This window comes from Cupriavidus sp. 01T418 (assembly GCF_056398885.1).
Window position 1 is genome coordinate 1 of sequence record NZ_JBFTQG010000046.1, and the last position, 55,107, is coordinate 55,107.

The following is a 55,107-nucleotide window of genomic DNA, read 5'->3' on the forward strand; positions in this document are numbered from 1 at the left end:
GCATCAATACCGGTGTGATCTCCTCGGCGGTGGCACCATTCGGCGGCGTCAAGGAATCGGGGCTGGGCCGCGAAGGTTCACACCACGGCATCGACGAGTTCCTGGAATCGCAGACCCTGCATTTCGAGATCGGCTGATACCGGCTTGAAGCCATGCACTATGGCCTCCCGCCTGGCGGGAGGCCATAGTGCATTCACAGGACTCAGAACACCTTGCTGCCGTTCGGCACGCTGCCGTCCACCGCCAACAGATTCACCACCGACGGCTCGGACTCTACTCCCATCACAAGCACTTGCGACATGAAGCCCGCGATTCGGCGCTCACCCAGGTTGGTGGCACAGACCACAACCTTACCGACCAGTTCGTCGGCCTGGTAGCGATTCACATACTGCCCACTCGACGTCACCGTCCCGAGTTCCCCCCAGATCAATCCACATCTTGTAGGCCGGGTTGCGGGCCTTTTCGTTCAGTTCCACCCGAACGATCGTGCCGACACGCATGTCGACGGACGCAAATGCTTCATATGCACTCATGCACGATTCCTGGTCATTGAGATTCAATGAGATGGCCGATGCGATCGCCGCACCGAGCCAGATGATGGCAAGGCCATGCCACAGAGGGCATGCGCCCTATTCTTCGGAGAGCCGATACAGGGCAACCGCCACCTGCAGCTCGAAACGGTTTCCCTGATCTTCCAGCGGCGTACCCAGCAGCGTTTCGATGCGTTCCGCGCGGTAGCGCAGCGTGCTGATGTGTATGCCGAGTCGGCGGGCGGTGTTTGCCAGTTGGAATCCCTCCGAACAGAGCACCTCGAGCGTTTCCAGCAGCGACTCATTCTTCTTGTCCGCCATCAGCGGACCTAGCTTGCTACCAATGAACAGCTCACGCGCGCCTGCATCGCCCATCAGCGCCCTGGGGAACATCACTTCCTGGAAGTGATGCAGCTTGCCAGGCTTGAGCAGCGGCAGGAGCGACTGCACGTCCTTGCCGCCCTGAGCCATACCGGCCACATCGCTATGCGAGCGGCTCACAGCCAGCGCCGCACCACGGCTGCCCAGCACGCGCCACAGGGGTTCCAAATCAAACTGCGATGACAACAGGAAGGTGATCTGGTTCAAGGATACGAGGATCAACGGCGGCTCGCCAAGACCATCAAGATACTTACGCAAGCGCTCAACCCAACGCTCACGGCGCAAAAAACCCTCCCGTGAGAGCGGCAGCGGTTCGTCAAGCAACACAAGGCAGACCCGGTATTCGCCCGCTGGATTCCATCCACCCACGCGGGCACGCTCAAGTGCCGAAGGGGTTTCCTCGAATTTGCCTTCGAGCAACGTGCCGACGAGCGCGTAGCCGAGGCGCTCTTCCTGAAGATGCAGTGCCCGCATATGCGCGAGATGCAGCGCGCCGATGATGGAAGCACGCTCCGCCGCTCGAATCTCCAGTTCGCCAAGCGGACTGTCGCCTTCGTCGACGAACACGATGGCAGCCATCTCCCCGCGGATCCGGATCGGGCAGCCGAGCCTGCGCGGCATGCCGGTCTCCGACTGCGCATCGATCAGGACCGGGCTCACGCTGTCCAGTATCTGGCGCAGGATGAGACGGTTGTTCAGCACGCGGAAATAGGTGCGCTCCTTCTTTGCCAGCGCGCCATCACTCTGTTCGCTTTCACTCGACCCCAGCAGCAGGCCGTCGGTATCCACAAAATTTACCTTGCGGTCCAATAGATTGCCCAGCGCGTGCGCCAGGTCGGCAAGCGTGTTGGCCATCACCGCGGCGTCGGTCAGCGCGCGGTGAATTTCATCGGAGCGTTCGATCAGCTCGCTTTGGCGGCGAATGATGCTGGAGTGGATTTCCTCCGTAATCGCGCTGAACGGAATCTCCCAGTCGAGTTCGAGAAGCGGCAGCCCAACTTCGTTGGCTGCCTCGACGGACCCTTCGGGGAAATGCTCGAGGAAATTCGGCACAGCCAGCACGACGCCCGCCAGATCCCGCTCGCGCAACGCGCGGATCAGCGCCCGGGCCGATGCCTCGTCGCGCGGCCAGTTATAGCCGGTGGTCAGCAACAACTGTCCGCCCTGAACCCATGCGGCGATATCTGGGTGGTCTACCATATGGACCCAGCGGATCTCGTTCCTGAGGGCGCCTTGTCCTGCCACCACGCGTGCGCTGCGCAGAACCGTCGAAACTAGTGCCGTCGAGATGTCCATGATTTTCGTGAGCGGGCGATTCTATCGCGGCGGCGCCGCTATCAAAAACACACTGCGGATCAACCGTGTCGCGAGTTCCCCACCGCACTTCACAGCATGGCCAGTGCAAAGGACCGCATGTCCGGGAACTCCGCGTCCGGAACCGCATTGGCCTTGGGCACCGCGCCGAATCCTGGCTTGCCGACACGACGATTGATCCATACCGTCTGCAGGCCCAGCGCCTGCGCCGGGACGTGATCGTGAAAGAGACTCTGCGCGACGTGGAGAATCTGCGACCGCGGTGTCTCGATACGGCCGAGTGCCACATGGAAATTGTTCAGCGAGGGCTTGTAGCTGCGCGCCTGCTGCGCGGTGATGACATGGTCGAATTCGATTCCCAGGCGCTTGTTGGACAACGCAAAAAACTCATCGTCACCGTTGGTGATGACTGCGAGCCGGAAGCGCCGCCGCAACGCAACCAGCGCGTCATGGGAATCCGGGAAAACAGGCCAGTCACCAACGGAATGCGAGAATGCGTCCAGTTCGACCTCGTTGGGCTCGAAGCCCAGGTCCCCGGCAATATGCCGTAACGACGCCTCGAGAATCTCTCGATAAGTCATATAGGGACCGGCTTCCAGGGCGGACTCGTGCCAAGCATAGCGCTCCAGCATATCGTCATCCCCGATCGAATGCCCCCGGGCGCGCAGGATCGGGCCAAGCGCATCGCATATGCCCCGCTCCCAATCGATCAGCGTGCCGTAGACGTCGATCGTCAGTACCGTCTTGCCGGCGAACTTTGCCGCGATCTCGCTTTCCATGATGTCCTTGCTATTGTGGGCGAGCCCGCTCTGCTTCAGTGCGCGCGGGCCGTCTCGATGGCTCGCCCGATAATCGCCACGGCATCGCGCGCGTCGTCAGGCATCGTCGTCAACGGCGCCAGCAGACGCACATTGTTGCGATGCACACCGCACTTGATTACCAGCAGGCCACCATCACGGCAAGCGTCGATGACGCGCTGCGCAAAGACGGGATCGGGCTGCATAGGATCGCCGTTCTTGACCAACTCCAGGGCCAGCATCGGCCCCACACCGCGAATGGTACCAATCTCGGCGTGGCGTTGTGCCAGTTCCTCCAGGCCTGTGCGCAGCACGTCACCCAGACGATTGGCCTGTTCCAGCAACCCGTCCTCCTGGAACAAATCGAGCACGGCGAGCGCGGCGGCACATGCCAGGGGGCTGCCGGCATAGGTACCACCCAGGCCGCCCGGCTCGGGTGCGTCCATGATGTCGGCGCGGCCGACTACGGCCGACAGCGGCAATCCACCCGCCAAGCTCTTGGCCACGGTGACCAGGTCAGGCTTGATGTTGGCCTGCTGGAAGGCAAACAGCTCGCCGGTGCGTCCGAAGCCGGTCTGGATCTCGTCCGCGATCAGGACAATGCCGTGCTTCGTGGCCAGGGCGCGCAGCTTGCGCAGGAAATCCTCGCCCGCGGCGAGGAAGCCGCCATCGCCTTGCACCAGCTCGATGATGATCGCGGCCACGCGTTCAGGTGCAATCTGCGTAGCAAACAGCTCGTCGAGGGCATGCAGCGCATCGTCGCCGCTGAAGCCGCGGTACGGATCGGGATACGGCGTGTGGTAGACGTCGCCGGCAAACGGCCCGAAGTTCTGCTTGTAAGGCGTGCTCATGCCGGTCAGCGTCATGCCGAGCAACGTACGGCCGTGGAAGCCTCCACGGAACGCGATCACGCCGGGCGCATTGCGGTGAGCGCGCGCGATCTTGATGGCATTCTCCACAGCTTCCGCACCGGTCGTCAGGAACACGGTCTTGTAGACGTCATCGCCGCCGATCAGTGCGTTCAGACGCGCGGCCAGATCGATGTAGACGTCATAGCCGGCCACCTGAAATGCCGCATGGCTCAGCCGGTCGAGTTGCTTCTTGACCGCCTCCACCACCCGCGGGTGATTGTGGCCGACATTCAGCACGCCGATGCCGCCGACGAAATCCAGATAGCTACGGCCTTCCGTATCCCACACGTGCGAGCCCTGCGCGCGCTCGATGAAGATCGGGTGGGCCGTCACCACACCGCGTGCCACGTGTTCCGAGCGTGCTTTCGCGAGCGCCGCCTGCCTGTTCGTATCCACTGCCATCACTTGTCCTCTCGTTCTCTGGAATTCCGTCGTTTCAGGATCGCCGTCGCCCCATAGCGGGGGGTCGATAACATCTTAGGATCGGCGTTGCGAGGCGACTACCTGCATCAGATAGGGAATGAGGGCATTCCTTTCATATGTATTGCACAGCCTCTCGCAAAGAAATGCGATTTCCCGTTCCTGATGCAGAACACGCACCATCGAAGCGCAGAGGTGCAAGCAAAGTTCTTCCAGACTCGATCGAGCTGCGGGACCTGCTCGCACGCGGCGACCGCAGTTTCCCTAGCCTTCAACCCTTTGGAGAGGCAACCGGTCAAAGCTACGTGATCGTTCCCACCGCGAGAATCGCACCACGAGCATGCACCCGTGCGCACCAGTATTGACGACTCCTATTCAGTGATGGACGACTGCCTCGAACATTCCTGCAAAACGTAGATAGGAATGCCACCCGCGCTGCTATTGAATGCACTACAGCGCTGCAAGCAGCCGCTACAGGCCGGTCAGGATTGTCAGTGACCGGCGGAAATCAAACGGCCAAAGGAAAGGAAACAAAATGGAGATGACAGCATCGATAGCGGCCTCGCCAGACGAGGCCAGACGCCGCCGGCGCGCGATCACAGCGACGATATTGGGCAATGGATTCGAGTGGTTCGACTTTATGGTGTATGGCTTCTTTGCCATCACCATCGGGCAACTGTTCTTCCCCACCGGCAACGAGCTCACCTCGTTGATGCTGTCGGTGGCCACGTTCGGCGTGGGCTTTGTCGTCCGACCGATCGGGGGCATCCTGATTGGCATGTATTCCGACCGCGTGGGCCGCAAGGCGGCTCTCTCCCTGACCATCTTGCTGATGGCGGCCGGCACGGCACTGATCGGGCTGGCGCCGACGTATGAACAGATCGGCATCGCCGCACCTGTGCTGGTCATCATCGCACGCCTGTTGCAAGGCTTCTCGGCTGGCGGGGAAATGGGCAGCGCCACGGCCTTCCTGACCGAGCATGCACCCGAAGACCAAAAGGGCTACTACGCAAGCTGGATCCAGAGCAGCATCGGATTCGCGGTGGTGCTCGGAGCGCTCGCGGGGACCGTGCTGACGCTGTGGCTCACGCCCGCGGAGGTCAAGGCGTGGGGTTGGCGCATTCCTTTCCTGCTCGGCATCCTGATCGGCCCCATTGGTTTTTATATCCGAAGCGGTGTGGATGAAACGCCTGCTTTTCTCGCCAACAAGGAAAAGGTCAAGAAGCCCTTCTCGGAAGTACTGCTGAACTATCCGCGCGAGACCTTCACCACGTTCTCGATGGTGATCCTGTGGACAGTCTGCATTTATGTCCTGCTGTTCTACATGCCGACCTACGCCGTCAAGACGCTCAAGATGCCGCAGTCGATGTCCTTCATCGCCGGCGTGGTAGGCGGCCTCATTATTACCGTACTGTCTCCCTTCGTCGGCGCCTGGTCGGACCGCATCGGACGCCGCAAGCTTCTGGCTTTCAGTTCCGGCGGGATCCTGCTGTTTGCCTATCCGATGTTCGCACTGGTGGTGTCGGCGCCGACCCAGTTCGATTTGATCCTGTTCCAGGCAGTGTTCGGCGTGCTGATTGCCGGATACACCGGCCCCATCCTCGCCGCGTTCTCGGAGATCTTCCCCACCAAGATCCTGTCCACCGGGCTCTCAGTCGCCTACAACGTCGCGGTGATGACCTTCGGCGGCTTCGCCTCGCTGATCCTTACCTGGCTCATCGCCACCACCGGCAGCGCCATGGCGCCGGCCATCTATGTCATCGCGGCAGCGGCCGTCAGCTTCCTCGGCGTGACGCTGGGATTCCGTGACCGCATATGTAGCACCACCCATCAATAAGACAGGGAGAAATAGATGAAACAATGCAATCGAAGCATCGCGTTAAGCGCCTGCGCCGCAGCCGCGCTGGCGTTAGCTAGCCCGTTTGTACAGGCGCAGGTCCAGGAAGTGAAGCTTGGTTTTGCCGCACCCATGACCGGCGGCCAGGCGCAGTACGGCAAGGATATGCAGAACGGCGTGACGCTCGCGCTGGAAGACTTCAACGCCGGCCATCCCAAGATCGGGGGGCGCGAGGTCCGTTTTGCTCTCGCCGCCGAAGACGACCAGGCCGACCCCAAAACTGGCTCGGTGGTGGCGCAGAAGCTGGTCGATGGCGGCATCAAGGGGATGCTCGGACACTTCAATTCCGGCACCAGCATCCCGGCATCGGCTGTGTACAGCCGCGCCGGCGTGCCGCAGATTTCCATGGCCACGGCGCCAGAGTACACGCGCCAGGGTTTCAAGACCACCTTCCGCATGATGACCTCTGACACCCAACAGGGTAGCGTGGTGGGTGCCTACGTGGTCTCCAAGCTTGGGGCGAAGAAGATCGCCATCATCGACGACCGCACGGCCTATGGCCAAGGCCTGGCGGACGAATTCGAGAAGGCTGCGCGCGCGGCGGGCGGCACCATCGTCCGCCGTGAATTCACCAACGACAAGGCGGTCGACTTCAAGGCGGTGCTGACCAACCTGAAGCGGCTATCCCCTGAAGTGGTGTTCTACGGCGGCGCGGAAGCGCAATCGGCACCGCTGGCCAAGCAGTTGCGCGAACTGGGCATGAAATCCGTGCTGGTTTCCGGCGAGATGTCGAAGACCGACAATTTCATCCGCCTCGCAGGCACGGCGGCAGAAGGTGCCATCTGTTCGCTGGCGGGCTTGCCACTGGACCAGATGCCGGGTGGCAAGGCTTACAGCCAACGCTACGAAAAGCGCTTCGGCTCGCCAGTGCAGACGTATTCGCCCTATGCCTACGACGGCGCGATGGCCATGATGAAGGCGATGGTCAAGGCGGGATCGACCGAGCCGGACCGCTACTTGCCCGCGCTGGCGTCGACCGCAATGGCCGGCGTCACCTCACAGCAAATCGCCTATGACGACCATGGGGACCTGAAGGAAGGCGGCATCACGATCTACAAGGTGGTGTCGGGCAAGTGGCAGCCGCTGGAAAGCCTCGCGGGCCGCTAACGCCCACGCTAGGCTGAAAGCGAAAAACGCCGTACGGGTATCCCGTGCGGCGTTTCTTCATTTGCAGTACTTCTCAAGCCTACTCTTGCAGCCGCGCCAGCCGGACCCGAGCACTGCCGGCGCCGGGCGATCGCATCATCGACAGACGGCACGGCATCGGCAGCGCCGGCCCGATGTCGCGGATCTCCGTCATCTCCGTATCGCGTGCAATGACGATAAGGTTCGACGGCCTCCCACCCATACTGCCGGTGGATGGATCATCCGCGCCGATACGCCGCGGTGTATCGAAGTGCTGCCCGATCCCCTGGATTAGCAACAACTCCTCGCATCCCTCCACCACCACAAGCCCCTTGACTCGCAGCAACCTATCCTCCAGGTAACCGGCCAGGTTCTCCAGCCACGCGGCGAGCAATGGCCATGCGACAGGGCCGTTCCACTGCAGTGCATACACATTGATGCGAGGATGGCCAACCGGACCCTCCGCCAGAAAAGCAGCAGGACTGCCCGGGAGCGTGGCCTCCCCTGACTCAGCCTCGTCGAAGGCACGCTGCGCGCGTGCGTGCGGGTCGCACTCGGCCACCAGCGTGGCCATGGCGCCTAGCGCTCGAACCAACGCCGTAGCTTGCACGATCTGTTGGGAATCGGCGACGTCCATCCGCGTCAGGACGATCACGTGGGCAGAGGCAAGTTGCGCGGCAGCCAGGCCGAACTCTTCCTGATCCGACAGCGGCCTGTCGCAGGCATAGGTGGTCACCACACGCACGCGCATGCGCAAGTGCGCCAGTTCGGATAGGCTGCGCAGCACCGCACCGGGCTCAGATAGGCCGCTGCACTCAAGGATCATGCGCCGGAACCCCGGGGCGCCGGAGAGCCTCCGCGTCTCCAGCATGGCCTCGATGGTGTACTGCAGATCGTTGGTCAGGCTGCAGCAGACGCAACCGTTGCTAAGCGTGGCCATCGGCACGCCCGCGGTGACCGCGATCAGCGCGCCATCGATATTGACCTGCCCCACGTCGTTGACGATGACAGCCGTGCGGCCATCGTCATTGGCGGCCAACAGATCGCCCAGCAGCGTGGTCTTGCCACTGCCCAGGAAGCCCGACAGCACCACGAACTCGGCCGGGGCTTCCATTACTGGCCGTCCTCGGCGGCATTTGCCGCTGCCACCATCCCTTCAACGTCATCCAGCAGTTCCTGTGTGTCGAACACCATGCCGTCCTTGATGGTGGTGCGCAGGCAGCGCTGCCATTGGCCGCGCTGACGCACCTCGTCCAACCGCAGCGCACCCGTGCCGTAGAGCAGCTTGAAGTCGTCGAGTGGATTGCTGTCGTGAACCAGCAGATCCGCACGCTTGCCAACCTCCACCGACCCGGTTTCCGCTTCCAGCCCGAGCAACTCCGCACCGTGGTAGCTCGCAGCGCGCAGCACCTCCAGCGGATTGAAGCCCGCTTCCTGCAGCAGCTCCAGCTCGCGCACGAAGCCAAAGCCGTAAACCTGGTACATGAACCCCGAATCGCTGCCAGCACAGACGCGGCCGCCGCGGTTCTTGAAATCGCGCAGAAAGTGCATCCACAGGCGGAAGGTCTCGCGCCACTCGACTTCGTTCTGTGTGGTCCATCGATACCAATACGATCCATGGCCGCCGCGGTGCGGCTCGAAGTACTTCAGGAGCGTGGGATCGGTGAAGCGCGCGTGCCAGTCGGCGCGACGCGTGCGCATCAGGTCCCGGTTAGCATCGTAGACGTTCATGGTGGGCACGAAGGTGTGCCCGGCAGCGAGGAAGGCGTCTAGCACCTGTTCCCATTTCGCGCTGCCGGGTTGCGCAGCCTGCAGGAAGGTGGTGCCCGCCGTGGCGAAGCGCAGGTATTCGTCGTTGTAGTGATAGCCGGACGGAAATGACTGGACCGTGCGGTCCTCGAACAGGGCTTCAGGCAGACCGTAGGAATGCTCAGAGCTGGTCAGACCCCACTGCGCCGTGGTCAGCGCATTCATGCGGCTGACCGCCAACGTGGCATGGTGGCAACAGGTGCGCAGCCCGAGGTTCCTCGCCTCGTCCAACGCTGCCTCCATCACTGCCGGGGGCGCACCGAAGAACTTGACTCCGTCGGCTCCCTTGTCGGCCAACTGACGCAGCCACTCGCGCGCAGCGACGGGGGTGTGGATGGTCTTCAGATAGTCGTTGATGGCCGGAAAATAGGCATAGGCATACCGGCTCGGGGCCGCGATGCGGTGGGCAGCCGAAGCGGCCTTTTGCTCCAGCGTCCAGGCCAGGCCGTTGAAGCAACCGGCCTCCCGGACGGTAGTCACGCCGTGTGCTAGCCACAGCTTGTAGACGTAGTCCGCTCCCGGCATGTTGCCACTTGCTGCGTGGAACGGCGCACCGATGTGCGCATGGCTGTCGATGAAGCCAGGGGTGACGAAGCGCCCTTCGCAATCGATTTCGTGATCCGCCTGCGGCGGCCTGCGCTCGGGGCGGATCGGCAAGCCAGGCACGCCAACGCTGACGATGTCGACGATCCGGTTGCCTTCGACCACGATATCGACCAGACCCCAAGGGGGCGCGCCGGTGCCGTCGATCAACGTAGCACCGCGCAAAACCATGCGGGAAAAAGGCCCCACGCCCCGATTGCGGCTCCGCGCTGGCGCCACGCTAGGTAGACCATACTTGGCAAACCCCACCACGATTTCCTCGCCAATCTCAATAGCGGCCGCATTTGTTCTTTCCATGTCGTATTCTTCCAGGTTGATGTCAGCGCCGCGGCCCGGTCCGGTTGCCAATGGCTACTGCCACCGTAACCAGTCCTGCACCGATCATCGTGGCACCATCGATGCCGCGACCAAGGAATACGCTGACGAACAGGGTGGACACCACCGGCACCGCATAGGCCAGCAGCGCCACCTGATGCGGATTGCCCTTCTTCATCGCGTAGTCCCACAGATAGAAGGCGCCGCCCAGCGGCCCAAGCGACAGGTACGCCAGGGTAAGCCAGTGTCTGGGTGCCAGCGATGGCATCCCACCGCCCAGCGCAAGCTGGTCATACGCAGGGAACTGGCCGAGCACCGCGTAGGCGGTAAGCGAGGCCAAGCCGGCAAGTAGGCAGTAGAGGGAAACGGTGGCTGTGGGTACTTCGGCGAAGCGCCGCGACCAGACCGAGTAATAAGCCCAGATCAGCGCCGACACGAGCGCAAGCGCAAATCCGACCCCTGCGCCGGCGCCGAACACCGGTACCGCTCCGAGGCAGGCTACCGCGCCGGCAAAGCCGAGCACGCCGGCGCCGACATGGCTGCGGGTGAGCTTGTAGCCTCGCAACATCAACGGCGTCAGCAGAATGATGAACAGCGGCCACAGATAGTGCAGCAAGTTGGCCGCGACGGGATCCGCGGTCTTCAGGCTCAGGAAGTAGAGCGCGTGATAGCCCAACATAGCCAGACTGCCCACTAGCACGGCACCCGGCTCCAGCCGTCTCCAGGCGACCCATGGCAGCCCGATCATGCCTCCCCCAGCCAATGCCACGCCCGTGGTCAACAGCGGCGACAGACCGGACAGGCTGACCACCGACACGGCGAGCGTGCTCCAGATCAGGAGCGCCCAGACCGCCAGTGCCATGGGCAACCACGCTCGGACCCTGGGAGTGCCAGAGATGTCGGCATCGGTCAACTCGGCAGTCGGCTTCTGCGCCTCAGCTATGGTCGTGGCGGCCTTCGGCACGCCCTGAAGCAGGGTAGCAGCCTCCCCGTTCACGCCTGCTCCCCTGCGCCCAATACGAACACTGCGGCAGCGCTAGGTGCCAGTGACTCTATCTGCGCAAGTGCAGCAGGCGCCACGCTCTCGTCCTGGCAGAGGAAAGCGAATGCCCCTACGGTTCGACGGCAAACCACCACTGGCACGTTGACCAGCGTGCGCGTGCCAAGCGAGCGCAGCAGTGCGTGATCAGGAAAGTAGCGAGCCAGGGCGGCATCGCCGGCGGCAACCAGTACGCGCTGCTGCTGGAGGACATGCTCCGCCCATTCGCTACCCCCGAGATGCTTCCAGCCCCCCACAGGATAGGCCGAAGGAACGCTGGAATAGAGTCGGCGCACGTCACCTGGCCCGTCTGCGCCGCCCGCCGCAGATGTCTTTGCGACCAGGGCGGTCATGTGGAGAAAAGGCATTGCCTTTGCGGCGACTGCTGCAAAGCGGGCAAAGGCGTCCTGCACCGACTCACCACCCCGCACGGCCGCTGCCGCCTGGCCCACCAGCGTACGGTCGACGCCGGCCGCGTCGGCCTGCTGCGGCCGGATCCCAGTTTTCTCCTGCGCTAGCGCACCAAATGCAAGCAGCGTCAGTCCACTTCCGGTGGCAAATTGTCGTCGATTCATGGCAGCCCCCCAACATTGTCGATGGATTGAGCATAGACGCGGCGCGCGCCAAGCACTTCCAACGGACAATATGAAACGCGGCGCCTTCCATCCTATGGACCGTATGATCCTGCTTTGTGCTTTCAACGACCGGATCAAGCACAGCAGCGCAGGCTCCTGTGTCTTGCCCGCAAGGAAGTCCAACATCAGCACACCAGACCGGTTCATGGCGATGGGGTTGGCAATGCCCTTGCCATAGATGTCCGGCCCGAGACATGCACCGGCGCGAACAGCGACAGATGGTCGCGGCCCGATTTCAGATTGGCTGAAAGGGCCAGACCGATGATGCCCGTGCAAGCGGGACTGCCCGCGCTGATCGCGCAGCACCGGAAAAACTAGTGCCAAACGTAGGACGACGGGATCAGCGCCTACTACGGGTACGCCGATGCAGTCCAAAGCTGCGTTGCCTATCATCGCCTCACTGCCACGAAGTCGTCGCCCGACGTGTACCGATTTGGCGCCTTGGTGGCGGCTTCACCGTAAGCCTGGTAAGCACGCGCGCAACGGGCAATCCCCGACGGAGCGCGGATATTGGTGGACTGGCGGCCGAGAAGTCCGTTGCTTGTTCGGCCGCCGGGTTCTTTCAGTGGTGAGTGCTTGTCGGTGCCGCTCCCCCGCCGATCAGATGCAGTCGGCGTTGCCGACGCACGCTAATCTCAATGCAACTAAGCTTCATCCGCACCAGGCCACCGGCGCGCCACCGGCATACTCAGAATCAGTATCGAAGGGGAACTGCGCCGCTGATTGCCAGCCACCTCACCACCTCGAGGCCTTTGCCTATTGATTGCTCACATCGGTTGGTTCGTCCCCTCGGCTCTCGAAGCTAAGGGGGTCTGCAATGGCGACAATCACAAGCACCATTCAAAATGGAGACAAGATGAACAATTCAGGGCATTCGCTCGCACACGGACTGAAGCAACGACACATCACAATGCTATCAATTGGCGGAGTGATCGGAGCAGGGCTCTTTGTGGGCTCTGGCCATGCAATTGCCGAAGCCGGCCCAGCGGCACCGCTTGCTTATATGTTCGCCGGTCTATTGGTGCTGCTGGTTATGCGCATGCTTGGGGAAATGGCAGCCGCATCCCCCGATACCGGATCCTTCTCTACCTATGCGGACCGTGCAATCGGCAGGTGGGCCGGGTTCAGTATCGGATGGTTGTACTGGTGGTTTTGGGTCCTAGATAAGTGCGGCACCCGAGGCAGGAGTCACCGCACGGCTTCCCGCTTGGCGCTTCAACGCGACCCGCTTGATCCGAGACCATGGGAATATTGACCTGGCTGGCAAACGTGAGTGCCTCACCAGCGCGATACGCGAGGCCGCATGGAACATGATGCAGGTGCCAATCCCCGAGTTGGCAATGCGCAGCGAGGCTTCGCTCGTAGGTGCACGCAACGCCAAGCGCGCCGGACGGGACATTTGACGGGCCGCGGCGAGCCGGCCTTGACTTCATGCCTGCCCCGGTAGATTGGATGTACATCCATCACCCAGGTGCTTCCGATGCAGGCCCACCCAACCCAACTTAACCTCTTTGACGAGATCGCTCGCGCATCGGTCGCACGATCGCCGGCTCGCCCGTTGGTACTGATGGCCTGCTCCGCCACGAAGCTCGACCGCCCTGCCCCCGCCATGGACCTGTATCGCGGCGTCATGTATGAAACGTTTCGCGCCCACGTGCGAGCTGATGCGAAGCCCCAGGTCATCATCCTCTCCGCGCAGCATGGCTTTATCCAGCCGGCCGCAGAGATTGCCCCCTACGATGTCCGCATGACCGCTGATCGCGCGGAGATCATGATCTCCGACCTGTCGACGGCAATGGCCGGTGCGGCTTGGCCCGACGAGGTCGGCCCGGTCTTTCTCGCCGGCGGCATGCGCTACCGTCGCGTGATGCGCGCAGCCGTGGAGCGGTTGGCGCGCAAGGTTGGTGCTGGCAGCGCGCCGGCGATCATGGAAACCAGCGGCGGCATCGGGATGCAGCGCTCCCAGCTCGGCCAGTATCTGGACGGCCTATCCTGCCAACCGTCGGAGGAGATCGGCCGCTTTCCCAACGGCGTGCCCTACTTTCGTCGCGCTGGGCCGTTCTCGGTGGGCGAGCGTCATTCACGCCTACCGCAGCCTGCCGGGCATCGCGCCCCGTTGGGCAACCATCCAGAGCATTTTCCAAGGACCCAGTGGCCTGACAGGCGAAGCCGATGTCGAGGAGCGGACGGGAAACCGCTCGCACATCGTCTCCCGTTGGATCGCCCTGAAGAATCTCCAGCCGAACCAATGACTATCACCATCACACTGCAGTTGGAAGCCAAGGCCTTTGCTGCCAACCTCGATGGCACCCCCGACGCCCTGCTTGGCGAGCAGCTGTCCGCCTGGCCCCGCCCCGCTTCCCTGGAGGCTATGCCCGCCTCGCAGAGGCGGTAGGGGTGCGGGTGAGGCGCATTTCAGTATATAAATGCAATCATGACACCGGCCGACAATCTCTGGCTCACCAACCCCACCCTCGCCTACGCCGATTGGCAACGCCGCGAGGCCGCCGGCGCGGACCGGCGCCCTTTCGCCGCCCGCTCGATCGTCCAGCATCAGGCCATGTTCGAGCACTTCCGGCGTCATCTGTTGGCTGCCGACACCACCCTGGCCACCTTCGGCCCGGACCATATCGACACCTTCTGGCAGGCGCCCGATGCGCGCAGCTACAGCACCGCCACGCGCATGCGCTATCTGAAGCTGCTGGACCGCCTGTGCCGGCATTTGGTGGCCAACGGCGTGCGCGAGAGTAATCCGGCGACGGTCATTGGCCGAAAGACGAGCCTGATCCCATCTACCTGCCCGAGGATGCGGACACCCGCCTGCAGGCTTGGGTGCAGCCGCACGCTGGGGATGATCCGGCGGCCTTGCGCAACCGCGCTATCGTCGCGCTCTTCCTCGGCACCGGCATCACTGCAGCAGAAGCGCGCACGGCCCGGCGGGAGGACCTGCAGCCCGGTGCCTCCCCGCCCTATCTGCGCGTGCCCGCCCACGGCGCGCGTGACACCCGCACAGTTCACTTCGCTTCGTTCGCGGTGCCGATCCTGACCGAATGGTGCGTTCGCCGCCAGACCCTGCCGATCGATGGCGACCTTGTGTTCTCATTCAGGACAACCGGCGAGCCGATCACTGATATGAGCTTTGGCAAAATCGTGCGTGCAGCGCTCCTCGCGATCGGCTTCGAGGACCAGGATATGAGTCCGGCGGGTCCAACGCAACACCTTCTGCCGGCGCCAGCTACTCGCCGGCCGCAGCCGGGATGAAGTCAGCAAGCTGCTTGGGCTGGCCAGCACACGCACCTGCGACCGGATCGCTGCCACATCGTTGCAGTTGTAATTGTTAGTTTCGCGTAGTCGCACACACCGTATGGAATTTGCTATTCTCGCGAACGCCTCTACGGCGACATATCAACGAGTAACCAGACCAAAGAATCCATGGCAACCATAGCGAAAGCTGTCGTAAAGACCCCGGCCAAGCCTGCCGCCAAAAAGGCAGCGCCGGCCAAGAAGGCAGTAGCACCGGCAAAGAAGGCCGCTGCGGCTGCACCGGTGGCGAAGCCGCTGAAGGAAACCTTCACCAAGGCCAGCTTGCTGGCGCACCTGGTCGCCCAGACCGAGATGGACGCCAAGACCGTCAGGACCGTGCTGGCACATCTGGAAGACACGGTCCTGAGCGCGGTGCACAAGAAGGGCGCGGGCGAGTTCACGCTCCCCGGCCTGCTCAAGGTCACTGCCCTGCAAGTGGCGGCGACCAAGAAGCGCTTCGGCAAGAACCCGTTCACCGGTGAGGACCAGTGGTTCGCGGCCAAGCCGGCCACCGTCAAGGTAAAGGTCCGCCCGCTGAAGAAGCTGAAGGACGCCGCCCTGTAAGGCGTACCGATCTGCTGAATGAATGGAGCCCGCAAGGCTCCATTTTTTTCGACCCCGCCCGGCGAGAATAAGCCCTAATCTGCGGCCCCGAACAACGGGCCACCAGGGTGGATATCAACGCAGGCAGAGGGCTGAGATCGGCCATGAAGGAACCTTCGTCTGATTCGTCGCAAGATGCGGTTCGAAGAACTCGGGGCGTTGTGCCTTCAGGTTATCGGCGGAGTCGCCAACGGCATGCTTCACGGAGCTCGCCAGTTAGCGAACAAGCCGGTCGCGGAGATTGCGGCTGCGGTGGGCGTCGCACGGCAGACGGTGTACACGTGGAAGACGCGGCTGGACGAAGGCGGCATCGACGCGCTGCGCACCATGGCCCGTGGACGGCCGTCGTTGCTCGACGATACCCAGCGCGAGCAGTTGTGTCGTGCCTTGCTGCAGCGCCCCACGGAGCATGGCTTTGGCACCGAACTGTGGACGCTCAAACGGGAGCGCTTACTCATCGAGCAACGCTTCGGGGTGTCATACAACGAGGCCCATGTCTGGCGGATTCTGGATTTCCTCGGCTTCTCGACCCAACGCCCAGACCGACGCGCTATCGAACGCGACGAGGACGCCGTGCTGGCGTGGAAGCAAAAGACCTGGCCCGCGCTCAAAAAAGAGTACGCGGGAGCAGCGGCTGATCGTCTTTATTGACGAGTCAGAGCTCTCGGAGCGACCCACGCGCGTGCGCACCTGGGCTCTCGGTGGGCACCTCAAGTGTTACATGTTGATGTCGCGCATTTTCTTTATCTTTGCTAAATTTTTAGTCCCTCGGCCGCGCCAATTTTGATAGCTTCTTGCCCTTGCCTGCGCGCGAGGAAGGCCGGCACAGGCCGCACACGAAATTTGCAGGCGGCTCGTACGCGTGTGCGACGAATTGCCCATGGCAACAAGTGCAGGTGGAAAGCTGCAGCAATTTGTTGTCGACGAATCGTACCAAAGTCCAGGCACGGGTGAAACTTAAGACAATTTCGCTGCCGAGCAGCGATACATGCTCAAGATAGAGGCGATAGCTCATCACCACGGCGTGAATGCGAACTGTCTCGCCCTGCTGGACCATGAACTGATAGGCCGAAAAGAACAGCGAGCAGTGTATGTTTGGCAACCAAGTAGTGAACCAGTCGGTCGAGAAGGGGAGCATGCCCTTGGGAGGCGAGGCGCCCCGTAGCTCTTTGAAGAGTCGGATCAACCGGCCGCGAGAGAGCGTGGTCTCAGCCTCGAGCACCTGCAGTCGCGCACCCATGCCGATCAGCTCGACGGCAAGCAGGACCTGGTTGGCATCGTGCAGAACGCTCTTGCGATCGGGTGCGGGAGTGGTCTTGAAACTCCGGGCTGACTGTGTTTGCAATATCGCGGTCAATTGAGTGACTCCACGGGCTGCCGGGCGAGCAGGATGGCAGCATGGATATGCCGCATATTATGGCTCTTGGCCGTATGCGTGAAGGCTGACGGCAACGCATAATCATCATACTGGAATCGGCACAGGATCATATTATCTGCAATGAATAACAAAAATTCGACGCGCTCGACTTTGCTCAGGAAACTTCAATGGCCAGGCCCAAGACCCGCAACGTAGCCAATTCCTCGAGCCTATTGATACTTGTATAACTCATGACAATCGATCCGAGTCTGGCGCGTTATCTGATCAAGGCGTTGATCGGGAGTCGATTGCATGGCTGGGAAGATGGACGAAGCTACCAGAAAGCGGGTTCGCGCTGGACGGATGCTCCGCGGTCGTGTTGGTCATACTTGAGCTCCTGTTGAGTAAGCCGGTCCGGATATCCGGGCCATTTGTTCACCTCATGACAACCGAAGCGCATTACTCGCCGGCATGCGCCAGACGGCGCCATTGCCCCGGCGTCAGCCCCATCGTGTCGGTGAACACACGCCGGAATACTGCCACGGATCGATACCCGACTGAGTCGGCCACGGCCTCGGTGGTCATCGTCGGCTTCTTCAGTTCGTTGGCTGCCAGGCTCATCCGAATATCGGTCAGCAATTCGATGGCTGAACGCCCCAGCTTATCCTGAAAGTGCCGCATGAAGGTGGCGCGTGACATGCTGCACAAGTCGGCCAGATCAGGCAGGTTCCAGGGTCGCGCCGGATCGGCGAACATGGCTGAAATGGCCGGAGCCAGCCGTGGATGGCCGGCAAGCGCCAATAAGCCTGCCGGGGCCTGCTCGGATTCGCTTGCTGCGCGCAGTACCAGTGTGAACAGCGCCGAGCTAAGCGCGTTGAGCATGGCGTATCCGCCCAGATTGTCGCTTGTGGACTCCATGCGCATCAGCCCCAGGAGACCGGCCAGGTGGTTCGAAGCAGACCCGATCGCCTCTTCACCATGGCCGTCCATGGCCCGTACCACTAGATTCGTAGGTAGATAATTGCGAATCAGCCGATCATGGGGCGGCTCGATGAGAAATCGCCCACACAACAGGTCCAGATGCTCGCCCTGGCCATCATTCTGGCTGAGCATCCATCCTGCGGAACCTTGGCGATTGTAGGTAAGACCCGGCGCATGTCCGCTGCCATCGTGCAGCACGTGCGCCAACCCGTGAGGCAACAGCACGATATCTCCTCCCACCAACTCCATGGTCGTCTCCGTCTCCGGACTCTCGATAATGGCCCGGCCCTTGAGCACGACGTGGTAGGGAATCTCGTGCGCCGCGGACTGCGGCCAAGCCACACGCCATGGCGCACCATAGGCGCAACGGACCTCCAGCCGGCCAGTGATGGTGATCATTTGCAGGAGCTGGCTCAGCCAGTCGACTTGGGACATAGGACCTCGGGAACTTGGAACGCTCAAGCATCATATTGCGATTGCACACCGGTTGTACGAAGCACATGGCCTCAGTGCTCGAGCTGATCGGACACGTAGCGCGCAAGCTCGTCCGGGGAACTGGACGGTAAGGGATTCCTTCGCGTGGGCGGCGCCGTCAAGGCAGTTGCGCGCCGCCTGGACTGCTCGACGGCGACCATCTATCGCTACCTTGCCCGGATCGCGGAGGATAGCGATGCAGCCGTAAAGCCGCATGCCGTTCTTCGCGGACCCGGAACCTATGCCCCGATGGGTTTCACACCATACTTTTGATAATAGGCGCTCCTGATTTCTTCCTGACTTCGAGGAGGGTGGGCAAAGACATGAGCAGGAGACAGCAACTGGGTGATCGAAGTGGTTTCGATTTTGACGACGTGATCGACGGGATACTCTAGGCCGTTTGTCGCCCGAACCCAGTCGGCGATCATCAAATACTCACCATCGCCTGGCGGCAGTAGCAACGCACGGCCCTTGAATCGATACCCGCGTCTCTGGAAGATATCGACTACGTTAATTTCGATGGCGGGATTGCGCCCCAAGTTCAGTATCGTTCGGGGCGATGCGATATCGGTGAAGTAGAGAACGCCGTTCGTTACCGTCAAGGACGCCTTCGGCGAAAGATTGGGCGTTCCGTCCTCGTTGACTGTCGCAACGAACGACAGTATCGCCTGCTTGATGATCGCCTCCATGTCGGCAGTGATTTCAACCATAGATATCCTCGCTTGAATTGAATTTGAGCGGCTCCATGCGCTCGCCAGCCGTTGCGGTATCCATCTACATGCACTCTAGTCGCGAGGCGGAATATTGATTCCCTTTTGAACGGCTGGGCGCGCGAGGCCGCGATCGAGCCATGCCTGCACATGAAGAAAGCGGTCGAAGCCGACGAGCTCACGCGCTTCGTAAAAGCCGATCAGGTTACGCACCCAGCCGAGCAGCGAAATATCGGCGATGCTGTAGTCAGCGCCCATCAGCCAGTCGCGGCCCGCGAGCCGTTCGTCGAGGACACCGAGCAGCCGAGCTGATTCGGTCGCGTAGCGGTCGCGCGGGCGCTTGTCTTCATAGGCTTTGCCGGCAAATTTGTTGAAGAAGCCGACCTGGCCGAACATCGGGCCGACACCTCCCATCTGCCACATCAGCCACTGGATCGTTTCGTAGCGCGTGTTGGGATCGGTAGAGAGGAACTGCCCCGTCTTGTCTGCGAGGTAGATCAGAATCGCTCCCGATTCGAACAACGCCAGTGGCCGGCCGCTCGGCCCGTCGGGATCGTAGATCGCCGGAATCTTGCCATTGGGATTGAGTGCGAGGAAGGCCGGATCGTGGTTTTCGTTCGCCATGATGTCGATGCGGTGAGGCTCATAGACAAGGCCTGTCTCCTCCAGCAGGATGCCGACCTTCACTCCGTTGGGCGTCGGTAAGGAAAAGAGTTGCAGCCGATCGGGGTACTGCACCGGCCAGCGCGCGAAAATTGGATGATCGAGTGTCACATTCTTTCTCCTAGACTTGTCGGGTCATACGAAAAGCCCGGACGCGTTCCCAAGAATCTTTCCCAGGTGCTTCCGGGCTTTGGCGTTACGCTCGCATCAAACCTTCAAGCACCCTCGGAGAGGGTCGATGCGACCGGATAGAGTTCAGATCGAGCCAGCCGGCGTAACGGCGGGAAAGTCCTTCTCGGGATCGAACACGTTATTGAAGAAATTCGTAAGGGAGTACATGGCCACCAGCGCCACGATCTCCATGACGTTCGCATCCGTGTAGCCGGCTTCGCGGACGGCTTTCAGATCGGCGTCAGTGACGTTGCCGCGGGCCTCGATGACTTTGCGCGCAAACTGGACGGCGGCGTCGCGCTTCGGCTCGTTGGCATGGCCCTTCCGAGCGAGAATGATTTCATCGGTCGGCAGCTTGGCCAGATGCTCGGCCGTATAGCTGTGGACTGTCAGGCAGTAGTTGCAGCCATTCACTTCGGAGACAGCGAGGCCGATGCTGTCACGCGTCTTTACGTCGAGCGCCTTACTCAAGGAGCCAAGCAGGGTGGCCCATGAGTTGAACGCGATGGGGCTCAGCGCGAAGGTCGCCATCATATTTGGGGTGAACCCGATGTTCTTGGTGATCGCATCGAGGGTCGGTTTCGAATCGGCCGGCACCTGTTCCGGCTTTAGAGCAGCAGTTCTTGGCATCGTAGTCTTTGTAAGTTACTGGTTTCACTAATTGGGGAAAGTCCATGTGGGAACCATCCCTCGGCTTACTTCGTGCCCAAGTCTTGGGTCGAAGCTGGTCAGGCCTTCAAGTGGGAGGTACCTTGTGTTTGCCTCTCACTTGGCAGCCCCTTAGTCGTTCGGCGTGATCACTGCAGCGGCGACACACCTATACCAAATCCAACACATCGGCCACCGGCAGGCGCGGCTTCTGCGGCCAGTTTCCGGGACGCTCCGCTCCTACGGACAACAGCAGGACCGGCACTTCGTTTTGGGCCAGTCCGAACTCGCGGTGCACCCCTTCGGCATCGAAACCAATCATTGGCGTCGAACCCAGGCCCAGCGAGCGGGCCGCGTAGATCATCGCCGCCGCACCGAAGGTGGCGGTGCGTACTGCCTCGTCGCGCTGGCGCTGGGGGTACTCCATATACAGATTGCGTGCGGGGATTTCCCATTCCGGCACCATCTCTGCCGGCATAACGCCCGCCTCCACCAGAGGCGCCAGGCGATCCGGTATTACGCTGGAATCGGCCAACCGGCCGCAGACGATGAAGGTAACGGCAGCTTCGGTGATCATGGGCTGGCTCCAAGCGATCGGACTCAGCCGAGCCTTGGCTTCAGGCGAGCGTATGGCGATGAAGCGCCAGTTCTGCATGTGGAAGGATGTCGGCGCGCTGGTGCCGATCCGCACCAGCTCGCGGATTTGGTCGTCGCTCAAATTGGCGGCAGGGTCGTAATACTTGGCCGCGCTGCGGCTCAAGATACATTCGATGACTGCATTGGTCTTGGTGGTTCCGTTGGTCATGGATATGACTCATTCATCAGGTGGTTAGGAGCCTCAGCTTTAGGTCTACCAGATGCAGATTTCGAAACTCTATGCGCTCAAAAGAATGCCAGAAAGGATCAAAACAACAAGACAATCTATCCCGCTTCGGCGGCATGGCTCGGCGCAAGTCGCCGCGTCGAGGAGGCCAGTACGTCTTCGGCGTTGAGCATCGCGGCCAAAGAGGCCGGGGCGAGGTGGCCCAACGCGGTAGGCAGCACTGCCTTGAAGACAATTTCGATGAGCTGCTCAGGAAAGGCCAGCCTCGATACACCAATCAGATAGCTGCCGCACTGAGGCCGCTCCTTGGCGTAGGCTTCCTTGCGCGCCACCGCAAACGCCTCATCGACATCGAGGACATAGAGCCTCTCTTCCACCACATGGTCGAGGGTGGCTCCGAACTGTGCCAGGATCGTTACAGCGTTTGCATAGGTCACCCGCATCTGCTCTGCCATCATCGAGAAGTCGGCTGGCTTGCCGGTTTCATCGAGCGCCGCAGGCGCGATCATGGCCCCATTGTCGTCCTGGCTGAGTTGGCCGGACACATAGATCATGTTTCCGATCTTGATCGCCTGTACATAGCCATAGTCGTCTTCCGCGGGCACGCCATGAGAGGCCACCTCTTTGCCATTCGCCGCGGTCGTGTTCGTCATATCTGATCTCCTGTTGAATAAGCCGGCCCGGCTGTCCCGGCCATTTGTTCACCTCATGACTTCTGAGCGTCGGGCCACGAGCCCTGTACAGACGCCAGGAGGAGAGAAAGCGATGCAGCCAACAGAACAAGATCCTTAAGAAGGAACGGGCCCGGTGCTGATCCTTGAAATACCGGATGCGCCGGCACCGTATCGGGAACATGCCGGGCCAGATCCAAAATCGCTTCCGGCGGGTTGAGGCGCGAGGTTTCCTGCGGCAGCAGGAGCTCGCGCCTTTGATCGCTTTCCGTCATCGAGAGCTTGTCGCGCCGCAACTCCGACTACGCAAACTAGGCCGCCAGTTTCTGCGGTGCCGCGCCGAAGTGCGGATGCCGCGAGAAAATCTCGGCAGCCCAGTTCACGAATACGCGCACCTTGGCCGACAGGTGCCGGTTCTGTGGATACATCGCCGAGATTGGCAGTTCGTCGGTTTGCCACTCCATCATGATTTCCACCAGCCGGCCACTATTGATATAGGGCTCAGCCATCGCGTGCGAGATGCGGGCAATTCCGTGGCCTTCCAATGCGCAGCCCAGGTAGACGTCGGCATCGTTGGTGGAGATCACCGAAGGCAGCAGAACTTCGCTGCGTTCGCCCGCACGGATCAGCGGCCACGGCGTTTCGCGCCCGGTGCGGTTCGAAAGGAAGTTCACCGACTTATGCAGCGCCAATTCTGTGAGATCGTGAGGTGTACCAAAGCGGCGCAGATAGATAGGTGATGCATAGAACGCCAGCTTCACCTGGCCGATGCGACGTGCCACCATCGATTCGTCGAGCGCACCCACGCGCAGCACCACATCCACGCCTTCCTTGAGCAGGTCGATCGGCTTGCCGTTGGTGGTCAGCTCGAGCTTCAGTTCCGGATACGCATTGAAGAAGTCGTGCAGTCGCGGCATCAACACCATTTGCGCGAGTCCGCTCGTGGTGTCCACTGCCAGTGTGCCGCGCGGCGAGCTGTTGTGGCGCGTCAGCGACTGTTCCGCTTCCTCGACGTCGGCCAGGATGCGGACGCAGCGTTCGTAATAGGCGGAGCCATCGTTGGTCACACTGATGTGGCGCGTGGTCCGGTGCAGCAGCTTGACTCCGAGGTGAGTCTCCAGATTCTGGATCAGGCGGGTGACCGTGGCCTTTGGCAGGTCGAGCGACTCCGCCGCGCGCGCAAAGCTGCCGACATCCACCACCCGAGTGAATGCCTGCATTGAGACTAGACGATCCATGATGAAAGCTTTCGAAAGGAGTAAGAGCCAACCTACGTGGCGGGCCGCATCGCGCAGTGTCGACGCGGCCCGCGACGGCCTGATCAGGCTCCTTTGCGCGAGCGTAACCACTCCTCGAGATTGAGGAGGCCGAGACGCGCCTTGCCCAATGGTACGAGCGACTTTTCCTCTAGTCGCCCACCGAAATATCGGGCTTCGGGATCTTTCACGACCTTGCGCGGGTCGCCGACCGCCTTCAAATAGCGAGCGATGATTTCGTTGAACGGCGCTCGTTCCGGGCCCGCGATCTCGATAATCCCGCTTCGCGGATTAGCGAATGCAACTTCGGCGACGACGGCGGCGACGTCATCGGCGGCGATAGGCTGAAGCAGGCCCGGCGCGATCCTGACGACGCTTCCATCCGTACTCGCATCGGCGACGCCGTCGAGGAATTCCAGAAACTGGGTCGAGCGGATGATCGTGTAGGGGATACCCGAAGCCTCGATCAGTTTCTCTTGCGCGACTTTAGCGCGGTAATAGCTTTGGCCGGGTACCCGGTCGGTCCCGACGATGGATAGCGTGACATGGTGCCGAACGCCCGCCGCAGCCTCCGCCGCGGCAAGGTTGTGGCCGGAGGTCTCGAAGAATTCCAACACCACCTGGGGGGCAAATGAAGGCGCATTGGAGACGTCGATCACCACCTGAGCGCCGGCAATGGCTTCTTTGAGCCCTTCTCCGGTGACGGTGTTGACGCCACCTTTGGGCGACGCCGCGACGACCTCGTGGCCGCCCTCGCGCAGAATGGCAACGGTCTTCGAGCCAATCAGGCCAGTGCCGCCGATCACGACTATCTTCATGGGCTTTCTCCTTCTGAGTATCGGTTGGTTTTCCGCGATGCGCCGCACGAGTCTGAGGACGGACCCGAACCACCGTGTCAGGCAAATAGTTTTCGGTATTGAATGAACTCCGAGCGATCAGCGATGCGGTCGTAAAGCTGCATGGCGTTATGGTTGGATTCGTGCGTCAGCCAGTGCACACGGGACGCCCCGCGACGTTTCGCATCCGCATAGACATGCTCAATTAGGGCTCGGCCGATACCACTGCCACGCGCCTTGTTCGCAACAAACAGGTCCTGGAGATAGCAGTGGTCGCCCGTCGCCCAGGTGGATCGATGGTAGATCGAATGCACCAGCCCCAATGCTTTCCCCCCAACCATGGCAAGCGCTGCATGCACCGGCTCCGCTGGGTCCAAGAAGCGTGCCCAGGTCCGGAGCGTCACGGACTCGGGGATATCCACTTCGTAGAACCGCTGATAGCCCTTCCACAGCGGCAGCCAAAGATTAAAATCGTAATTCTCAATGGCTTTGATCTCGACTGATTGCATAGAATGCTCCTGAAATTGAGGATGCTGGCCGCCCGGCTGCTGCACGGGGACGGCGCGCTGTCGTGGCCGAACACCTCCAACGGGCGGTTGAAGGCGCCGGTGATCCGCCGCATGTCCGCGCGTCGGCCGAAAAGAGCGCCAACGAAGCGCCATATCCACTCATGACTTCGGCACGTTGAGCCACGGGCCACGTAGAGATGCCAAGAGAAGGGAAATCGATGCAGCCAGTAGAACAAGATCCTTAAGAAGGAACTGGCCCGGTGCTGCCGAAATCGCCGGAAATCCACCCGCCGTCGCTTCTGCTACGCCAGGTGTGCTCACAAAGAAGGTGAGCGTTATGAGATAGGTCGCGGCGGACATCGCCGCTCCCAAAGCGGAAAAAATGGGCTGAAAGGCCCCAAGAATAAGAGCCGCAGCGGTGAATAGCTCAAGTACGCCTATAACGTAGCTTGCACCTTGAACGCCAAATAGGGCGTGCAGCCAACTCATGATCGGACTGTGTTCAATGAACGGAGCGATACCGGCTGCTTCGTATGCGGTGAACTTCATTCCACCGAACCAAAGAAAGATAACGACCAAAGCCCATCTAAGCAGGGCCAGGAAGTTGAGAGAGCCGGCACCCTTTTCAGCGATTTGAAGACGAATCGGACTGGTCATTTGCGATCCTTCTCGAGTTGAATATGCCTCTAACAGAAATGCTGGCTCACCGCCCTTCCCTCGTGGCGCTCGCGGGTCTTGCACGGTGCGAGCCTTCAATGCTTGGCGCTGTCGAGTGCGTCTGAAAGTCCATTTGATGGGCGTGGCCATCACCTTGTCATTGGTGTAGAGGACGAAGACGGCGAGCAGCTTCGCCGGCTCGGTCTTGCGCGCGTTGCGGCTGCCGGAATGAATCGCTCCCGGCGCTTCGGACCAGCTCTCGCCAGTCCGATAGATGCGCGTCTCACCGTCGTTCACCTTCGACTCTGGTTTCACTAATAATTAGACGAGGTCCAGCACATCGGCCACCGGACGGCGCGGCTTCTGCGGCCAGTTTCCCGGGCGCTCCGCCCCTACGGACAATAGCAGGACCGGCACTTCGTCTTGGGCCAGTCCGAACTCGCGGTGCACCGCTTCGGCATCGAAGCCGATCATCGGCGTCGAACCCAGGCCCAGCGAGCGCGCCGCATAGATCATTGCCGCCGCACCGAAGGTGGCGGTGCGTACTGCCTCGTCGCGCTGGCGCTGCGGGTAGTCCATATACAGATTGCGTGCGGGGATTTCCCATTCCGGCACCACCTCTGCCGGCATGACGCCCGCTTCCACCAGAGGCGCCAAGCGATCCGGTATTACGCTGGAATCGGCCAACTGGCCGCAGACGATGAAGGTAACGGCTGCTTCGGTGATCGGGGGCTGGCTCCAAGCGATCGGACTCAGCCGAGCCTTGGCTTCAGGCGAGCGTACGGCGATGAAGCGCCAGTTCTGCATGTGGAAGGATGTCGGCGCGCTGGTGCCGATTCGCACCAGCCCGCAGATTTGGTCGTCGCTCAACGTTGCGGTGGGGTCGTAGTATTTGGCCGCGCTGCGGCTCAGGATAGATTCGATGACGGCGTTGGTCATGGTGATTCCTATGGGTGAAGGGATAGATTGAGGTGCACGAACGCTTTCGCTCTACGCGTACCTGGTTTCGTCCGAGTGTTGGGCGGCGTTTTCTCCTCTGGGGCGGCCCCGCTGCGGCCGCGCCGACAGCATCAAGACGTCAGCGGGGCAAGACGGCCGACGCTCACTTGACAGCCAGCCGCTCAGCCGTGCGGCTCAATGCCACACCCACGCTGATAACTGCATTCTCGGCGGCCTTGTCTTTCAGACCGATCTCTCCTTCGAAAGCCCGGTGCGCGAGACCAAGCGCAAACGCATCAGGAATCACCACTACGCCCAGTTTGTCCAACACCGTGCGCAAGGCCAGCTGCGAACGCAGGCCGCCCAGTTGCCCTGGGGAGGCAGAAACCAGTGCTGCCACTTTGCCTGCCAACAGCGTAACCCCCGAAGTGCCGTCCTCCTGTGGGCGGCTCACCCAGTCCAGCGCATTCTTCAGCGCCGCGGTATAGCCCCCGTTGAACTCGGGCGTCGCGATCAGCAGCGCGTCATGTTTGGCGAACTCCGCCTGCAAACGCCAAACTTCCCTGGGAACACCTTGTTCGATCTCAAGGTCGCTGTCGTAGAGCGGCAACGCAAAGTCGGTCAATCGAATCGACGTGACGGTCGCGCCCGCATCTCGCGCGCCATTTGCCGCGATATCGAGCAGTTTCTGATTCAGTGAGCCGCGACGCGAACTGCCGCTCACCGCAAGAATTTTGATATTCACAACGACTCCTGTACAGGTCTCGAAGTTACTGGGCAGGCGGCGTACGGTATTCGATTTCGCCACCGGGCAGGAAATACATCATCAGGGCCTTGCCCTTGACGGTAGGAAAGTGTTCGCTCATCGGAGCGAAGACGCGCCACCCTGCACCATGCTCACAGAACTGTGCGCCCGGCTCCAGCGGAATGATCATGTTGATCTCGCCGCGAGTGTGACAGTGGTACTGGCCTTTCACATCGCGAAGCAGTCCGCTTTCCACGCTCATCTCCGCCGTCTCATATCCGGGCTCGGCGAGCCGACCTCGGCGGTATGAGGCCCCATCGATTTCAACGTAGGCCGCCCAACCTTCCTCCACGCCCAATTTCAGCAGCCGGCACATCTCCTCGTACGCCTCGGTACCCGCACCAAAGTGGTAGTTCAGGTACGCTTCGAGGTGCTCATCAAGTGGGCGTGAGCGCATTTCGTCGCACAGGCGACGAACCCACTGAAGCAACTCCTCCTTGTGTGGACCGTGTGGCAGCATCTGGCTCTCCTTATCTGACTGAATCATTCGCCTTAGCTCAATGCCTCGGGCAAATTGAAGAACTTGGCGGCATTGCCACCAAGAATACGGCTTTTGGCCTGATCGCTCAGACCGTCGTGGTTCTCCACCAGGGAGCCAATTTTCTGCTCGCCAAGCGGATACGGATAGTCGGACCCTAGCAATACCCGCTCCTCCCCCATGACGTCGACCAGCAGACTGAGAGACTTCGCGTCAAAGACGGCGCTGTCCACAGAAAACCGGTCCACGTAGGACGACGGAAGGTTCGGGCAATCCTCACGCACGATGTCCCGATGACGCCACGCGTTGTCGACACGGCCGAGCAGGAACGCAAAGCTCCCGCCACCATGTGCAAAGCAAAGCTTCAGAGATCGCGGAATCCGCTCGAATGCGCCGGACAAGATCAGAGAAAGGATGCCGAGCTGGGTTTCTGCCGGCATGGCCACAAGCCACGCCAGCATCCACTTCTTCATCCGGCCATCCGTCATCATGTCCCAGGGATGCACCAGGACAGGGATGCGCTCGTCGGCACAATGGCACAGGAACTGGATCAGCGCTTCGTCGTCGAGGTTGCGCGGGCCAACGTGGTTGCCAATCTGGACACCGCAAAGCCCCGACGCATGCGCGCGCGACGCTTCCCGGCATGCTAGATCGATATCCTGCAGTGGCACCTGCGCGAGAGCCTTCAGGCGATTCGGCGCTACCGAGCAGAGTTCAAGTGCCTTGTCGTTCATGCGTTGGGCCCACTGCGATGCCGCCTTCGCACCATATCGATAGCCGAACATCACCGGCGTAGCGCACATCAACTGTACGTCGATCCTCTGTTCGTCCATCTGTTCGAGACGTCGTTTCGGCTCCCACAGGGGACGATTGACCGGGCGAAACGCTTGATCACCCAGCATAATCATGCCGGTTTCGCCATCGTCCGTGACTGCGAGCCAGGGAACATCCGCCTGGTCGACCTGCGCAGCTTCCTCCCGCGAAATCATCGGGAAAAAATGGGAGTGCATATCAATTCGCAATGTCATGGTGTCACTATGCCTTCACTAGTCATGAGGCTAAATAATCGTCGACAAGGCGGTCGTAAACTCGGCCTCGCCGATGCCGTTGACCAATGCTTGAACATGGCTACCCGGCACAAGCGGGTGTGCCGCAGTGGCGGCGCCTGCCATGATGAGCGATCCTGCCGGCAACACGGTCTCCGACTCGCGTACAAGCCGTGACGCCTCGACGACGGCACGAAGCGGGTGACCCAGAATGGCCGCAGTGGAACCAATCTGCACATCCCTGCCGTCCACGCGCATGAGTACGCCAGCATTGCTGAGACTGTCAAAATTTCGCGCCCAGCTGCCGACGACGAGACCGGCACTGGAACAGTTGTCAGCCACTACGTCTTCAAGCGTGAAGCGAAAGTCCTGATATCGGGAATCGATGATCTCCATGGCGGGCGCGACGGCTTCAAGGTAGTCCTTCGCTTCGAGCGCCGTCAATGGTCGGTCAATCGCTTTTCGCGTCAGAAAACATACTTCTGGCTCGACGCGAGGATGGATAAATCGGCTCAGGTTGACGCTCCCGCCATCATCTTCAAGCATGGCATCCGTCAGCCATCCCCAGATCAGATCCGAAACACCCATCTGAATCATCTTTGCCCGACTTGTGAACCCGAGTTTGATGCCGATGCGGCGTTCACCGCGCCGCACGCGACGTTCGATCGATGTACGCTGAATACGATAGGCGTCATACACGGAAAAGGTGTCCACGGCTGTCAGCTGGTTGATCGCCGCCGCATTCACCGCCGCATCGTCGACCAGACGCGCGGCGTTCTCGATATCAATCATGCTGCCCTCGCTTGTTGTTCATTGCGCTGGACGAGATCAAGCGCGACGTCAACGATCATGTCCTCCTGACCGCCTACCATGTGCCGGCAGCCAAGCTCGACAAGAATGTCGAAAGCCGAGATGCCGTATTTCGCCGATGCCGCTTCTGCATGGCGCAGGAAGCTCGAGTAGACACCGGCATAGCCGAGCGCGAGCGTTTCGCGGTCGACTCGCACCGGCCGCTCTTGGAGCGGCCGGACGATATCGTCTGCGACGTCGATCAGTTTTTTGACATCGCAGCCGTGCTTCAGCCCCATACGATCAACGGCAGCAATGAAGACCTCCAGCGGAGCGTTGCCCGCACCCGCACCCATGCCGGTGAGCGATGCATCCACGCGATCGCAGCCTTCCTGGACCGCGACCATGGAATTGGCGACACCAAGAGAGAGGTTGTGGTGTGCGTGCATACCCGTCTGAGTGGCAGGATCGAGCGATGCTTTCAGAGCGCGGAAACGCGCAGCCACGTCTCCCATGTTCAGTGCACCACCAGAGTCAACGACATAAATACACTGTGCGCCGTAGCTCTCCATCAGCTTTGCTTGTTTGGCGAGATGTTCGGGCGTGGTCATGTGGCTCATCATCAGGAAGCCAACGGTGTCCATCCCGAGCGAACGCGCGTACTCGATATGCTGGCGCGAGATATCGGCTTCCGTGCAGTGCGTCGCCACGCGGACCACGCGTGCACCGGCCTCGTAGGCTTCCCGTAGGTCATGCAGAGTGCCGATACCCGGGATCAGCAGCGTCGCAACTTGTGCCTTCTTCACCGCACCGGCCACTGCAGCGATCCACTCATGGTCGGTGTGTGCGCCGAGGCCATAGTTAAAGCTCGAGCCGGCAAGCCCGTCACCGTGAGCCACTTCAATGCTGTCGACACCAGCCTCATCGAGCGCTTGCGCGATCTGAACGACCTGGTCCACGGTGTACTGATGCCGGATGGCGTGCATGCCATCCCGCAGCGTGACGTCGGAGACGTAGATCTTCTTCGTGTTCGCAGTCATCATCTTTTCCTTCAGGCTGCCAACCGCTTTGCCGCCATTTTATCCGCGGTGCGCAGAGCGGCAGACGTCATGATGTCGAGGTTCCCGGCATACGAGGGCAAGTAGTGCGCCGCGCCCTCGACTTCGAGAAACACGCTGACCTTGAGTCCGACGGACGGGGCGCCGGTCTTCAAAAAGCGCACCGGCAACTCGACCCGATCGAACTGCACGGCCTGCTTCAGGCGATAGCCGGGCACGTATGCCGACACACGTTGCACCTGCGCGTGAATCGAGGCTTCGATCTGCGTCGTGTTCGCATCCTCATCCACAAGGCAATAGACCGTGTCGCGCATGAGCAGGGGTGGTTCGGCCGGGTTCAGGATGATGATGGCCTTGCCGACCGTAGCACCACCGATGATTTCAATGGCGCGCGACGTCGTCTCGGTGAACTCATCGATATTGGCGCGCGTGCCTGGACCAGCCGAGCGGCTGGAAATTGAGGCAACGATCTCGCCGTAGTGGACGGCGGTCACATCGGAGACAGCACGGACGATGGGAATAGTGGCCTGACCGCCGCACGTCACCATGTTGACGTTTGTCGAATCGAGATTTGCGTCAAGATTAACGGATGGTACGACAAACGGTCCCAGTGCTGCCGGCGTCAGGTCGATGACTGTTACGCCGTGCTGGGCGAGAATCTCGGCGTGGCGTGCATGCGCACCGGCAGAAGTAGCATCGAAGGCAATCCGAACATCGCGGAACTCCGGCATTTCGACCAGGCCGTCGATGCCGCCGGCCGTCGTGGCCACGCCCAGACGTTCAGCGCGAGCAAGTCCGTCGGACGCGCGATCGATGCCGACCATGGCTGCCATCTTGAGATGCTTTGCGTGGCGCATCACCTTGATCATCAGATCGGTACCGATGTTACCCGATCCGATGATCGCCACAGAAAACCTAGTCTTGTCGTTCACGATTGGAACTCCGATTACTTCGAGAAGACGGCGCGGACTTCACCCAAGCCTTCGATCTTTGCGGAAAACACATCCCCGGGCTGCACCGCGACCATGGGACCCAAAGCGCCGGTCAGCACAACATCGCCTGCCTGCAAAGGCTCGCCGACCCGAGTCATCATGTCTGCGAGCCACACAGCTGCATTCAGCGGATTGCCCAGGCATGCAGCGCCCGCCCCCACGCTCACCTGCTCGCCCTTGCGATCCATGACCATCCCGCAACGGACGAGGTCGAGGTCGTGAAGCTTGACGGGGCGAGTACCGAGCACAAAGAGTCCGCTGGACGCGTTGTCTGCCACGGTATCGAGCAGACGGATATTCCAGTTCGCGATGCGGCTGCCTACGACCTCGATGGCCGGTAGCGCGTACGCCGTGGCGCCGACGATGTCGGCAATCGTGTGACGCTCGTAGGGCAGGTCATACTCGAGCACCAGGGCGATCTCCGCCTCAACCTTCGGTTGGTGCGTCCGAGTGAAGGGAATCTCCTCGCCGTCTCCGAAGGCCATGGTGTCCAGCAGCGCGCCGAAGTCCGGTGTGTCGACACCGAGCTGGGCCTGCACGATCTTCGAAGTCAGACCAATCTTGCGTCCAACAGAACGCACACCGGCAGTCAACTGACGTTGGATATTGATCTGCTGAATGCGGTATGCATTCTCGAGAGCTACGCCTTCGATCTCTTCGATCGCGTCGCGTACCGGGGATACGGGACTGAACGGCAGGCCACCGTGGGCTCTCCACAGTGTGTCGGCAATGCCCTGCAGCGCTTGGTTGTTTTCCATGTTTAATCGACCCTCACACAGATGTTGGTGAGCTCCGAATAGAAGTCCATCGAGTGGCGTCCGCCCTCGCGTCCGAAGCCCGAAAGCTTTGCACCACCGAACGGCGTGCGCAGATCCCGCGCATACCAAGCGTTCACCCAGACGATTCCGGTCTCGATTTGTTGCGCAACGCGGTGACCACGCGCCAGATGCGTGGTCCACACGCTGGCGGCCAGGCCATACTTGCTGTTGTTCACTCGAGCCACCACTTCTTCCTCCGAATCAAACGGCGAGATGTGGCAGACAGGTCCGAACACTTCCTCGTTCACACACCGTGCGGTGTCCGGCAGTCCGGTCCAGATCGTTGGCTGCACGAAGGCACCGTTGTCGCAGTTGTCACCAAACGTCGGCACATCGCCGCCTGTCACCACGGTTGCACCTTCTTCGACGGCGAGCTTGAAGTAGCTCAGCACCTTGTCTCGATGACCCTTCGAAATCATCGGTCCGGTGGTATTACCGGACACATACGGCGACCCAATGCGCAGTTTCTCGGTACGGGTCTTCAGTTCCAAGACGAAGCGCTCGAAGATCGAACGCTCGACATAGACGCGTTCCGTACACATGCAAACCTGACCTGCGTTGGTGAAACTGGAGCGCAGAATGCCTTCAACCGCTGCTTCGAAATCGGCATCCGCGAAAACGACGGCCGCATTCTTGCCACCGAGCTCAAAGGACACGTTCTTTACACCGTCGGCCACGGCCTTCATGATCGCGCTGCCCGTCCTTGATTCGCCAGTGAACGTAATCGCGTCAATTTCCTGGTGCTTGGTCAGCCATTCCCCCGCTGCGTTCGGGCCATGACCATGGATCAGGTTGAACGCGCCCTTGGGCAGCCCCGAGTCGCGGATGACCTCGGCTAGCAGTGTTGCGCTGGTTGGCGACTCCTCGGACGGCTTGGCCACTACGGAGTTGCCCATTGCCAGCGCCGGGGCCACCTTCCATGTCAGCAAGAGTAGCGGCAGATTCCATGGCGAGATCACGCCAACCACGCCCAGCGGCTTGCGCGTGACGTAGTTGAGCAGTTGCGTGCCATCTGCACCAACCGACTCGAAGCATTCACTGTGCGCAGTGCTCACAAGATCGGCAAAGGCTCGGAAGTTCGAGATGCCGCGCGCGATATCGAGGGCCCTTGCCTGGGCGACGGGTCGACCGGTGTCAGCCACTTCCGCCGCCACGAACTCGTCAAAGCGATCCTGAATGCCATCGGCAATGCGATGCACGGCTTCGGCCCGCTGTGCGGGGGTGTACTTCCGCCACGGTCCGTTCTGGGCGCGTCGGGCTGCTCGCACTGCAGCATCGACCGCTGCGGCATCCGCTTCGGCAACCTGTGAAAGTTCCCGGCCATCGATCGGGCTGAGCTTCGGAAATGAACTGGTCGAATCGACAAATTCCCCGTCGATGAAATTGCGCAATTGCTCGGGCAATCTCTCTGCGATCTCCGCGTAGTAATCCATGAGCACTCCTGCAACTGGTAGTGATTGAAGTGTAGGAGTACCAGTTTGGCTTGAATAATCAAACCTTGAGCAGTTGATATAAGGGCGTGGAATAACCAACCCGCTTTCATACAGAAAAAACGCCAAGGCATCCCTGGAGAAAAAGAGCCTTGGCGTGGGAATACACCCCGAAGGGTGCGAGTCACCAAATGTCAGAAAATGTGCTTGATACCTACCGTCACACCGAGCTGGCTGCCGCCGGCAGTAGGCGTTGCAGCCGGCGTAGCGCCGGAACTAACCGATAGCGCAAGCTGACCGCCGTTGTCGATGAAGCCGGCGGTCGTGTAGATGGTCGTGCGCTTCGAGAACGCGTAGTTGGCGCGCGCCGCATACAGCCATGCCCTGTTGGAACTGTTGTGATAGCGCAGATAGAGAAGCTCACCGTCGACGCTGAAAGCCGGCGTTACGGCGTACGACATGCCGCCGTACCAGAGGTCACTACGCGGCGTCACCGCATTCCCATTATTGTCTCGACGAATCCATCCGCCGCCGACTTTCGCTTTGCCGATGTTGGTATAGCCGCTCAGGGAGAAACGATCGTCTTTCATCCCGCTAGTGGTCAAACCACCAGCGGCACCGGCGCCTCCGCGCAACGAGTCATAGGCCGCGAAAACGCCCCAGTTGCTGGTGTCGTAGCCAACCAATGCTGACCATTCGCGACATGCATTGTGGTCACCAGGGTTCTCGCCAGCGCACGGTGCTCCGGCCGGCGCAGCGTCGCGCCCGAAGCTATAGGTTGCGCCAAGGGTGAGCCCGCCGAACGTCCCCTTATAGGAAATGGCGTTGTCCGTACGCGGATTTGCCATATAGCTGTCGAGCGACGAAGTGCCGAACGTGTTGGGCCCCAGCGTGTCCGAGTCAAGGGTCGCCCAGAACAACATACTGTACTGGCGACCGAGTGCCACCTGTCCCCATGGGCTACTAAGTCCCACCCAGGCCTGTCGACCAAAAAGGCGACTGGCCTGGTTCGACACACCAGAGTCGGGAGCGAAGCCCGACTCCAGTACGAATGCGGATTTCAACCCACCGCCCAGGTCTTCGGTGCCCCGGAGACCCCAGCGCGAAGGTACCGTCCCTGAAAGATTGTTCATCCTCACCAGCCCGTGGTGGTCGGCACCAACACGATTCACATACTCGACGCCGTTATCGACCACGCCGTACAGCGTGACGGACTGTGCAAAGGCGAAGGTCGGCGCGATCGCGAAACCCGCGCATATTACTTTACTAAGCTTCTTCACTTCTTATCCTTCTTTGCATGTAGCTGAATTTGGCTCCGGTACTGCAAAAAAACAGGCAAAGCGATACCCTTCCAGCCTGCCTGGAACAACATCTAAGGTTTGTTTGCGCGGTACTGCCGGGAGAATGTGGGCGTCAGCTGATCTCGTCGCGTCCGGAGACCTCCCTCAGACACTCGATAAAGACCTCACAAGCACGTGTGAGGTCCTTATTGGCGCGAACCGAGTACCCTACCGTCCCGAAGGCACCCAGTTCTGGAATAGAAAGCGTTCGCAGCAGGCCGGCTTGGACAAATTGCCGGGCCGCTACGCGGGGCATGACTGCGATTCGATTGGTGGTAAGAAGCAGACCAAGGTTGGTCAGTACGGACATTGACTCCACCAGATCGCGAGGCAGCTCAATACCGGCGTCGCGGAACATGCGCTCCACTGAGTAGCGCAACGGTGAATCCGGCGTCGGCAAGATCCAGGGAAGTTGATCTAGTTCGCGCAATGAAGTGACAGACTGCCCCACGGCATCGTTTGCGCTACCGACCACAACTGCAAGCGAGTCCTCGAAGAGTGCCTGATGGGTAAGGGGGAAAGCCGCTGCGATCGGCAACTCCCGCTCCGGCAGGCGCCCGACGACAATGTCGACTTCGCCCGTCGCCAAGGCCGGGAAAAGCTGAGCGGTTGGCCCTTCGCGCACCGTGACGATAACGTTCGGGGCGCGCTCCTTCAGCTTGGCGATGGTCGAAGGCAACAGGTGAGCGGAAGCGGCCATCATCGTGCCGACGATCACCCTACCAGCCGTTCCAAAACGAAACTGATCGAGCTCCTCGGTCATGTACCGGAACTCCGCGAGGAGCGACTTCACGCGGCGGGCCAGAAGAACGCCCAGTTCGGTCGGAACTACCCCGCGGTTAGATCGGGTAAACAGGGCGCCATCCACTCCCGCTTCAAGTTCCTGAATGATCTTGGTCACGGCCGGCTGAGTCAGGCCCATGTCGTTGGCAGCGTGAAGGAGTGACCCCGTCTCGATGACACGATCGAAGACCAGCAACTGATTCAGCTTCAGGTTCCGGCTCAGTCGGATTTGCGTCAGCGGATGAATGTACATGGCATGACCACCTCAAAAGAATCCGACAGCAGACTGCCCTCAATCATCGGGACTGCAAAAAATGGCGTCCGCACCGATGACGTGTCCTCGACGTGTGCGCAGCCACGACTCATTCTCGTGCAACGCCCACCGACGGCAAGTACGTAGGTACTTGGATACGTCGCCGGTCCGACGTCCGGCAATAGTTCGGGCCGCCCAGACGTCCGACCGGATGAAACTGATCCACACGAATCCTCAGTTTCTCGTCGTCGAACAGATCGTCGCGGATATACATCGACACGATTTCGCCAAAAACGATCGAACGCTGCGCCGAAAAATCGAAGACCTTGTACAGCCTGCACTCCCAAGAGATAGGTGCCTCCGCGACTCGCGGTACGACCACGGATTGTGAAGGGGCCAGCGACAGCCCTACCGCTTCTACCTCGGATAGATGGGCAGGCAGATCGCTACCGCACTTCACCGCACGCTCCACAATGGCGTCGTCGACCATGTTGACGACAAACTCGTGCCGGTCCAGAATGTTTCGCAGCGTGTCCTTGACGTCGCCAAGCCTGTGGCTCTCGTCGCCATAGTGGTCCACCGCAATGGCGAACAGCGGTGGATCCTCGCCCATGTAGTTGAAAGCGCTATAAGGAGCGGCGTTGCACACCCCACTCTCGCCCAGAGTCGTTACCAATGCAATGGGGCGCGGGCCGACACTGCCAGTAATAAGCCAGTACTTTTGCCTGGTCGTGAGACCGGCCATCGCGATGCTTGTCATGGTGCTAATCTTCTTGATGCGAGGTTGAGGAGGCTACGCTCCGCGCCCGGGATGCACGGTGCCACAATGCGGGCAGCGCCGGCTTTCTTCGGAGGCGTAGAACRCTTCAAAGAGGGGGGGCAGATCATCGACAATGCTGCGCAGCTGAACCTCGACCCGGTGGACCAGGCCGTCACAGCTCGGGCAGTACCATTCGAAGCCGTCCAAGGCACCGTACGGACGCTGGCGCTCGATTACCAGACAGACGCTGCCTTCTTCTGGCCGCTGCGGCGAATGACGAACGTGGGGAGGCAGCAGGAAAATGTCCCCCTCACGAAGATCGACGCGCTCGCGCTTGCCGTCCACCATCAGGTTCAGGTACGCATTGCCCCTGAGCTGATAGAAGAACTCTTCCAGCGGATCATCGTGATAGTCAGTCCGCAGATTCGGACCGCCGACCGCGGTTACGATGAAGTCCGCTTCCCGCCACACCTGTTGGTTGCCAACAGGCGGCATCAGAAGGTGACGACGATCATCGATCCATTTGTCGAACTTGAATGGCCGTCCATACTTCAGCATTGTTTTCTCCAATTCTCGTTTCCCGGATCAGTCTGCTTTCGCCTGGGGCGCGTAGGCAATGGCCTTGATCTCGATGGTCAGCAGCGGGTGCGGTAGCTGGTGTACCGCCACCGTTGTGCGCGTCGGACCGCCCTCGTCAAAGTACTCGGCATATGCTTCGTTATAGCCGCCGAAATCGTTCATGTTGACCAGGAATGTGGTGATCTCCACCACATTTTTGAGGTCTGCGCCCTCCGCCTGCAAGATGTCGCGGATGTTCTCGATCACTGCTCGCGTCTGCTGCCGGATATCAACCGTCGCCGTTCCGAAAGCGTCGGCGGATGCCCCGAAGAAGGTGTTGTCTGGCCGCCTCGAACTGGTACCCGAAACGAAGAGGAAATCGCCAGCGCGCACCACATGGGGAAAACGCCCCCGGGGAGTTGCCTTCCCTTGCACTAGTCGTGCCTGACTGGACTGCGTCATTAATTGCTCCAATGCTCTTGATGCCGAGGGAATACTCGCCTCACTGATTCACGTCGACGTCCTTGGTTTCCTTCAGCATGACAATGCCGATGACAACCGAGACACCACCCACGACGATTGCGTACCACAGCCCCCCCAGTACATCGCCCGATTTCACGGCGAGTGCCGTAGACATAAAGGGAGCCAGTCCGCCGAAGTAACCTGCGCCGATGTTGTAGGGAATGGAAATCGAGGTGTAGCGGATAGCGGCAGGAAACAGTTCCACATAATAGGCGGACATCGGGCCGTAGGCCATCGCGCCCCAGATCATCAGGAGGAAAAGCAGGATGTACATCACCGGACGATTGATCGCCTTCGCGTCGGCTACCGGCGGATATCCTGCGGCAACGAGGCCCTCCTTGTAAGCTTTGGCATCAAAGCCCTTGAACGGCTTGTCACCGATATAGGTCACCAAAGGCTCGCCAGCGAGACCAGGCTCAACGCGATACGACAAACCAGCCTGGGTCAGAAAGTCACGTGCCTTGTCGCACGGCGTATGGGCGTCAGAGAACATGCTGTCATTACAGTCGGAGGACGCGATGCGGATCGTCACGGTTTGCTGGAAGTGGGCGAGCCCCGGATTCACGGCCTTGCTCAGTTGCGAGAAGATCGGGAGGAACGTCAGGACCGCCATGCCGCAGCCAATGAGGATGATCCACTTGCGGCCCACCTTGTCCGACAACCAGCCAAAGAACACGTAGAGCGGCAGCGAGAAGATCAGTGCGACAACCAGATAGCTATACGCGTCGCTAGCGGGCACTTTCAGGGTAGACGTCAGGAAGTACAGGACGTAGAAGTTGCACGTGTACCAGACAACGGCAACGGCGGCTTGCGCGCCAAACAGTACAGCCAGCATCCTGCGTACGTTTTGGCCGACCATGAGGCTATCGCGCAGAGGCGCGCTGGACGTCCGGTTTTCCGCTTTCATCCGCTTGAATACCGGGGACTCCGAAAGCGTCGTGCGGATGTATGTCGACACGGCCAGGAGCAACAGAGACGCCAGGAACGGCACGCGCCAGCCCCACACTGCAAAGTCTTCGGTCGAGATCCAGATCCGGCAGATTTGAATGACCGCGAGCGACAGCAGAAAACCGAAGGTCGCAGTGGTCTGGAGCCAGCCAGTCGCGTAGCCGCGGCGACCGGACGGCGTGTGCTCGGCAATGTAGGCCGCAGCACCGCCATACTCTCCGCCTAGTGCCAACCCTTGAAGCAGGCGCAGCACGATCAGGATGGCAGGAGATGCCCAACCAAGGGTTTCGTAGGAAGGCAAGAGGCCAACGCCAGCCGTCGAGACACCCATCATCACCACTGTGGCAAGAAACGTTGTTTTGCGCCCCGCCTTATCGCCAAATCGGCCAAATACAATAGCGCCGAGCGGTCGAATAATAAATCCGATGCCAAACGTTGCTAGCGAAGCCAAATAGCTGGCAGTAGAATTACCAGCGGGAAAGAAATGCGATGAGAAGAAAATCGCCAGACTTCCATAAAGGAAGAAGTCATACCATTCGAGAACAGTACCGACGCACGCCCCTACCACGACCTTGATCTCTCCACTCTTGGCTGCGCTACGCGCTCGCACATCCACTGTTAGTTCGCTATTCATCCAAGTCTCCTCCACCTATCGGCTACAGACCACGGAGCGCACTTGCTACCGTTGAATGGGAGTCTAAAAGCTGCGTTCAGCGAGCCATAATCAATCATGCGGGCACCGATATTCCATGCTGTTATATCAGTCTTACATCGCTGATTTTTTGGCTTTTTGGCGCACTTTTCAGATGCTCTTGCGTGGTGCATCTTAGGGATATCCCTCCCCCGCCGGACCGAAGAAAGTCACGAATTTCCGCACCGCAGCATTACCTCACACCAATGGTGCAATTTTCTTTTTCAACGTTCACATAAAAGCGAGATTTACAAAGGCGGTTTCAAGTGCGAAGTGCAACACCCCACATGTTATTGAACAGGAAGCCGGTCCGTGGGATTGGCCAGGACCTGCGCGAGGACTTGTAGCGGGGAGTGCCAGTTCAGGGACGTTGAGGTCCGGTTGGTCAGGAAAGGCCCGCTTGAGCGCAGCGGAGATTTCCTGGGGCGAGCACTTCCGATTGAGGAAGTGGCGCACCACGCCCCACAGTACGCCATCAGGAGCAAGCTTAGGGGCTGGACGGCTGGCATTGAGGCGTTGGGTACGGCAGGCTTGCGCGCTCATTGCGCCATAGCCGCCACGGGCGGTGGCATTGCGACGAAGCTCACGCAGCAGTGTCGAAGGCGCGCGGCCAAGCCTGCGAGCCATGGCTCGCACGCTCACATCTTCTGCCTTCCAAATCTCGATGCGCATGCGCTCTTCGCGTTGTAGTTGTTGGTACTTCGTTCTTGTCATTCACCGCACCTTACCGGATGGCAAGGTGTGGGACCTCCGGTCTTGCACAGACGGGAGGCCGCGAGCATGCCAGCCTTGGCAAAAGGTGCGGTATTTCTATTTGGCTGAGATACGACATACTGTCCAGGCCAGAACCAAATGTCGGGCGGTTGGCTATTTTCAAATGTCGGCACGGCGCGGAATGGATGGTGCGAGTGAGCCAGTCCGCGTATGAGGCGCTCGTCGCGCACTGGACTGACCTGGGCGGCACTGCGGCCACGGCAGACGGGCCTTTACCGTCACCGCTGGAAGGGGTGACGACTCCCAACGCCAGGGTGAAAACAGACGCGGTCGTACCGGCTACAGTGACCGGGGCCTGCGCCACCTGGTAACCGGGCGGCGCAGAAGTTTCGGATCCAGCTGTCCGACCGGGATGCAGCGTTGTTGGACCGTGTGCCGTTATCGCACCTCGATGCATTCGGCATGCCATTGGCAGGCATGCGACGGAAACCGCCGTTGCGCATCGAATTACAGACCTGCAAGACGCAGGAATCATCTGCGATGGTTCTAGTCGCCTACAGAACGCTGCAGACGCTGCTCTACCCAAACTCATCGCGGTTCGCGCAGCGTGACAAACTCTTCGGCGATCGTTGGATGGACACCGAGGGTTGCGTCCATGTCGGCTTTTCTTACACCCGACTTAATCGCAATCGCCAAGCCTTGAATGATCTCCGCAGCATCGGCGGCAACGATGTGCGCTCCAAGCACTCTGTCAGAGCGCGCGTCGACGACAAGCTTGACAAGCGCTCGCTCATCTCGAGACGACAACGCTGCCGTCATCGGCCGGAAGGAGCTACCAAATATTTTGACATTGGGGTACTTCGCCTTAGCCTGCGTCTCGCTCAGGCCAACAGACGCTGCCTGGGGCTGACTGAAGACTGCATTGGGGACGTTCTCATGTGAGATTGCTCGGGGTCGCCCACCAAACACCGTATCAGCGAATGCGTGCCCCTCTTGAACGGCCACGGGCGTCAAATTGACCCGATTAGTCACGTCGCCGACTGCATAGATGCCTGGGTTCGTAGTACGGGAGAATTGATCTACTTTAATAGCGCCGATATCGTCGACTTCCACACCAACCGTATCCAATCCAAGTCTGCTGGTGGCGCATTGACGCCCGGCAGCAATCATCAGCGAGTCGACTTCCAAGGTTGAACCGTCAGATAGATAGACGGACAGAACGTCGTGCGTACGCTCAACCGCCGTAACTTGGATGCTGCAGCGAAGGTCAACACCCCTGCGTGAAATTTGATCCGCAAGGTGATATCTAAGTTCATCGTCGAATCCCCGGAGAATCTGCTCCCCGCGATGCAACTGGACAACCTGCGCCCCCAGTCCGCTAAAGATCCCTGAGAATTCGCACGCAATGTAGCCCCCACCAATTATTGCTACGCGGGACGGCGCTTTCCGTAGGCTAAAAATGTCATCAGACGTCGCCATGAACTTGGCTCCAGGAATATCAGGCCTAACTGGTGCCGCGCCGGTCGCGATGAGAATGGTTTTGGCGGTGATGATCTGATCATCGACCAGGATCTGATTCGGGCCGTCCAGTTCCGCTCGGCCTTGAAAGACCGCGACACCAGCCCTATCGAGCAGCCCTCGGTATACGCCCTCCAGCCTATCGATTTCCTTGTCCCTGGCAGCCACCATGCGCGGCCAGTCGTGAACATAGGGGCCCTCGATGTTCCATCCATATCCACACGCGTCCTCGAATGCGCCGCGAAACTGAGACGCATACATCATGAGCTTCTTCGGAACACAACCCCGGATCACACAAGTGCCTCCCAGCCGATACGCCTCGGCGATACCAACCCTTGCGCCGTGCGACGCAGCGATACGACTGGCACGAACCCCACCGGACCCACCGCCAACTACAAATAGGTCAAAATCAAAACCATGCATGTCTATACTCTCATTGACTAAACAGTCTGCACTTGTAAATCGTTCACACCGGGTTCTATCCAAATTCAGCAAGCACAGAAAAGCCAAATCTAGCTTCAGATGAAGTGCCGTTCCGTCTCGCCGATATTCTCTTTGTGGACGGCGCCGTCATCCGTATCCCAAACTCAGAAATCCAACGGAAAAAACATTTACATGTTGGAGGAAACGCGCAGATCTTTGATCCAGTGTTCACTTGTAGATTCACAGCGTACGACCCAACCGACAATTGGAAATCTATGCATATCGATCCAAAAAAGTCTTCTCACGGGTTGGTATATCCGATATTGGCTGCACGACAGACGGCATATTCGACCCAATGAATTTCCGTTAAGCGTTTCTGCCATCGGCACGAAGCGGCTTCCGTAGACCAGAACAGGTAAAAATAGTCGTTTGCGCCGGTCCTGAGCGGTGTAATCGGCTGAACCCCGGCGAATACAATTGTCGATCTTCCAGGCGCGTACTGGGCGTCAGATCCGTACCCCAACCATGCCGGCAACGACTACCGCAGCCCACAGCGATGCGGCGCCAATCAACGTCCAGCAAATGACATTGGCTCGAGGCATGGAAACTCCGTGAGCCAGCATCACCGTGCGCAGGCCGCAGACGATGTGGCTAAAGATCAGCCACACGCCCAGTGAATAATGCGGGATTAGCCGCACATTCCAAGAATCGGCGATGAGACCATTCGGCAGCCCGGTGGCCCATGCATAGTCCGTATCGGTGCCGAAGTATCGCGCGAGGATAAACACCGCGTTGATATGCGACGCTATGAATATCACAAGATAGGCACCCGATGCCGTTTGCAGCGTACCAAGGAGATCCCGCTTCTCACCCAGCTTCGGCAACAACAGCACGAGACCGCTCACGATCTGGAATAAGAAGAGCGCAATCAGGATGGGTTCGAGCCATCCGGAGCGATAGAGGCGACGCAGGACCAGCATGACCGCCTTGTGTGTGTCCGTGCCGAAGATGCCGATCGCATGATTGCCAAGGTGCGGGAAAAGGAAAACGAGAATGATTGTGGCCGATGCGACGCCATGCATCACCCGCACCGGCGGCAAGCGGCGAGCCGCGCGCGCGCTCTTATCGACGGTCGGGCTCGTCAGCAAGGCCAGCATGGCGGCACAGAGCACCGCGGCCCAGATACCCAGCCAGACTTTTTCGTCTGCGCCGCTTATTTTCATCAGATACAGGAAGACTCCCAAGATGACAAAGAGCGGTGGTGACGCAAACGTGAAATGGGCGAGACGCTGAAGAATGACGCCGCGTGAGGTTGGCGCCGGTTGTCGTCCGAGAGAACACAGGCTGACGAAGGCGCTTATCGGAACTGTGAGGACAACTGCAAAAGCCGCCAAGGCGGCGAAGGTATGATGGGCAGCGGCCGCGTCGTAAAAACGTGCAAGATACCAGGGATAACCCGGCGCCAGGACGCCGGGGGCCAAATGCCAGTAGGAATGCACAGCTGGCGAGTTGTTTGCAGTTGCGACATGCGTCATGGTCATAACTCTGGTTGCAGTGGCAATGCGCAAGACTAAAGTCACGCCGTGCCAATGGGGATTATTGGTCGCCTGATCCGCGGCTAACGCCGCAACCAGAATTGGGATGACGAGTTTCCTCGCGATCGCCCTATCGATTTGAGAAGACACTTCCGCCGTTCGAGCGAGAGGCTCCGCTGAAGGCCGCCGTCCCACTGGCTAATCGACGGAAATCGATCGGCTTTGCAACACGAGCGTTTGCGCGGTAACCGGATTTCGACGGACGATGGGGAGCGTCTCAGCCGCGGCTGGGTATATCGATACCCTTCACAACGGCTGGACGCTCGATGAACGTTTTGTATACCCGCATGACGTGCGGAAAATCGTCGATGCCGACCAGATCGCCGGCCTCGTAAAAGCCCACCAGATTGCGCACCCATGGAAATACGGCCATGTCGGCGATCGTATAAGCGTCGCCCATGATCCACGTGCGTCCGGCGAGCCGTCCGTCGAGAACGTTGAGCAAACGGCGTGACTCGGCGACGTAACGGTCGCGCGGGCGCGTGTCCTCATAGTCCTTGCCGGCGAACTTGTTGAAAAAGCCCACTTGACCGAACATCGGGCCGATGCCGCCCATCTGGAACATCAGCCATTGGACGGCTTCATAGCGGCCGCTGGCGTCCTGCGGGATGAACTGCCCGCTCTTGTCGGCCAGATAAAGCAGAATAGCGCCCGATTCGAACAAGGCGAGCGGCTTGCCGCCGGGGCCAGCCGGGTCAAGGATGGCCGGGATCTTGTTGTTGGGATTGAGCGAGAGAAATTCCGGCGACATCTGATCGTTGGTATCGAAGCGCACTAGGTGCGGTTCGTACGGCAGTCCCGTTTCTTCGAGCATGACCGAAACCTTGACGCCGTTCGGCGTCGGTAACGAGTAGAGTTGGATGCGATCCGGGTGCCGTGCGCGCCATTTGCGGGTGATCGGGAAGGGGGAAAGTTCGTTCATGCGTGGTCCTTCAAAAGAGACCCACGACAAGCCGCGCTGTGGCGCAATCTAGGCGTAGTCGAAACCACTGCTTATCGCGGATCCTCTCGACGGGGCTATGTTTAAGGAGCCTTCATCCTGCCGCGATATGGTCCAGTAGCAAAGGGCCATGAACGACCCGGATTTATAGGCCATAGCACTTGCGAAATCCTCAGGATCGAATTGCCGGCGCGCTCAGATGAGCTTCAAGATGCGCCTTCCGAGTTTCTCGGCGGTACTCTCGGAGTCGATGTTGGTGAAGCCGAGCAGCAAGGCAGGTTCTACCTTTTCGCTGATGCTCCAGTTGGTCAGTGCGTGAGCAAACATGCCATGGCTCCGTACACGCTCGGCGAGCGAGCGATCCGATCCTTGCCCCTGCATGCGTAGAACTAGATGCATTCCTCCCGGCTGTGGATCAATGTGCATATGCGCTCCCAGGGCTCGCTCCAGTCCGTTTGTGGCGGCTGCCCGGCGCTCCCCATACAGCTTTCGCATGCGCTGGATATGACGGGCAAAATGGCCTTCCGCTAGAAAGGCGGTGACAATGGCCTGCGTTAGTCCAGGCCCGCCGCCCGAGAAAATCTGACTGATCAGTTCGAACCGTTCAACCTGCGCTTCCGGTACCACGAGGTACGCAAGTCGAATGCCGGGAAACAGAACCTTGCTGAACGTGCCCGCATAGAGAACGCGCCCGTCGCAATCGAGGCTCTTGAGCGCGGGCAACGGACGGCTCACATACCTGTATTCGCCGTCGTAGTCATCCTCGACGATCCACGCCTGGCTTCGTGATGCCCAATCAAGCAGTGCCAGGCGCCGCGGCAACGATAGCGACATACAAAGTGGACTCTGATGCGCCGGTGTAACGACTGCCGCACGCGCGCGCGACGCGGCTCTTACGCCGTGCGCGACGACCAGTCCTTCCTCGTCCACCGGAACGGGGGTGACCACAATCTTCGCGTGTTGCAGCAACTGTCGAGTGGGCGGGTAGCCGGGATCTTCGACCCAGACCCGGTCCCCTGCATTGAGAAGCGCGCGGACGATCAACTCCAGCGTGTTGCGATATCCGGAAGTAACGAACACTTGTGATGGAGAGCAGGTAATCCCGCGCGCGACCTGGAGATAGGTGGCAATTGCAGTCCGCAACGGGAGCAAGCCGTGTGCAGGCGGATAGATCATCTCGGGAATCTGGGTGGCACGTATGCATCGCGCGCCTAGCCGGGCCCAGATTTTTCGGGGAAATGCGTCTAGCGCAGGCAGTCCCATCTGCAGTGGCAGCATCGACATAGGGCGCATGTTCACCGTACCCGCGGGGGAAACGGGCGGCTGGACTGCCGCCGGTACCGGCAACCGGGGCTTCAGACCCGGCGTGACGAAAGTGCCCGCTTGGCCGCGAGGCTGAAAGTACCCCTCGGCGATCAACGTCGCATAGGCAACGTCAATGGTTCCTCTCGACAATCCCAATTCCTCGGCCAGTGCGCGGGCCGACGGGACCCGATCCCCAGGCGCGAGAAGACCGTCCGCAATGGCTCCACGGAACCGGCCATATATCTGCTGGTACAGGGGCTCTGTGGAGGCCGTGTCGAGTGGGGGAAACTTGCTCGTTTGTGCGTGAATCATGGCTTGGTTGATATGGCGAATCATGGATCTGTCCACTATGCCATAGCATTCGTACTATATACCCCGGTAGCACTCTGCAGCCGCAAACTTGAGGTCCATGATGCCGATTCTTACCACCGACATGCTCGATGTCATTCAACGCGCGATACTTTCGTTCGTCGCGACGGTGAATGAAGATGGAACGCCGAATCTCTCGCCGAAGGCGTCGCTACTCGCGCGAAACGACGCGCTATTTTTCGCGGACATCGCCTCGCCTCAGACCATCGGGAATCTCGAACGCAATCCGGCGATCTCGATCAACGTCGTCGATGTCTTCACCCGGCGCGGTTATCGCTTCAACGGGATGGCCCGTGTCCTACCCGCCGCCGATCCTGAACGGACGTACGTCGCCGACTGGGTTTCGCAGACGAACGGCCCGGACTATCCGGTGAACCACGTCGTCCGCATCGACGTGCGCGAGGCGCTGCCGCTGCTGTCGCCGGCCTACCGCTTCGGAGCGGGGGCTTCGGAAGACGCCCTTCGCGAAGTGTATATGGCGAAATACGGCGTCCAGAAACGGGATTGAAGCACGCCACAGCAACCCATTGACGGCCCTGCGGGTCGTGGGATGGCCGCCCAAACCGGGACGCTGAAGGAACAGGTCGTCGGAACGTCGGCCTACGTATCGGTCGATACCGTGCGCCCGGACGGCAGTCGGCAACCGATGTACGGCACCAATCCGCAAGGGCTCGCGGTTTTCGACGGGAGCGGCCACTATATTCTGATGACATCTCGCGCGGATATTGCAAAATTTGCGTCCGCCAACCGAATGGAGGGCACGCCGGAGGACAACAAGGCCGTCGCGCGAGCTGTGGACGACGGCGGCTTCGAGCGGCGGCACAGCGGAAGTGGTCCTGCAGGGGCTGAGATGATACCTGAGCGATGAATTGGGCAAGCCCATAGTGTCACAGCTGGCCGTTAAAGATGGATACGGACCACCGACAGGTCGGTAAATACTGCGGTTAGCTATGAAACTCGTGAAATCCAGTTGGACATACGACGAAATCACAGCCTGCGCCGAGAAAACAATAACCGGCTTTATGCGGCATCACGCGAGAGATCCGATCAAGAATGACATCTATGCGTATTGGGCACAGGACGCATTTTTTCTTGGTCGGAACTGACCGCCGGACTGCACCGCTCACACGACTTCGCACGCCTGAAGGCATTGCTGCAGAACGAGCAGCCACCGCGGGTGGATCAACGGCAAGACCGCCGACGGCCTGCTGCACGCGATCCGGCGGTGGGATCTGGCGCGAAAGAAGGAGATTCTAGCTGAGTTCGAAGCCTGGCAGGCGCGCTTGAATTCCACCGCGGCCGGCAACTCGTGGGGCAGGCGGGGAGCGTTCGGCCTGAATTTTTGCTTTTCCAGTTGAAGAAACCCGACGAAACACGGAGTGAAGAAAGATGAATCACAAGTCTCGACGCACGCTGATCGCCTTTGCCATCGTGGCAATCCTTGGGGCGGGCGTAGCAACCTCGGTACTGCGCCCCTGGCACGGAGGGGAAGCCCAGGCCAACACGCCGCCGCCGGCTCCGGCCGTCGAAGTGGCATCGGCAGTGGGCCAGACCATCACTGAATGGGATGAGTTCTCGGGCCGTATCGAAGCCGTGGACCGCGTGGAAATTCGTCCGCGCGTTTCCGGCACGATCGAAACGGTGCATTTCCGCGAAGGCTCGATCGTGAAGAAGGGCGACCCGCTGTTCACGATTGATCCGCGTCCGTACGCCGCAGAAGTGGCGCGCGCCGAAGCGGCGCTGGCCGCGGCCCAGGTACGCGCTGCGCACGCGCAGACCGAGAAGGCCCGTGCGCAACGCCTGCTCGACGACAACGCAATCTCGCATCGCGAATTCGACACGCCGCCAGCGAATTGTCGGCCGATGTGCGCGGCGCGCAGGCTGCGCTGGAAGTGGCGAAGCTGAACCTGAGCTACACGCGCATCGTTGCGCCGGTCTCGGGCAAGGTCTCGCGTGCGGAAATCACGGTGGGCAACCTCGTGGCAGCCGGTGCCGCGTCGCCGCCGCTGACCTCGGTGGTGTCGGTCTCGCCGGTGTACGCGAGCTTCGATGTCGACGAGCAGAGCTACCTGCGCTACACGCAGCCGGGCGCTGGCGGCGGCAAGAACGACCTGCCGGTATTCCTGGGCCTGGCCAACGAGGACGGCAACCCGCACAAGGGTCGTATCCACTCGATCGACAACCGGCTCGACACGCGCAGCGGCACCATCCGCGTGCGTGCCGTGTTCGACAACGACGATGGCCGTCTGCTGCCGGGCCTGTACGCGAAGGTCAAGCTCGGTGGCGGTTCGCCGCACCCGGCCGTGCTGATCAACGACCGCGCCATCGGTACCGACCAGGGCAAGAAGTTCGTGCTCGTGGTCGACAAGGCCAATAAGCTCGTGTATCGCGAAGTCGAACTCGGGCCCACGTACGAAGGGCTGCGCGTGATCCGCAAGGGTCTGCAGCCGGGCGAGAACATCGTCGTGAATGGCCTGATGCGTGTGCGCCCGGGCGACACCGTGGCACCGAAGGCCGTGACGATGGCGTATCGCAGCGAACCCGAGCCGCGTGGCACCACGCCCGACCGCAAGCAGGCGGCGGACGACGGGAGAGCCGACAAGGCCAAGGTGAGCTGAGCCCGCCCGACACCGAACTGATTTTTTCCCCTGCAGTTGTACATGGCGTCCGCTCCGGCGGACCGCCAGGGCGGACTGCTTTCGCCGAGACCAAGATGAATCTCTCGAAATTCTTTATCGATCGTCCGATCTTCGCGGGCGTGCTGTCGGTGCTGATCTTCCTGATCGGCGCCATCTCGATGTTCAAGTTACCAATCTCGGAGTACCCGGAAGTGGTGCCGCCGTCGGTGGTAGTGCGCGCGCAGTTTCCGGGCGCCAACCCGAAGGTAATCGCCGAGACCGTGGCCACGCCGCTGGAAGAGCAGATCAACGGCGTCGAGGACATGCTCTACATGAACTCGCAGGCCAATAGCGACGGCAACCTGACGCTGACGGTGACCTTCAAGCTCGGTACGGACCCCGACAAGGCCCAGCAGTTGGTGCAGAATCGCGTCTCGCAGGCCGAACCGCGCCTGCCCGAAGACGTACGCCGCCTGGGCATCACCACGGTCAAGAGCTCGCCGGATCTGACCATGGTGGTCCACCTGGTCTCGCCGAACGACCGCTACGACATGACGTACCTGCGCAACTATGCGCTGATCAACGTGAAGGACCGCCTCGCACGGATCCAGGGCGTTGGCCAGGTGCTGATGTTTGGCTCGGGTGACTACTCGATGCGCGTGTGGGTGAACCCCGAGAAGATCGCCGAGCGCAGGCTGGCCGCGTCCGACGTGGTGCGCGCCATCCGCGAACAGAACGTGCAGGTGGCGGCCGGCGTGATCGGCCAGTCGCCGTCGTTGCCAGGCACCGACCTGCAGCTGTCGGTGAACGCACATGGTCGTCTGCAAACCGTGGAGGAGTTTGGCGACATCATCGTCAAGACTTCGCCTGATGGTGTCGTCACGTACCTGAAGGACATCGCGCGCATTGAACTCGGTGCGTCGGAATACGCACTGCGTTCGCTGCTGGACAACAAGTCCGCAGTGGCGTTGCCGATCCGCCAGTCGCCGGGCTCGAACGCGATCCAAATCGCGAATGATGTGCGCAAGACCATGGCCGAGCTGAAACAGAATATGCCGGAAGGCGTGGACTACAGCATCGTCTATGACCCCACGCAGTTCGTGCACCACTCGATCGAGGCCGTAGTCCACACGCTGTTCGAAGCCATCGCGCTGGTGGTGCTGGTGGTGATCCTGTTCCTCCAGACGTGGCGTGCGTCGGTCATCCCGCTGTTGGCGGTGCCAGTGTCGATCGTCGGTACGTTCGGCCTGATGCATGCATTCGGCTTCTCGATCAACGCGCTGAGCCTGTTCGGCCTGGTTCTGGCGATCGGTATCGTGGTGGACGATGCGATCGTGGTCGTGGAGAACGTCGAGCGGAACATCGAGGAAGGGCTGTCGCCGAAGGAGGCCACGTACAAGGCCATGCGCGAAGTGAGTGGCCCGATCATCGCGATCGCGCTGACGCTGATTGCCGTGTTCGTGCCGCTGGCCTTCATGACGGGCCTGACCGGTCAGTTCTACAAGCAGTTCGCGCTGACGATCTCAATTTCGACGATCATCTCGGCGTTCAACTCACTGACGCTGTCGCCAGCACTTTCGGCGCTGCTGCTGAAGGGCCACAATGCGCCCAAGGACTGGCTGACGCGCGGCATAGACAAGGTATTTGGCAAGTTCTTCGCCCGCTTCGACCGCCTCTTTGGCCGCAGCTTGGACAGCTATAGCCGTGGCGTGAAGGGCGTGATCCGCCGCAAGGGTTCGGTGTTCGGCGTCTACGCCGTGATGCTTGTGGCCACCTGGGGGGTCTTCCAACTCGTGCCGAAGGGCTTCGTACCGGCGCAGGACAAGCAGTACCTGGTGAGCTTTGCCAAGCTGCCTGATGGCGCCACGCTGGATCGTACCGAGGACGTGATCCGCCGCATGTCGGAGATCGCGCTCAAGCATCCGGGCGTAGAATCGGCCGTGGCCTTCCCGGGCCTGTCGATCAACGGCTTCACGAACAGCCCGAGCGGCGGCATCGTGTTCGTCACGCTCGATCCGTTCGAGAAGCGCAAGAGCGCGGATTTGTCGGGCAATGCGATTGCCGCCGACCTGAACAAGCGATATGGGGCGATCCAAGACGCGTTCATCGCCGTGTTCCCGCCGCCGCCGGTGCAGGGCCTGGGCACGATCGGCGGCTTCAAGATGATGATCGAGGACCGTGCCGCACTGGGGTATGACGAGCTGTTCAATGCGACCAATGCGTTCATGACCAAGGCGCGCGCCACGCCTGAACTGGCCCGCATCTTCAGTAACTACCAGGTGAACGCGCCGCAACTCGACGTGCAACTCGACCGTACCAAGGCCAAGCAGCTGGGCGTGCCCGTGACCGACGTTTTCGAGACGCTGCAGACCTATCTAGGTTCGTCATACGTGAACGACTTCAACAAGTTCGGCCGTACGTACCAGGTCAAGGTGCAGGCGGATGCGCAATTCCGCCAGCACGCCGAGGACATCCTGCAGCTGAAGGCGCGCGGCAGTTCGGGGGAGATGGTGCCGCTGTCGTCGCTGGCGAAGGTCAAGCAGAGCTTCGGCCCCGATAGCGTGACCCGCTACAACGGCTTTACCGCCGCCGACATGAACGGCGGCCCAGCACCCGGTTTCTCGTCGGGCCAGGCACAGGCGGCTGCCGAGCGTATCGCGGCGGAGACGCTGCCAAAGGGCATTAGCTTCGAATGGACCGAGCTGACCTACCAGGACATCCTGGCGGGCAATGCGGGTGTGTGGATCTTCCCGCTGTGCGTGCTGCTCGTGTTCCTGGTGTTGGCTGCCCAGTACGAAAGCCTGACGCTGCCGCTGGCCGTGATCCTGATCGTGCCGATGAGCCTGCTGGCCGCCATGACCGGCGTGTGGCTCACGCGTGGTGATAACAACATCTTCACGCAGATCGGCTTCATCGTGCTGGTCGGGTTGTCCGCGAAGAACGCGATCTTGATCGTGGAATTCGCACGGGAGCTGGAACACCATGGCCGCACCGTGGTGGAGGCTGCCATCGAAGCCAGCCGGCTGCGTCTGCGCCCGATCCTGATGACGTCGTTCGCGTTCATCATGGGTGTGGTTCCGCTGGTGGTGTCCACCGGTGCCGGTGCGGAAATGCGCCATGCGATGGGCGTGACCGTGTTCGCGGGAATGCTGGGTGTGACGTTCTTCGGCCTGTTCCTGACGCCGGTGTTCTACGTGGCACTGCGTCTGCTGGCCACCCGCAAGCAACGCTGTGAGGCGGTGTTGACGGCTGCTTCGACCTCGCGCGTTGTGGCGCCCGCAGAGTGATGGTGAAAGACATGAACAACAAGGTGGTGAAGCAGTACCTGCCCAAGCTTGCCACCCTGGCTGCCGCGCTGGTGCTGGCGGGCTGCTCGCTGGCGCCGACGTACAAGGTGCCGGAGACGGCCACCGCTGCGACGTTCAAGGAAGCCGAGGCCGCCGCCACCGAGGGTGCGCAGTGGAAGACCGCCGCGCCGGCCGAGGGCCAGCAGCGCGGCGACTGGTGGAAGGTGTTTGGCGATGCCGAGCTCGACCGCCTGATCGACGCGGCCAACGCGCATAACCAGGACCTGGCCGCTGCAGCGGCCCGCCTGAAGCGGGCGCGCGCGTTCACCGGCGCCACCGAGGCGGACATGTATCCGCAACTGATGGCGGGCTTCGATCCGACCCGCACGCAGCCCTCGGCCGCCTCGCGAGGGCTGCCCGATGGCACGCGTGTGCGGGCCCAGACCGTGTACAAGGCCCGTTTGTTTGCCAACTACGAGCTGGACCTGTTCGGCCGCGTGGCCAGTAGTGTGAACGCGGCACGTGCCGAGGAGCAGGGCGCCGCGGATCTGTACCGTTCGGTCCAGCTCGCGCTGCAAGCCGATACGGCGCGGGCCTACTTCGCACTGCGCACGCTCGACAGCGACCGCCAGTTGCTCAACGCGACGATCAAGTTGCGCGAGGACGCGCTATCGCTGCTGCGCAAGCGCTACGAAGTGGGTGAGACGACGGATCTGGACCCGGCACGCGCCGAAGCCGAGCTCGGCACCGCGCGTGCCGACCTGGCCAGTACCGAGCGCCGCCGGGCCAACCAGGAGCATGCGCTCGCCGTCCTGACCGGCGTGGCGCCGTCTCAGTTCGGGCTGGCCGCGAGGCCGTTCGACACCGTGCCGGTGTCCGTGTCGGCTGGACTGCCGTCGGAACTGCTCGAACGTCGCCCCGATATCGCTGCTGCAGAGCGCCAGATGGCAGCGGCCAATGCGCGCATCGGCATTGCGAAGGCAGCGTTCTTCCCGCGCATCTCGCTGACAACGTTGTTCGGGTTTGAGTCGTCAGACCTGTCGAACCTGTTCAAGTGGTCGTCGCGTACTTGGATGCTTGGGCCGCTGGTCGGCACTACCGTCGCGCAGACCGTGTTTGACGGTGGCCGCAACAGCTCGAACCTGGCCGGTGCCCGCGCCGCACATGAGGAAAGCGTGGCGCGCTACCAGCAGACCGTTCTGGTGGCCTTCCGCGAAGTGGAAGACAGCCTGACCGATGTGCGCTGGCTCAGCCGGCAGGCCACGGCGCTCGACGGTGCGCTGGCCGGGGCGAAGCGGGCGCAGCGCACCTCGCGCAGTCGTTGCGATGCCGGAGCGGTGGACTACGCAGACCGTACAGTGCTGCAGTCGCAGCGCGATGCCAACGCGGTGGCCGGCCTGCGTGCGGCGGCTACGGTGTCGCTGGTGCGTACCCTGGGCGGTGGCTGGGGGCCGTTGCCGGAGTCGGTTGCCAAGAACTGATCCGGTTAGTATGCCTCTGGCAGGCGCCCTCTCCCGTACAACGGGCTTGCCTTTACCCACATCACGGTTGGTACGGGAGGTTGTAAACCTGCGCCCGCCAGGGCCAGCGCCCTGGCCACGGGGCCTGTTCCACCTGCACCCGCATGTCCGACTGGCCGCCTTCCCGGCCAAAGACCTCATGCGCCAGCAGGCCGAAGGGTACGTCCGGCCCGTATCCGATCAGATCCTCCCCCGCCAGTTTGCTTGGGCGGACCCAGCCTTGCGTACTGAGCTGGTGACCGGTGGGAATCAGCGCCACGATTGGGTTCTTCGCCAGCAAGCGCGATTCCAGGTTCGGGTGCGCGAGCGGCATGTTCGATACCCCCAGGTCGGCCTGCCTGGAGATCAGCCCCCGCAGCATGTTGACAGGAATCCGCGTGGCGCCGCTGGGGGCTGCCCGGGGTGAAGATCGTGGGTGACTACGTCGACAACTACAAGCTCGGTCTGCCTTCGGAAATGGCCATGCTGAACCTGTTCGATCCGGCCTCACGAGAGCCCAGAACGGGTGTTGCTCCGCAGTTGAGGCACGAGTTCCTTCAAGAATTTTCGGGCGGCAAACGTGGAGTGCCCCAAACGGCATTGTCACGTTGGGGCGGTCGCGTAGGATGGCGCGATGACGAAGACGAAATCGCTCTACCACGGCCACCGCTTCCCGGCGGTGGTCATCAGCCAGGCGGTGCGCTGGTACTTCCGGTTCAACCTGAGCCTGCGCGACATCGAGGAATTGCTGTTCGAGCGCGGCGTGACGGTGACCTACGAAACGATCCGTCGTTGGTGCGACAAATTCGGCGCCTGTTTTGCCCATCGCGTCAAGGCCGCGCGCAGCAAACCGGGTGGCACATGGCACCTGGACGAGATGTTCGTGACACTGCGCGGCGAGCCGTATTGGCGGTTAATTGCGAAAAATGCATTGTCACGCTGAAAAACAGTCAGCGAAGCCGACGATGCCACCAAATCTACCGACGCAGAAAAAGCCTCTTGGTAATTGCGTAAATCAGGCTCTTACGTGCGAGCTGACACGCCCCGACGGCGACTAGTCCCATTCCCGGTCCCTGCCCCGCCTTTCTTCGTACGCCTTAGCCTCTTGTGCCGCATGAGATGCCGCCTTCTCGAGGAGAGGCACGTGTTCCTTCGGGACGACCAGCATTGTCAAACCCAAGCCGTCCAGAG

Annotated in this window: 51 protein-coding genes and 9 pseudogenes; 16 read left to right on the forward strand and 44 right to left on the reverse strand. The window is 60.8% G+C overall.

What is annotated here, in order from left to right:
* Window positions 1-137, forward strand: a 137-nt coding sequence (locus AC1DQ3_RS29655; protein ID WP_477123744.1) for an aldehyde dehydrogenase family protein, incomplete at its 5' end; no start/stop codon positions are given.
* Between the two features lie 65 nt (window positions 138-202).
* Here AC1DQ3_RS29655 and AC1DQ3_RS29660 read toward each other — a convergent pair.
* The 4 genes from AC1DQ3_RS29660 to AC1DQ3_RS29675 form a co-directional block, all read right to left on the reverse strand.
* Complete coding sequence (locus tag AC1DQ3_RS29660; protein WP_477123699.1) at window positions 203-385, reverse strand: hypothetical protein; 183 nt, start codon at window positions 383-385, stop codon at window positions 203-205.
* A 244-nt stretch (window positions 386-629) separates the two neighbouring features.
* On the reverse strand, window positions 630-2,207 hold the full coding sequence (locus AC1DQ3_RS29665; protein ID WP_477123700.1) for a PucR family transcriptional regulator: 1,578 nt from the start codon (window positions 2,205-2,207) through the stop codon (window positions 630-632).
* Between the two features lie 89 nt (window positions 2,208-2,296).
* Window positions 2,297-3,004, reverse strand: a complete 708-nt coding sequence (locus tag AC1DQ3_RS29670) for a haloacid dehalogenase type II (RefSeq protein WP_477123701.1) — start codon at window positions 3,002-3,004, stop codon at window positions 2,297-2,299.
* Window positions 3,005-3,039: 35 nt separating this feature from the next.
* A complete protein-coding gene (locus AC1DQ3_RS29675) occupies window positions 3,040-4,335 on the reverse strand; it encodes an aspartate aminotransferase family protein (RefSeq protein WP_477123702.1) in 1,296 nt (431 codons plus the stop codon).
* A 553-nt stretch (window positions 4,336-4,888) separates the two neighbouring features.
* On the opposite strand from AC1DQ3_RS29675, the gene AC1DQ3_RS29680 reads away from it, so the two are divergent.
* Both AC1DQ3_RS29680 and AC1DQ3_RS29685 read left to right on the forward strand, forming a co-directional pair.
* Complete coding sequence (locus AC1DQ3_RS29680) at window positions 4,889-6,190, forward strand: MFS transporter (protein WP_477123703.1); 1,302 nt, start codon at window positions 4,889-4,891, stop codon at window positions 6,188-6,190.
* A 15-nt stretch (window positions 6,191-6,205) separates the two neighbouring features.
* On the forward strand, window positions 6,206-7,357 hold the full coding sequence (locus AC1DQ3_RS29685) for a branched-chain amino acid ABC transporter substrate-binding protein (RefSeq protein ID WP_477123704.1): 1,152 nt from the start codon (window positions 6,206-6,208) through the stop codon (window positions 7,355-7,357).
* Window positions 7,358-7,436: 79 nt separating this feature from the next.
* Here the strand turns inward: AC1DQ3_RS29685 and AC1DQ3_RS29690 are convergent, their stop codons facing one another.
* The 5 genes and pseudogenes from AC1DQ3_RS29690 to AC1DQ3_RS29710 form a co-directional block, all read right to left on the reverse strand.
* Window positions 7,437-8,489 carry a CobW family GTP-binding protein gene (locus AC1DQ3_RS29690; RefSeq protein WP_477123705.1) on the reverse strand — a complete coding sequence of 351 codons (1,053 nt, stop codon included), beginning with the start codon at window positions 8,487-8,489 and terminating at the stop codon, window positions 7,437-7,439.
* Window positions 8,489-10,084 (reverse strand): amidohydrolase family protein, encoded by a 1,596-nt coding sequence (locus AC1DQ3_RS29695; protein WP_477123706.1) that lies wholly within the window; start codon window positions 10,082-10,084, stop codon window positions 8,489-8,491. Before AC1DQ3_RS29695 ends, AC1DQ3_RS29690 begins: the two co-directional genes overlap by 1 nt.
* Window positions 10,085-10,106: 22 nt before the next feature.
* Window positions 10,107-11,099, reverse strand: coding sequence for a DMT family transporter (locus AC1DQ3_RS29700; RefSeq protein ID WP_477123707.1), 993 nt, complete (start codon window positions 11,097-11,099; stop codon window positions 10,107-10,109).
* Entirely contained in the window at window positions 11,096-11,716 is a 621-nt protein-coding gene (locus tag AC1DQ3_RS29705; RefSeq protein WP_477123708.1) for a GAF domain-containing protein, read from the reverse strand. The genes AC1DQ3_RS29700 and AC1DQ3_RS29705 overlap by 4 nt, the downstream gene beginning before the upstream one ends.
* A gap of 171 nt (window positions 11,717-11,887) precedes the next feature.
* Window positions 11,888-12,057 (reverse strand): annotated as a pseudogene (locus tag AC1DQ3_RS29710) (isocitrate/isopropylmalate family dehydrogenase); the annotation flags it as partial.
* Window positions 12,058-12,632: 575 nt separating this feature from the next.
* On the opposite strand from AC1DQ3_RS29710, the pseudogene AC1DQ3_RS29715 reads away from it, so the two are divergent.
* The 5 genes and pseudogenes from AC1DQ3_RS29715 to AC1DQ3_RS29735 form a co-directional block, all read left to right on the forward strand.
* Window positions 12,633-12,938 (forward strand): annotated as a pseudogene (locus tag AC1DQ3_RS29715) (amino acid permease); the annotation flags it as partial.
* 318 nt (window positions 12,939-13,256) lie between these two features.
* Entirely contained in the window at window positions 13,257-14,171 is a 915-nt protein-coding gene (locus AC1DQ3_RS29720) for a DUF6884 domain-containing protein (RefSeq protein WP_477123709.1), read from the forward strand.
* Window positions 14,172-14,210: 39 nt separating this feature from the next.
* Window positions 14,211-15,110 (forward strand): annotated as a pseudogene (locus tag AC1DQ3_RS29725) (tyrosine-type recombinase/integrase).
* Between the two features lie 98 nt (window positions 15,111-15,208).
* The gene (locus AC1DQ3_RS29730) at window positions 15,209-15,643 is read left to right on the forward strand and encodes an HU family DNA-binding protein (RefSeq protein ID WP_477123710.1); all 435 of its coding nucleotides are present in this window, start codon (window positions 15,209-15,211) and stop codon (window positions 15,641-15,643) included.
* A gap of 234 nt (window positions 15,644-15,877) precedes the next feature.
* A pseudogene (locus AC1DQ3_RS29735) lies at window positions 15,878-16,388 on the forward strand (IS630 family transposase); the annotation flags it as partial.
* Between the two features lie 54 nt (window positions 16,389-16,442).
* Here the strand turns inward: AC1DQ3_RS29735 and flhC are convergent.
* From flhC to AC1DQ3_RS29750, 3 genes are all read right to left on the reverse strand, one after another.
* Window positions 16,443-17,039, reverse strand: a complete 597-nt coding sequence (flhC, locus tag AC1DQ3_RS29740) for a flagellar transcriptional regulator FlhC (protein WP_477123711.1) — start codon at window positions 17,037-17,039, stop codon at window positions 16,443-16,445.
* The gene (locus tag AC1DQ3_RS29745; RefSeq protein WP_477123712.1) at window positions 17,036-17,191 is read right to left on the reverse strand and encodes a flagellar transcriptional regulator FlhD; all 156 of its coding nucleotides are present in this window, start codon (window positions 17,189-17,191) and stop codon (window positions 17,036-17,038) included. Before AC1DQ3_RS29745 ends, flhC begins: the two co-directional genes overlap by 4 nt.
* A 307-nt stretch (window positions 17,192-17,498) precedes the next feature.
* On the reverse strand, window positions 17,499-18,455 hold the full coding sequence (locus AC1DQ3_RS29750) for an AraC family transcriptional regulator (protein WP_477123713.1): 957 nt from the start codon (window positions 18,453-18,455) through the stop codon (window positions 17,499-17,501).
* 120 nt (window positions 18,456-18,575) lie between these two features.
* Between AC1DQ3_RS29750 and AC1DQ3_RS29755 the strand changes: the two genes are divergently transcribed.
* Window positions 18,576-18,767 carry a helix-turn-helix domain-containing protein gene (locus tag AC1DQ3_RS29755; RefSeq protein WP_477123745.1) on the forward strand — a complete coding sequence of 64 codons (192 nt, stop codon included), beginning with the start codon at window positions 18,576-18,578 and terminating at the stop codon, window positions 18,765-18,767.
* Here the strand turns inward: AC1DQ3_RS29755 and AC1DQ3_RS29760 are convergent.
* The 31 genes and pseudogenes from AC1DQ3_RS29760 to pdxR form a co-directional block, all read right to left on the reverse strand.
* Window positions 18,734-19,204: a pyridoxamine 5'-phosphate oxidase family protein gene (locus AC1DQ3_RS29760; RefSeq protein WP_477123714.1), complete on the reverse strand. Its 471-nt coding sequence runs from the start codon at window positions 19,202-19,204 to the stop codon at window positions 18,734-18,736. The two genes, AC1DQ3_RS29755 and AC1DQ3_RS29760, sit on opposite strands and share 34 nt — an antisense overlap.
* Before the next feature lie 75 nt (window positions 19,205-19,279).
* Window positions 19,280-19,978 carry a glutathione S-transferase N-terminal domain-containing protein gene (locus tag AC1DQ3_RS29765; RefSeq protein ID WP_477123715.1) on the reverse strand — a complete coding sequence of 233 codons (699 nt, stop codon included), beginning with the start codon at window positions 19,976-19,978 and terminating at the stop codon, window positions 19,280-19,282.
* A 144-nt stretch (window positions 19,979-20,122) separates the two neighbouring features.
* Window positions 20,123-20,668, reverse strand: coding sequence for a carboxymuconolactone decarboxylase family protein (locus AC1DQ3_RS29770; RefSeq protein ID WP_477123716.1), 546 nt, complete (start codon window positions 20,666-20,668; stop codon window positions 20,123-20,125).
* 187 nt (window positions 20,669-20,855) lie between these two features.
* Entirely contained in the window at window positions 20,856-21,491 is a 636-nt protein-coding gene (locus tag AC1DQ3_RS29775) for a nitroreductase family protein (protein ID WP_477123717.1), read from the reverse strand.
* A gap of 116 nt (window positions 21,492-21,607) precedes the next feature.
* The gene (locus AC1DQ3_RS29780; protein ID WP_477123718.1) at window positions 21,608-22,162 is read right to left on the reverse strand and encodes a Rid family hydrolase; all 555 of its coding nucleotides are present in this window, start codon (window positions 22,160-22,162) and stop codon (window positions 21,608-21,610) included.
* A gap of 53 nt (window positions 22,163-22,215) precedes the next feature.
* Window positions 22,216-22,455: a hypothetical protein gene (locus AC1DQ3_RS29785; protein ID WP_477123749.1), complete on the reverse strand. Its 240-nt coding sequence runs from the start codon at window positions 22,453-22,455 to the stop codon at window positions 22,216-22,218.
* Between the two features lie 36 nt (window positions 22,456-22,491).
* On the reverse strand, window positions 22,492-23,418 hold the full coding sequence (locus tag AC1DQ3_RS29790; protein ID WP_477123746.1) for a LysR family transcriptional regulator: 927 nt from the start codon (window positions 23,416-23,418) through the stop codon (window positions 22,492-22,494).
* Window positions 23,419-23,501: 83 nt separating this feature from the next.
* A complete protein-coding gene (locus AC1DQ3_RS29795) occupies window positions 23,502-24,254 on the reverse strand; it encodes an SDR family oxidoreductase (RefSeq protein ID WP_477123719.1) in 753 nt (250 codons plus the stop codon).
* A gap of 77 nt (window positions 24,255-24,331) precedes the next feature.
* Entirely contained in the window at window positions 24,332-24,781 is a 450-nt protein-coding gene (locus AC1DQ3_RS29800) for a GNAT family N-acetyltransferase (protein WP_477123720.1), read from the reverse strand.
* Window positions 24,782-24,940: 159 nt separating this feature from the next.
* Entirely contained in the window at window positions 24,941-25,438 is a 498-nt protein-coding gene (locus AC1DQ3_RS29805; protein ID WP_477123747.1) for a YkgB family protein, read from the reverse strand.
* 135 nt (window positions 25,439-25,573) lie between these two features.
* Window positions 25,574-25,744 (reverse strand): annotated as a pseudogene (locus AC1DQ3_RS29810) (cupin domain-containing protein); the annotation flags it as partial.
* Window positions 25,745-25,759: 15 nt separating this feature from the next.
* Window positions 25,760-26,377, reverse strand: a complete 618-nt coding sequence (locus AC1DQ3_RS29815; protein WP_477123721.1) for a nitroreductase family protein — start codon at window positions 26,375-26,377, stop codon at window positions 25,760-25,762.
* 163 nt (window positions 26,378-26,540) lie between these two features.
* Window positions 26,541-27,122, reverse strand: a complete 582-nt coding sequence (locus AC1DQ3_RS29820) for an NADPH-dependent FMN reductase (protein WP_477123722.1) — start codon at window positions 27,120-27,122, stop codon at window positions 26,541-26,543.
* A gap of 25 nt (window positions 27,123-27,147) precedes the next feature.
* Window positions 27,148-27,642 carry a 4-hydroxylaminobenzoate lyase gene (locus AC1DQ3_RS29825; RefSeq protein WP_477123723.1) on the reverse strand — a complete coding sequence of 165 codons (495 nt, stop codon included), beginning with the start codon at window positions 27,640-27,642 and terminating at the stop codon, window positions 27,148-27,150.
* Window positions 27,643-27,674: 32 nt separating this feature from the next.
* A complete protein-coding gene (locus tag AC1DQ3_RS29830; RefSeq protein ID WP_477123724.1) occupies window positions 27,675-28,688 on the reverse strand; it encodes an amidohydrolase family protein in 1,014 nt (337 codons plus the stop codon).
* Between the two features lie 30 nt (window positions 28,689-28,718).
* Complete coding sequence (locus tag AC1DQ3_RS29835) at window positions 28,719-29,498, reverse strand: 2-keto-4-pentenoate hydratase (protein WP_477123725.1); 780 nt, start codon at window positions 29,496-29,498, stop codon at window positions 28,719-28,721.
* On the reverse strand, window positions 29,495-30,535 hold the full coding sequence (gene dmpG / locus AC1DQ3_RS29840; RefSeq protein ID WP_477123748.1) for a 4-hydroxy-2-oxovalerate aldolase: 1,041 nt from the start codon (window positions 30,533-30,535) through the stop codon (window positions 29,495-29,497). The genes AC1DQ3_RS29835 and dmpG overlap by 4 nt, the downstream gene beginning before the upstream one ends.
* An 11-nt stretch (window positions 30,536-30,546) precedes the next feature.
* Window positions 30,547-31,485 (reverse strand): acetaldehyde dehydrogenase (acetylating), encoded by a 939-nt coding sequence (locus AC1DQ3_RS29845; protein ID WP_477123726.1) that lies wholly within the window; start codon window positions 31,483-31,485, stop codon window positions 30,547-30,549.
* A gap of 14 nt (window positions 31,486-31,499) precedes the next feature.
* Window positions 31,500-32,303, reverse strand: coding sequence for a 2-keto-4-pentenoate hydratase (locus AC1DQ3_RS29850; RefSeq protein WP_477123727.1), 804 nt, complete (start codon window positions 32,301-32,303; stop codon window positions 31,500-31,502).
* Window positions 32,304-32,305: 2 nt separating this feature from the next.
* Entirely contained in the window at window positions 32,306-33,796 is a 1,491-nt protein-coding gene (locus tag AC1DQ3_RS29855) for a 2-hydroxymuconic semialdehyde dehydrogenase (RefSeq protein ID WP_477123728.1), read from the reverse strand.
* 191 nt (window positions 33,797-33,987) lie between these two features.
* Entirely contained in the window at window positions 33,988-35,073 is a 1,086-nt protein-coding gene (locus AC1DQ3_RS29860; RefSeq protein ID WP_477123729.1) for a porin, read from the reverse strand.
* A 133-nt stretch (window positions 35,074-35,206) separates the two neighbouring features.
* A complete protein-coding gene (locus tag AC1DQ3_RS29865) occupies window positions 35,207-36,169 on the reverse strand; it encodes a LysR substrate-binding domain-containing protein (protein WP_477123730.1) in 963 nt (320 codons plus the stop codon).
* Between the two features lie 109 nt (window positions 36,170-36,278).
* Entirely contained in the window at window positions 36,279-36,929 is a 651-nt protein-coding gene (locus tag AC1DQ3_RS29870; protein ID WP_477123731.1) for a flavin reductase family protein, read from the reverse strand.
* A 33-nt stretch (window positions 36,930-36,962) separates the two neighbouring features.
* A complete protein-coding gene (locus tag AC1DQ3_RS29875) occupies window positions 36,963-37,487 on the reverse strand; it encodes a 3-hydroxyanthranilate 3,4-dioxygenase (RefSeq protein WP_477123732.1) in 525 nt (174 codons plus the stop codon).
* Between the two features lie 27 nt (window positions 37,488-37,514).
* Window positions 37,515-37,949, reverse strand: a complete 435-nt coding sequence (locus tag AC1DQ3_RS29880) for a RidA family protein (RefSeq protein ID WP_477123733.1) — start codon at window positions 37,947-37,949, stop codon at window positions 37,515-37,517.
* 40 nt (window positions 37,950-37,989) lie between these two features.
* Window positions 37,990-39,591 (reverse strand): MFS transporter, encoded by a 1,602-nt coding sequence (locus AC1DQ3_RS29885; RefSeq protein WP_477123734.1) that lies wholly within the window; start codon window positions 39,589-39,591, stop codon window positions 37,990-37,992.
* A gap of 423 nt (window positions 39,592-40,014) precedes the next feature.
* Window positions 40,015-40,362, reverse strand: a pseudogene (locus tag AC1DQ3_RS29890) (transposase); the annotation flags it as partial.
* Between the two features lie 588 nt (window positions 40,363-40,950).
* Window positions 40,951-42,303 carry a glutathione-disulfide reductase gene (gene gorA, locus AC1DQ3_RS29895; protein ID WP_477123735.1) on the reverse strand — a complete coding sequence of 451 codons (1,353 nt, stop codon included), beginning with the start codon at window positions 42,301-42,303 and terminating at the stop codon, window positions 40,951-40,953.
* Window positions 42,304-42,809: 506 nt separating this feature from the next.
* Window positions 42,810-43,988: a hypothetical protein gene (locus AC1DQ3_RS29900; RefSeq protein ID WP_477123736.1), complete on the reverse strand. Its 1,179-nt coding sequence runs from the start codon at window positions 43,986-43,988 to the stop codon at window positions 42,810-42,812.
* A 127-nt stretch (window positions 43,989-44,115) separates the two neighbouring features.
* The gene (locus AC1DQ3_RS29905) at window positions 44,116-44,820 is read right to left on the reverse strand and encodes a glutathione binding-like protein (protein ID WP_477123737.1); all 705 of its coding nucleotides are present in this window, start codon (window positions 44,818-44,820) and stop codon (window positions 44,116-44,118) included.
* A 213-nt stretch (window positions 44,821-45,033) separates the two neighbouring features.
* Window positions 45,034-46,479 (reverse strand): MocR-like pyridoxine biosynthesis transcription factor PdxR, encoded by a 1,446-nt coding sequence (gene pdxR / locus AC1DQ3_RS29910; protein ID WP_477123738.1) that lies wholly within the window; start codon window positions 46,477-46,479, stop codon window positions 45,034-45,036.
* A 73-nt stretch (window positions 46,480-46,552) separates the two neighbouring features.
* Here pdxR and AC1DQ3_RS29915 point away from each other — a divergent pair, with 73 nt between their 5' ends.
* The 5 genes and pseudogenes from AC1DQ3_RS29915 to AC1DQ3_RS29935 all read left to right on the forward strand — a co-directional run bounded on the left by AC1DQ3_RS29915 (window position 46,553) and on the right by AC1DQ3_RS29935 (window position 53,898).
* Window positions 46,553-47,020: a pyridoxamine 5'-phosphate oxidase family protein gene (locus AC1DQ3_RS29915; protein ID WP_477123739.1), complete on the forward strand. Its 468-nt coding sequence runs from the start codon at window positions 46,553-46,555 to the stop codon at window positions 47,018-47,020.
* 42 nt (window positions 47,021-47,062) lie between these two features.
* Entirely contained in the window at window positions 47,063-47,380 is a 318-nt protein-coding gene (locus AC1DQ3_RS29920) for a lipocalin-like domain-containing protein (protein ID WP_477123740.1), read from the forward strand.
* A gap of 521 nt (window positions 47,381-47,901) precedes the next feature.
* Window positions 47,902-49,130: pseudogene (locus AC1DQ3_RS29925) on the forward strand (efflux RND transporter periplasmic adaptor subunit).
* A gap of 95 nt (window positions 49,131-49,225) precedes the next feature.
* A complete protein-coding gene (locus tag AC1DQ3_RS29930; protein WP_477123741.1) occupies window positions 49,226-52,417 on the forward strand; it encodes an efflux RND transporter permease subunit in 3,192 nt (1,063 codons plus the stop codon).
* Between the two features lie 11 nt (window positions 52,418-52,428).
* The gene (locus tag AC1DQ3_RS29935) at window positions 52,429-53,898 is read left to right on the forward strand and encodes an efflux transporter outer membrane subunit (RefSeq protein WP_477123742.1); all 1,470 of its coding nucleotides are present in this window, start codon (window positions 52,429-52,431) and stop codon (window positions 53,896-53,898) included.
* Window positions 53,899-53,959: 61 nt separating this feature from the next.
* Here AC1DQ3_RS29935 and AC1DQ3_RS29940 read toward each other — a convergent pair whose 3' ends face one another.
* The gene (locus AC1DQ3_RS29940) at window positions 53,960-54,298 is read right to left on the reverse strand and encodes a LysR substrate-binding domain-containing protein (RefSeq protein ID WP_477123743.1); all 339 of its coding nucleotides are present in this window, start codon (window positions 54,296-54,298) and stop codon (window positions 53,960-53,962) included.
* 29 nt (window positions 54,299-54,327) lie between these two features.
* Here AC1DQ3_RS29940 and AC1DQ3_RS29945 point away from each other — a divergent pair.
* Both AC1DQ3_RS29945 and AC1DQ3_RS29950 read left to right on the forward strand, forming a co-directional pair.
* A pseudogene (locus tag AC1DQ3_RS29945) lies at window positions 54,328-54,435 on the forward strand (ornithine cyclodeaminase family protein); the annotation flags it as partial.
* A gap of 115 nt (window positions 54,436-54,550) precedes the next feature.
* A pseudogene (locus tag AC1DQ3_RS29950) lies at window positions 54,551-54,835 on the forward strand (IS6 family transposase); the annotation flags it as partial.
* Window positions 54,836-55,107 lie beyond the last annotated feature (272 nt).

What these genes read in the sequence shown, in the direction of transcription:
- AC1DQ3_RS29665 (WP_477123700.1), bottom strand. Translation starts at nt 2,207, where the DNA reads ATGGACATCTCGACGGCACTAGTTTCGACGGTTCTGCGCAGCGCACGC.
- AC1DQ3_RS29670 (WP_477123701.1), bottom strand. Translation starts at nt 3,004, where the DNA reads ATGGAAAGCGAGATCGCGGCAAAGTTCGCCGGCAAGACGGTACTGACG.
- AC1DQ3_RS29675 (WP_477123702.1), bottom strand. Translation starts at nt 4,335, where the DNA reads ATGGCAGTGGATACGAACAGGCAGGCGGCGCTCGCGAAAGCACGCTCG.
- AC1DQ3_RS29680 (WP_477123703.1), top strand. Translation starts at nt 4,889, where the DNA reads ATGGAGATGACAGCATCGATAGCGGCCTCGCCAGACGAGGCCAGACGC.
- AC1DQ3_RS29685 (WP_477123704.1), top strand. Translation starts at nt 6,206, where the DNA reads ATGAAACAATGCAATCGAAGCATCGCGTTAAGCGCCTGCGCCGCAGCC.
- AC1DQ3_RS29690 (WP_477123705.1), bottom strand. Translation starts at nt 8,489, where the DNA reads ATGGAAGCCCCGGCCGAGTTCGTGGTGCTGTCGGGCTTCCTGGGCAGT.
- AC1DQ3_RS29695 (WP_477123706.1), bottom strand. Translation starts at nt 10,084, where the DNA reads ATGGAAAGAACAAATGCGGCCGCTATTGAGATTGGCGAGGAAATCGTG.
- AC1DQ3_RS29705 (WP_477123708.1), bottom strand. Translation starts at nt 11,716, where the DNA reads ATGAATCGACGACAATTTGCCACCGGAAGTGGACTGACGCTGCTTGCA.
- AC1DQ3_RS29720 (WP_477123709.1), top strand. Translation starts at nt 13,257, where the DNA reads ATGCAGGCCCACCCAACCCAACTTAACCTCTTTGACGAGATCGCTCGC.
- AC1DQ3_RS29730 (WP_477123710.1), top strand. Translation starts at nt 15,209, where the DNA reads ATGGCAACCATAGCGAAAGCTGTCGTAAAGACCCCGGCCAAGCCTGCC.
- AC1DQ3_RS29750 (WP_477123713.1), bottom strand. Translation starts at nt 18,455, where the DNA reads ATGTCCCAAGTCGACTGGCTGAGCCAGCTCCTGCAAATGATCACCATC.
- AC1DQ3_RS29760 (WP_477123714.1), bottom strand. Translation starts at nt 19,204, where the DNA reads ATGGTTGAAATCACTGCCGACATGGAGGCGATCATCAAGCAGGCGATA.
- AC1DQ3_RS29770 (WP_477123716.1), bottom strand. Translation starts at nt 20,668, where the DNA reads ATGCCAAGAACTGCTGCTCTAAAGCCGGAACAGGTGCCGGCCGATTCG.
- AC1DQ3_RS29775 (WP_477123717.1), bottom strand. Translation starts at nt 21,491, where the DNA reads ATGACCAACGGAACCACCAAGACCAATGCAGTCATCGAATGTATCTTG.
- AC1DQ3_RS29780 (WP_477123718.1), bottom strand. Translation starts at nt 22,162, where the DNA reads ATGACGAACACGACCGCGGCGAATGGCAAAGAGGTGGCCTCTCATGGC.
- AC1DQ3_RS29785 (WP_477123749.1), bottom strand. Translation starts at nt 22,455, where the DNA reads ATGACGGAAAGCGATCAAAGGCGCGAGCTCCTGCTGCCGCAGGAAACC.
- AC1DQ3_RS29790 (WP_477123746.1), bottom strand. Translation starts at nt 23,418, where the DNA reads ATGGATCGTCTAGTCTCAATGCAGGCATTCACTCGGGTGGTGGATGTC.
- AC1DQ3_RS29795 (WP_477123719.1), bottom strand. Translation starts at nt 24,254, where the DNA reads ATGAAGATAGTCGTGATCGGCGGCACTGGCCTGATTGGCTCGAAGACC.
- AC1DQ3_RS29800 (WP_477123720.1), bottom strand. Translation starts at nt 24,781, where the DNA reads ATGCAATCAGTCGAGATCAAAGCCATTGAGAATTACGATTTTAATCTT.
- AC1DQ3_RS29805 (WP_477123747.1), bottom strand. Translation starts at nt 25,438, where the DNA reads ATGACCAGTCCGATTCGTCTTCAAATCGCTGAAAAGGGTGCCGGCTCT.
- AC1DQ3_RS29815 (WP_477123721.1), bottom strand. Translation starts at nt 26,377, where the DNA reads ATGACCAACGCCGTCATCGAATCTATCCTGAGCCGCAGCGCGGCCAAA.
- AC1DQ3_RS29825 (WP_477123723.1), bottom strand. Translation starts at nt 27,642, where the DNA reads ATGCTGCCACACGGTCCACACAAGGAGGAGTTGCTTCAGTGGGTTCGT.
- AC1DQ3_RS29830 (WP_477123724.1), bottom strand. Translation starts at nt 28,688, where the DNA reads ATGACATTGCGAATTGATATGCACTCCCATTTTTTCCCGATGATTTCG.
- AC1DQ3_RS29835 (WP_477123725.1), bottom strand. Translation starts at nt 29,498, where the DNA reads ATGATTGATATCGAGAACGCCGCGCGTCTGGTCGACGATGCGGCGGTG.
- dmpG (WP_477123748.1), bottom strand. Translation starts at nt 30,535, where the DNA reads ATGACTGCGAACACGAAGAAGATCTACGTCTCCGACGTCACGCTGCGG.
- AC1DQ3_RS29850 (WP_477123727.1), bottom strand. Translation starts at nt 32,303, where the DNA reads ATGGAAAACAACCAAGCGCTGCAGGGCATTGCCGACACACTGTGGAGA.
- AC1DQ3_RS29855 (WP_477123728.1), bottom strand. Translation starts at nt 33,796, where the DNA reads ATGGATTACTACGCGGAGATCGCAGAGAGATTGCCCGAGCAATTGCGC.
- AC1DQ3_RS29865 (WP_477123730.1), bottom strand. Translation starts at nt 36,169, where the DNA reads ATGTACATTCATCCGCTGACGCAAATCCGACTGAGCCGGAACCTGAAG.
- AC1DQ3_RS29870 (WP_477123731.1), bottom strand. Translation starts at nt 36,929, where the DNA reads ATGACAAGCATCGCGATGGCCGGTCTCACGACCAGGCAAAAGTACTGG.
- AC1DQ3_RS29880 (WP_477123733.1), bottom strand. Translation starts at nt 37,949, where the DNA reads ATGACGCAGTCCAGTCAGGCACGACTAGTGCAAGGGAAGGCAACTCCC.
- AC1DQ3_RS29885 (WP_477123734.1), bottom strand. Translation starts at nt 39,591, where the DNA reads ATGAATAGCGAACTAACAGTGGATGTGCGAGCGCGTAGCGCAGCCAAG.
- gorA (WP_477123735.1), bottom strand. Translation starts at nt 42,303, where the DNA reads ATGCATGGTTTTGATTTTGACCTATTTGTAGTTGGCGGTGGGTCCGGT.
- AC1DQ3_RS29905 (WP_477123737.1), bottom strand. Translation starts at nt 44,820, where the DNA reads ATGAACGAACTTTCCCCCTTCCCGATCACCCGCAAATGGCGCGCACGG.
- pdxR (WP_477123738.1), bottom strand. Translation starts at nt 46,479, where the DNA reads ATGATTCGCCATATCAACCAAGCCATGATTCACGCACAAACGAGCAAG.
- AC1DQ3_RS29915 (WP_477123739.1), top strand. Translation starts at nt 46,553, where the DNA reads ATGATGCCGATTCTTACCACCGACATGCTCGATGTCATTCAACGCGCG.
- AC1DQ3_RS29920 (WP_477123740.1), top strand. Translation starts at nt 47,063, where the DNA reads ATGGCCGCCCAAACCGGGACGCTGAAGGAACAGGTCGTCGGAACGTCG.
- AC1DQ3_RS29930 (WP_477123741.1), top strand. Translation starts at nt 49,226, where the DNA reads ATGAATCTCTCGAAATTCTTTATCGATCGTCCGATCTTCGCGGGCGTG.
- AC1DQ3_RS29935 (WP_477123742.1), top strand. Translation starts at nt 52,429, where the DNA reads ATGAACAACAAGGTGGTGAAGCAGTACCTGCCCAAGCTTGCCACCCTG.
- AC1DQ3_RS29940 (WP_477123743.1), bottom strand. Translation starts at nt 54,298, where the DNA reads ATGCTGCGGGGGCTGATCTCCAGGCAGGCCGACCTGGGGGTATCGAAC.